Source organism: Phocaeicola coprocola, from assembly GCF_041333015.1.
Taxonomy (GTDB): Bacteria; Bacteroidota; Bacteroidia; order Bacteroidales; family Bacteroidaceae; genus Phocaeicola; species Phocaeicola coprocola.
Genome location: NZ_JBGKGM010000001.1, coordinates 2,018,498 through 2,076,168, shown reverse-complemented (window position 1 = coordinate 2,076,168; position 57,671 = coordinate 2,018,498). Strand labels below are relative to the sequence as shown.

Annotated in this window: 33 protein-coding genes and 1 pseudogene (2 of these 34 running past the window's edge); 13 read left to right on the top strand and 21 right to left on the bottom strand. The window is 40.7% G+C overall.

Annotated elements, in window-relative coordinates; all coding sequences use genetic code 11:
• Positions 1-1,223, top strand: partial view of a PepSY-associated TM helix domain-containing protein gene (locus ACDG22_RS08510; protein ID WP_178269809.1) — the 3' portion only. It extends 268 nt beyond the left edge of the window; the window shows 1,223 of its 1,491 coding nt (coding positions 269-1,491); its start codon lies beyond the left edge, outside the window; its stop codon occupies positions 1,221-1,223.
• Positions 1,224-1,329: 106 nt separating this feature from the next.
• Here ACDG22_RS08510 and ACDG22_RS08505 read toward each other — a convergent pair whose 3' ends face one another.
• Together ACDG22_RS08505 and nagB are read right to left on the bottom strand one after the other, a co-directional pair.
• Positions 1,330-3,315 carry a glucosamine-6-phosphate deaminase gene (locus tag ACDG22_RS08505; protein WP_007564826.1) on the bottom strand — a complete coding sequence of 662 codons (1,986 nt, stop codon included), beginning with the start codon at positions 3,313-3,315 and terminating at the stop codon, positions 1,330-1,332.
• A gap of 31 nt (positions 3,316-3,346) precedes the next feature.
• On the bottom strand, positions 3,347-4,138 hold the full coding sequence (nagB, locus tag ACDG22_RS08500) for a glucosamine-6-phosphate deaminase (RefSeq protein ID WP_178269810.1): 792 nt from the start codon (positions 4,136-4,138) through the stop codon (positions 3,347-3,349).
• A gap of 169 nt (positions 4,139-4,307) precedes the next feature.
• Here nagB and ACDG22_RS08495 point away from each other — a divergent pair, with 169 nt between their 5' ends.
• Positions 4,308-5,510: an ROK family transcriptional regulator gene (locus ACDG22_RS08495; RefSeq protein ID WP_022125843.1), complete on the top strand. Its 1,203-nt coding sequence runs from the start codon at positions 4,308-4,310 to the stop codon at positions 5,508-5,510.
• Positions 5,511-5,599: 89 nt separating this feature from the next.
• Here the strand turns inward: ACDG22_RS08495 and ACDG22_RS08490 are convergent, their stop codons facing one another.
• The 5 genes from ACDG22_RS08490 to ACDG22_RS08470 form a co-directional block, all read right to left on the bottom strand.
• The gene (locus ACDG22_RS08490) at positions 5,600-6,943 is read right to left on the bottom strand and encodes a PepSY-like domain-containing protein (protein WP_178269811.1); all 1,344 of its coding nucleotides are present in this window, start codon (positions 6,941-6,943) and stop codon (positions 5,600-5,602) included.
• A 135-nt stretch (positions 6,944-7,078) separates the two neighbouring features.
• Positions 7,079-7,246, bottom strand: a complete 168-nt coding sequence (locus tag ACDG22_RS08485) for a DUF362 domain-containing protein (RefSeq protein WP_013618916.1) — start codon at positions 7,244-7,246, stop codon at positions 7,079-7,081.
• A 119-nt stretch (positions 7,247-7,365) separates the two neighbouring features.
• Positions 7,366-10,338, bottom strand: coding sequence for a glycoside hydrolase family 3 N-terminal domain-containing protein (locus tag ACDG22_RS08480; RefSeq protein WP_270230367.1), 2,973 nt, complete (start codon positions 10,336-10,338; stop codon positions 7,366-7,368).
• Between the two features lie 70 nt (positions 10,339-10,408).
• Positions 10,409-11,251 carry a bifunctional metallophosphatase/5'-nucleotidase gene (locus ACDG22_RS08475; RefSeq protein WP_022125840.1) on the bottom strand — a complete coding sequence of 281 codons (843 nt, stop codon included), beginning with the start codon at positions 11,249-11,251 and terminating at the stop codon, positions 10,409-10,411.
• A gap of 13 nt (positions 11,252-11,264) precedes the next feature.
• On the bottom strand, positions 11,265-12,020 hold the full coding sequence (locus tag ACDG22_RS08470) for a 5'-nucleotidase C-terminal domain-containing protein (RefSeq protein ID WP_022125839.1): 756 nt from the start codon (positions 12,018-12,020) through the stop codon (positions 11,265-11,267).
• 199 nt (positions 12,021-12,219) lie between these two features.
• On the opposite strand from ACDG22_RS08470, the gene rplS reads away from it, so the two are divergent.
• Together rplS and ACDG22_RS08460 are read left to right on the top strand one after the other, a co-directional pair.
• Complete coding sequence (gene rplS / locus ACDG22_RS08465; RefSeq protein ID WP_007564838.1) at positions 12,220-12,573, top strand: 50S ribosomal protein L19; 354 nt, start codon at positions 12,220-12,222, stop codon at positions 12,571-12,573.
• Positions 12,574-13,153: 580 nt separating this feature from the next.
• Positions 13,154-14,500: an IS1380-like element IS616 family transposase gene (locus tag ACDG22_RS08460; RefSeq protein ID WP_004295325.1), complete on the top strand. Its 1,347-nt coding sequence runs from the start codon at positions 13,154-13,156 to the stop codon at positions 14,498-14,500.
• A gap of 221 nt (positions 14,501-14,721) precedes the next feature.
• Here the strand turns inward: ACDG22_RS08460 and ACDG22_RS08455 are convergent, their stop codons facing one another.
• Positions 14,722-16,089, bottom strand: coding sequence for a rhamnogalacturonidase (locus tag ACDG22_RS08455; protein WP_370858842.1), 1,368 nt, complete (start codon positions 16,087-16,089; stop codon positions 14,722-14,724).
• A 237-nt stretch (positions 16,090-16,326) separates the two neighbouring features.
• On the opposite strand from ACDG22_RS08455, the gene ACDG22_RS08450 reads away from it, so the two are divergent.
• Positions 16,327-17,457 (top strand): glycoside hydrolase family 88/105 protein, encoded by a 1,131-nt coding sequence (locus ACDG22_RS08450; RefSeq protein ID WP_270230369.1) that lies wholly within the window; start codon positions 16,327-16,329, stop codon positions 17,455-17,457.
• A gap of 261 nt (positions 17,458-17,718) precedes the next feature.
• On the opposite strand, the gene ACDG22_RS08445 is transcribed toward ACDG22_RS08450, so the two are convergent.
• The gene (locus tag ACDG22_RS08445; RefSeq protein WP_270230370.1) at positions 17,719-22,002 is read right to left on the bottom strand and encodes a hybrid sensor histidine kinase/response regulator transcription factor; all 4,284 of its coding nucleotides are present in this window, start codon (positions 22,000-22,002) and stop codon (positions 17,719-17,721) included.
• Between the two features lie 304 nt (positions 22,003-22,306).
• Here ACDG22_RS08445 and ACDG22_RS08440 point away from each other — a divergent pair, with 304 nt between their 5' ends.
• From ACDG22_RS08440 to ACDG22_RS08430, 3 genes are all read left to right on the top strand, one after another.
• The gene (locus tag ACDG22_RS08440) at positions 22,307-23,260 is read left to right on the top strand and encodes an IS110 family RNA-guided transposase (protein ID WP_370858841.1); all 954 of its coding nucleotides are present in this window, start codon (positions 22,307-22,309) and stop codon (positions 23,258-23,260) included.
• A 565-nt stretch (positions 23,261-23,825) separates the two neighbouring features.
• Positions 23,826-26,597 carry an alpha-L-rhamnosidase gene (locus ACDG22_RS08435; protein ID WP_270231080.1) on the top strand — a complete coding sequence of 924 codons (2,772 nt, stop codon included), beginning with the start codon at positions 23,826-23,828 and terminating at the stop codon, positions 26,595-26,597.
• Positions 26,598-26,736: 139 nt separating this feature from the next.
• Positions 26,737-27,219 (top strand): hypothetical protein, encoded by a 483-nt coding sequence (locus ACDG22_RS08430; protein ID WP_336313049.1) that lies wholly within the window; start codon positions 26,737-26,739, stop codon positions 27,217-27,219.
• Positions 27,220-27,497: 278 nt separating this feature from the next.
• Here the strand turns inward: ACDG22_RS08430 and ACDG22_RS08425 are convergent, their stop codons facing one another.
• The 5 genes from ACDG22_RS08425 to ACDG22_RS08405 all read right to left on the bottom strand — a co-directional run bounded on the left by ACDG22_RS08425 (position 27,498) and on the right by ACDG22_RS08405 (position 39,779).
• On the bottom strand, positions 27,498-30,761 hold the full coding sequence (locus ACDG22_RS08425; protein WP_270230957.1) for a DUF4450 domain-containing protein: 3,264 nt from the start codon (positions 30,759-30,761) through the stop codon (positions 27,498-27,500).
• Between the two features lie 104 nt (positions 30,762-30,865).
• On the bottom strand, positions 30,866-32,974 hold the full coding sequence (locus tag ACDG22_RS08420; protein WP_007564857.1) for a hypothetical protein: 2,109 nt from the start codon (positions 32,972-32,974) through the stop codon (positions 30,866-30,868).
• Between the two features lie 179 nt (positions 32,975-33,153).
• Entirely contained in the window at positions 33,154-34,416 is a 1,263-nt protein-coding gene (locus tag ACDG22_RS08415) for a pectate lyase (RefSeq protein ID WP_235776931.1), read from the bottom strand.
• 137 nt (positions 34,417-34,553) lie between these two features.
• Positions 34,554-36,521 carry a RagB/SusD family nutrient uptake outer membrane protein gene (locus ACDG22_RS08410; protein WP_007564862.1) on the bottom strand — a complete coding sequence of 656 codons (1,968 nt, stop codon included), beginning with the start codon at positions 36,519-36,521 and terminating at the stop codon, positions 34,554-34,556.
• 15 nt (positions 36,522-36,536) lie between these two features.
• A complete protein-coding gene (locus tag ACDG22_RS08405) occupies positions 36,537-39,779 on the bottom strand; it encodes a SusC/RagA family TonB-linked outer membrane protein (protein ID WP_270669153.1) in 3,243 nt (1,080 codons plus the stop codon).
• Positions 39,780-40,066: 287 nt separating this feature from the next.
• Here ACDG22_RS08405 and ACDG22_RS08400 point away from each other — a divergent pair.
• Positions 40,067-40,543, top strand: a pseudogene (locus tag ACDG22_RS08400) (hypothetical protein); the annotation flags it as partial.
• A 264-nt stretch (positions 40,544-40,807) separates the two neighbouring features.
• On the opposite strand, the gene ACDG22_RS08395 reads toward ACDG22_RS08400, so the two are convergent.
• The 7 genes from ACDG22_RS08395 to ACDG22_RS08365 all read right to left on the bottom strand — a co-directional run bounded on the left by ACDG22_RS08395 (position 40,808) and on the right by ACDG22_RS08365 (position 52,069).
• Entirely contained in the window at positions 40,808-42,262 is a 1,455-nt protein-coding gene (locus ACDG22_RS08395; RefSeq protein WP_085960410.1) for a glycoside hydrolase family 28 protein, read from the bottom strand.
• Positions 42,263-42,307: 45 nt separating this feature from the next.
• Complete coding sequence (locus ACDG22_RS08390; RefSeq protein ID WP_270669209.1) at positions 42,308-44,836, bottom strand: glycoside hydrolase family 88 protein; 2,529 nt, start codon at positions 44,834-44,836, stop codon at positions 42,308-42,310.
• 166 nt (positions 44,837-45,002) lie between these two features.
• Entirely contained in the window at positions 45,003-46,871 is a 1,869-nt protein-coding gene (locus tag ACDG22_RS08385; RefSeq protein ID WP_007564870.1) for a hypothetical protein, read from the bottom strand.
• A gap of 12 nt (positions 46,872-46,883) precedes the next feature.
• Positions 46,884-48,383 carry a pectate lyase gene (locus tag ACDG22_RS08380; protein ID WP_270212623.1) on the bottom strand — a complete coding sequence of 500 codons (1,500 nt, stop codon included), beginning with the start codon at positions 48,381-48,383 and terminating at the stop codon, positions 46,884-46,886.
• 276 nt (positions 48,384-48,659) lie between these two features.
• Positions 48,660-49,907, bottom strand: coding sequence for a DcaP family trimeric outer membrane transporter (locus ACDG22_RS08375; RefSeq protein ID WP_007564873.1), 1,248 nt, complete (start codon positions 49,905-49,907; stop codon positions 48,660-48,662).
• An 18-nt stretch (positions 49,908-49,925) separates the two neighbouring features.
• On the bottom strand, positions 49,926-50,417 hold the full coding sequence (locus ACDG22_RS08370) for a hypothetical protein (RefSeq protein ID WP_007564875.1): 492 nt from the start codon (positions 50,415-50,417) through the stop codon (positions 49,926-49,928).
• 218 nt (positions 50,418-50,635) lie between these two features.
• Positions 50,636-52,069 (bottom strand): carbon starvation CstA family protein, encoded by a 1,434-nt coding sequence (locus ACDG22_RS08365; protein WP_270669121.1) that lies wholly within the window; start codon positions 52,067-52,069, stop codon positions 50,636-50,638.
• Between the two features lie 81 nt (positions 52,070-52,150).
• On the opposite strand from ACDG22_RS08365, the gene ACDG22_RS08360 reads away from it, so the two are divergent.
• The 4 genes from ACDG22_RS08360 to ACDG22_RS08345 form a co-directional block, all read left to right on the top strand.
• The gene (locus tag ACDG22_RS08360; protein WP_270669122.1) at positions 52,151-53,653 is read left to right on the top strand and encodes a glycoside hydrolase family 10 protein; all 1,503 of its coding nucleotides are present in this window, start codon (positions 52,151-52,153) and stop codon (positions 53,651-53,653) included.
• A gap of 65 nt (positions 53,654-53,718) precedes the next feature.
• Positions 53,719-54,888, top strand: coding sequence for an AIR synthase-related protein (locus tag ACDG22_RS08355; RefSeq protein WP_022125087.1), 1,170 nt, complete (start codon positions 53,719-53,721; stop codon positions 54,886-54,888).
• 184 nt (positions 54,889-55,072) lie between these two features.
• Positions 55,073-56,182, top strand: a complete 1,110-nt coding sequence (gene prfA / locus ACDG22_RS08350) for a peptide chain release factor 1 (protein ID WP_007564885.1) — start codon at positions 55,073-55,075, stop codon at positions 56,180-56,182.
• A 19-nt stretch (positions 56,183-56,201) separates the two neighbouring features.
• Positions 56,202-57,671 carry the 5' portion of a DUF4153 domain-containing protein gene (locus ACDG22_RS08345; protein WP_270669123.1) on the top strand. Its footprint extends 252 nt past the window's final position, so 1,470 of the gene's 1,722 nt are visible here — the first part of the coding sequence; its start codon is at positions 56,202-56,204; its stop codon lies off the right edge, out of view.

Sequence of the window (57,671 nt, the reverse complement as noted above, 5' to 3'; positions counted from 1 at the left end):
ACCATGATACTACTACGTTTGATGATTTCAACCGTGGTTTTCCTCACGGAGTCGACTGGCGTAACATACGGGGAATAGCGATTACTCCTCAAGGAGATTTATTCGCCGCCGCTCAGTTCGGACTTTACCGCTACAGCAAAAAGGCAGGATGGCAAGCAGTCAGGCTTCCTCTGCAAAAAGGGGAAAAATTATCGGACATCACCACGCTCGGTGACACCTTGATAGTCGTCGGGCGTTCCTGTTTGTATTACGCGACATCGCCTTACCGTCATTTCAGCCCAATCATTCTGCAAGCTCCCGAAGAATACAATGGGAAAGTTTCATTATTCCGCACCATCTGGCTGTTGCACAGTGGTGAACTGTTTGGAACTGCTGGCAAACTGGTCATGGATACGCTGGCAGTAATACTGATCATCCTTTCGGTAAGCGGAATCTTCTACTGGTTTCTACCCAAGTATATTCGCCGGATAAAACAAACCGGACGTTCAGCAACAACAAGTATTGCCTTACTGAAAACATCTCTATCGTGGCACGACAAGATAGGCAGAACGACTATCGTGCTGACACTCTTTATAGCCTTGACCGGATGGTGTCTGCGCCCTCCGGTACTGCTGGCACTGGTTTACGGAAGAATACCTGCCATACCTTTCACACAGCTTGGCTCGCCGAATGCATGGAACGATAAATTACGGATGCTCCGCTACGATGAGCAGCAAAACGACTGGCTACTTGCTACTTCGGAAGGATTTTATTCTCTTAAATCATTTCAGAGTACTCCTGTAAAAATATCCAAGACACCTCCCGTAAGCGTCATGGGAATCAATGTCCTAAAACAAGACAAACAGGGAAACTGGCTTACAGGTTCTTTCAGTGGAATGTATGTGTGGAACAGACATTTGGGAAACATTACCGATTTCTTTACCGGAAAAACAGCTCCAGAAGCAGCAGGACCACCGTTCGGCAATCATGCCATCACCGGATACAGCAGTGATTTTGACGGTAAACTCTGTATTGCCGAATACGAAAAAGGCAGCGATTTTGCATCGATGCCTGCCAACATGGAAACGCTTCCCATGTCGCTATGGAACTTTGCCCAGGAAATCCATACCGGACGCATTTATACAGTTTTAGGTAAAGGAACACTGGTCTTTATCTTTTTTGCCGGACTGGGAGTGTTATGGAGCCTGATTACGGGATATATCATCAGACGGAGAAAATCATAGAAAAGAAAAGCGGCATTTTCTTTTTCCCTTTCATCGGGAAAAGAAAATACCGCCTTTGTCATACTATCTGCACTTCCGTGGAATATTTTCCCGGAATAAGTTTACATTACAGAGGTTTATACTCTACAAAAGCTTCCATAGCTTCGTAGCATGCCAGACCAAGGCTGTCGTACAACGATGCAGTACCACGATTACGGTCTTCACTACGTTGCCAGAACAAACGTTCGTCGTTGCCCAGGAAAGGCGCACTTTCCATCTGTGACTGATGCTTCAAGATAGAGTTACGTTTAGCACGCAATTCCTCCGGACTCAATGGTACAGCCATCTCGATGTTTTCAATTTCCCATTCAGCCCATGCGCCACGATACATCCATATGCGGCAGTCTTTCAGCCATTCAGCTCCAGCTTTCTTCTCTTCGTCGATAGCAGCCAGTACAGCATCAGTACAAACTCGGTGTGTTCCGTGTGGGTCTGCCAAGTCACCAGCTACATAAATCTGATGAGGTTTTACTTCACGAAGCAAATTCATCACAATGTTTACGTCAGCTTCGCTGATAGGATTCTTCTCGATACGTCCTGTTTCGTAGAACGGAAGGTCGAGGAAGTGAACACGTTCCAACGGAATCTGATTGTATGTAGAAGCAGTGCGAGCCTCACCACGGCGAATCAAACCTTTGATAGTAAGAATATCGCGGGTATCCATGTCGCCTTCTTTCTTACTCAACAGGAACTTCTTGATTTCCGCATATTTGTTCTTAATGGTTTCATTCTTGTTCTCATCGAACAACTGGTTGAAACCGTTTATGAAATGCATGAAACGTACAACTTCTTCATCGCCTACAGCAATGTTTCCTGAAGTTTCGTAAGCCACATGAACCTCATGTCCCTGCTGTACCAGACGACGCAATGTTCCTCCCATAGAGATCACATCATCATCCGGATGCGGAGAGAATACAACTACACGCTTCGGGAATGGTTTAGCACGTTCCGGACGATAAGTATCGTCTGCGTTCGGTTTTCCACCCGGCCAGCCAGTAATTGTGTGTTGCAGGTCATTGAATATCTTAATGTTTACATTATATGCAGAACCATACAACGCCAACAATTCGCTCAAACCGTTTTCGTTATAATCCTTGTTAGTCAACTTCAAGATAGGCTTCTTGGTAAGCAGACACAACCAAACGATAGCACTACGAATCAGCTTGTCATTCCATTCGCAGCTTGTTACCAGCCAAGGACGCTGAATACGAGTAAGGTGTGCAGCAGTAGGCAGGTCAACACAAACGGTTGCATTCTGATGCATCTGCAAATAAGAAGCAGGAAGTGAATCAGAGATTTTGTCTTCTACTGCTTTCTTGATGATGTCAGCTTTTTCTTCTCCCCATGCCAACAAGAATACCTTACGGGCTTCCATGATAGAACCGATACCCATTGTGATAGAACATGGAGGCAGATTGTCTACTCCCAGATTATGAGCAGCTTCAGAACGTGAAGTAGCGTCTATCAAAATCAGTCTTGTCTGAGAAGTAGCAGCCGATCCTGGTTCATTCATTCCGATATTACCTTCACGACCTATTCCCATTACAGCAATATCGATACCACCATAAGTCTTGATGCGCTGCTCGTATAAGTGACAATGATCTATTACACCTTCTTGAGGAATAGTGCCGTTCAATGTAAATACATTCTGCGGATCAATATCAACTTGTTTCAGGAACAGTTCGTTCAACTGGTTGAAGCTGCTGTTATTAGGCTCTGTCAATGGATAGTATTCATACAAGTTGAATACTACAACATTGCGGAAGCTCACACCTTCTTCCTTATGTCTGCGAACCAGTTCCGCAAACAGCGGGCGAAGTGACGCACCAGTACCTGCGGCAATAGTGCAAAACTTACCGTCACGCTGACGTTCCTGTACCTTGCGGATGATTTCATCGGCAATGCATGACACTCCTTCATCTACTGTTTCATAGATATTGGTAGGAATCTTCTCGAAACGTGTCAGTACAGAACGTTCAATCGTATTTTCTGGTTTATAATATCTGGTAGATACTCTGTTCAGAGATATCTGTGAACTAAGGTTAGTTCTCATAGGCAATTCTCCTTAATAATATAGATGTTAATTACAGATTATTGCGCTCGATGTCCTTGAAGTATTTGTAAGTACCTACTTTCAATTCATCGGTAGCAGCCTCATCACAAACGATGATTCCATGAGGATGCAACTGCAAAGCGCTGATAGTCCACATTTGTGTAATGCCACCTTCTACAGCATGCTGCAAAGCACGTGCCTTGTTATGGCCGTTGCACAGAATAAGTACTTCCTTTGCTGCCATTACAGTACCTACTCCTACAGTTAACGCTGTTTTAGGAACTTTGTTCACGTCGTTTTCAAAGAAACGAGAGTTTGCAATAATAGTATCAGTTGTCAAAGTCTTGACACGAGTGCGTGAAGTCAATGATGATCCCGGTTCATTGAAAGCAATATGTCCGTCAGGACCAATACCTCCCAAGAAGAGATCGATTCCACCAAATGACTCGATCTGTTTCTCATAATTAGCACATTCTGCTTCCAAATCCTCAGCATTTCCGTTCAGAATGTGAATATTTTCCTTACGGATATCAATGTGGTTGAAAAAATTATTATGCATGAACGAATGATAGCTTTCAGGATGTGATTCCGGCAATCCTACGTATTCATCCATATTGAATGTCACTACATGCTCGAATGATACTACACCTTTTTTGTTCAGTTCAATCAGCGCTTTATACATACCCAGAGGGGAAGAACCGGTAGGCAAGCCCAAAATAAACGGTTTTTCGGCTGTAGGTTTTGCCTGATTGATTCTCTTAGCTACATAGTTTGCTGCCCATTGTGAAAGAGCTTGGTAGTTAGATTCGATAATTACTCTCATAGTTTTTCCAGATTTAATTAATATATTTGTAACAAGAATTGATATTCTTATTGTTTTCGCTACAAAGATATCTGTATTTATAGATAAAAGCAACTATAACAATAAGTAATTACATCCGATTTTTAAAGTTTTTAATTAAGTAATTGTATATTTTTAAAACCACATCCGCATGAAAGAACGATTATTAGAGGAAATACAAAAGGGGTCAAAAGGGGCGGTAATGAAGAAACATATCATTACATATTTGATATATAATGAGAATTCAACCATTACCGATTTAGCAAAAGATATGGATTTAAGTATTCCTACCGTAACAAAAATCATCGACGAAATGCATGAACAGGGGTATATAGATGAGTATGGAAAGCTGGAAACCAACGGTGGGCGTCATCCTATTTTATATGGACTGAATACAGATTCAGGATATTTTGTTGGAGTAGATGTAACGTGGAACAGTATCAATATAGGAGTTATCAATTTTAAAGGTGAGGTTTTGAAACTACAAATGGGAATTCCTTTTGAACGAAGAGACACATTAGAATGCATCGATGAACTATGTAACCACATCGAACATTTCATTGCGGGATTAACAATAGACGAAAAAAAGATATTACATATCAATGTAACTCTTTGCGGAAGAGTCAATCCGGAACTGGGCTATATCCACAGTTTCTTCAATTTCGGCGAACGCCCACTTGCAGAAATCCTGACCGAACGCCTGAAGATAGAAACATCTATTGACAATGACAGCCGGACCATGCTTTATGGTGAAAACATAAAGGGTGTTGTCAAGGGAGTCAAAAACGTTCTTTTCATCAATATCGGATGGGGACTGGGAATGGGAATTATGATAGACGGGAAACTTTACAAAGGAAAATCAGGATTCTCAGGAGAAATCGGTCACACATACGGCTACGACAACCAGATTATCTGTCATTGCGGAAAAAAAGGATGCGTAGAAACGGAAGTTTCATGTTCTGCGCTCTACCGTAAGTTTATCGAACATCTACAAGCAGGAGAAACTTCAATCATTCTTTCAGAAAAGGATATAGAAGAAATAACACTCGATGATATCTTCAGTGCAATAAACCGTGAAGACTTACTCGCCATAGAACTGGTAGAACAAATAGGCCAGCAGTTAGGTTTCCATATCGGAAGTCTGATCAACACATTCAATCCGGATATGGTCATTATCGGTGGAGAGATGTCACGTGCGGGAGATTTTCTTTTACAACCGGTTATCTCTGCAATCAGAAAATATACCCTCAGCCTGATGAGCCGTGATTCTGAAATTGTACTATCGAAACTGAAAGATCAGGCATGCGTCATAGGTTCATGTCTGTTGTCAAGAAGTAAACTGTTTGAAGCATAGAAGTATTTATGAGATATAATAAAAAACAATTAAGCAGAAAACTTGGATGTTGTGACTCACCCAAGCTTTCTGCTTATAGTATATTGATTCTAATCTTCTACGACTTTAATTATCTTACCAGATTCATCTATAAAGACTTTGTATTCTTTTCCCTGACGACGAACTTCTACCTCATACCATGAAGCATCGGGAGTTTGAACTACTTCCACTTCGTCATCATCTCTTTGATATCCTTCAGCCCCTAAAGCAGAAGTTACAACCGAAGGCAGTTCATTATATCTGATCTCCCAAGAAGTGCGTATCCATTCATTCTTTCCATTGAATAATAGTTCTTTTTCCTTTCCATCGTGACGGATATCCACTTCTATATAACCATCATCATATCCACGTTCAATAATAACTGCACCCGAATAATTTTCCTGAATGAATTTTTCTATATCAGTAGCAACGGCAACACCTCCGGAGCTTTCTCCTCCAAAACCAGGACGCCCCTGTAAAACAGTTCCATCACTACCTATATATACTTTCACATCATCGTCGAAACGATTCTCCAGTTCAAAGCAATAAAAGGTTCCTGCTTTCTCTGTTTCATACTTTTCGGCATCTTCTACCCATCCAGCTTCCAGATATTCGGGAGTTGCTTTTAAGGCAGCGAGAACTTGAGAAGGAATATCGGTTACCTCATCTATATTTCTGAATCGATACTCAGTCTTGGTATACACCCAGTTTTGAGAACGATCGAAGAAAGCCTCATGCTTCATATTACCGGAAATAAACTCTACTTCTGTTCCTCCATCTTCATTATCCACATCTATAATCCTGGCATCCGGATATTTTTCTTTCAACCAGCTTTCCACTGTTCCTGAAGGTGTCTGCGGCAAATAATCCTGATAATCCTTTTCATCTTCCGCATCAATGACTTCTTTTACCAGAACACCTTCTGCCGTGTAATACAAATCAACATCCGTTTCTTTTCCTCCTTCATTTTTTTCGACATCAATAACATATAAGATTTCAGAGTCACCGTTTCTTTTCAGCACATCAACTTCATCATCCGCACGCCACGGAGCCTGTCCATACTCACTTGCTCCAAAAGCATTTTTCACAGCCTCCGGTAAATCTGCAAATCTGATCTCTTTCTCTGTCATACCCCATACTCCATTTGCCAATGCAAACCAAGCAGTATGGTTACGAACGACATTATCTGCACGAGAGCCATCCCAATAGAAACTGGCTACAGCATATTCTCCCTTTGTACTCCAAACAACATTGGTAGCACCAGGAAATAAGCTATTAAACTCATCCAAGACTAGAGCAGGAACCTCTCCCGAAGTACCATCGGGCAAAGGAGTATTTTCATCGTTACTACATGATGCAAAAAGTAATGTACCTGCAACCATACATACTCCAAATAATAATCGGGGCTTTATCATAAAAAATCATTTTATTGTTACAATACAAAATAAAGGAACAAAACTGAAAAGAATCTGAAAACAAGGAAAAATATAAAAAAATAGGCCATCTTTTTAAAGATGACCTATTATGAATTTTGTCATAAGACGATTCGATTATCCCTGGTGGATTGCTTCAGAAGGACATACATCTGCGCATGTTCCACATTCTGTACACATATCCGGGTTGATAGAATACTTATCACCTTCAGAGATTGCGCCAACTGGGCATTCATCGATACAAGTACCGCAAGCGATACAATCGTCACTAATTACGTAAGCCATTGTAGTAAAAGTTAAATTATTATTAGTACTAATTTGATGATGCAAAGGTAATCTTTTTGGTGAGATTTGTAATATCTACATTGCAATATTTCCCTAATTTGTATTATGTCTAAATAGTATTAATACATTATAGATTGATACATTGCTTGTTGAATACGAGAACGAATATCCAGCTTCATCAAGTTATCATGACCAAATGCAACAGGATAAGTACGATTACTCAAAAAGACAAACACCAATTCATTATCCGGATCAACCCAGACACAAGTTCCGGTAAACCCAGTATGCCCAAAAACAGAGGCAGGAGCTTCAGGAGCACAAGGACTATTATCATCACTCTCAACATCAGGTTTATCAAAACCCAATCCCCGACGACTGTTTTTGGCTTTCATACCCATAAACAAATCGCAAGTAGCACGGCTCAGATAACGACGGTCACCACATATACCCCGATCAAGCAACATCTGGAAAATCACAGCAAGATCATGTGTTGTAGAAAAAAGTCCTGCATTACCCGATACACCTCCCACAAATGCAGCAGCCTCATCATGAACATAGCCCTGCAACGGACCGCCACGCAGGAAATCAATCTTCGCACTAGGGGCAATTTCCTCTTTAGGGAAACGTTTCAACGGATTGTATGCAGTATGCTTCAGTCCCATAGGTTTAAAGAAAACACTGTCCAGATATACATCCATAGGTACTTTCGAAATTCTCTCAACAACCTCTTTCAGCAGCATAAAGTTCAAGCAACTATACCGATATGAATGTCCCTTCAGCGGTGCATTAATGATTTGTTGCATAACGACGCGTTGATATTCCTTATTCAGATACATGCTGTCAGCAAGTTGCAATGAATAGATTTCAGAAGGAGTAGAAGACATCCATTCTTTTTTAAAAGAGAAATCGGTACATGCATATAAATTCGAAGCAATCTGCAATTTATGTCCCGCATCAGGTTTCTTACGGAACAATCCTCCTTTGCACGTTTTCAGGTCAATAGCCTCCTCATAAAATGGAAGATACGAAGGAAGTCCCGACTCATGAAACAGCAAATCCCGTATGGTTATATTTTGCTTATTCGTTTTTCTCAACTCCGGCAAATAAGTGCTGACTTTATCCGTTAAGCCGAATTTACCTTCATCGTATAATTTCATTATTGCCAGCAAAGTTCCCGCAGCCTTAGAGAGTGAAGCCAGATCGTATATTGTATGCTCTTTCACTTCTTCTTTTCCATCATAAGTCAATGTACCGAAACATTTATTATAGACAGGATAACCACCTTTGGTTATCAGTACATGACATCCCGGATATGCTTGCCGGCGAATACCTTCTTCTGCAATGCTATCGATAGCCAGAAGAATCTTAGAATCCATGCCCAGCTCTTCAGGACTGTAAGAACGAGGTTTATCCGGATCGATAGTAAGACCTGTGCCGCTTTTCCATAAACCGTTCATATCAACAGAAAGACGGCCATCAACAAGATCCTGCCCGGTCATAACATCTGCTACATAACGTTGAATTTCGGCTTTATCTGTATGTGCCAAGATCACAGCCGAAGCCTTCTTCAATACAGAAGACATCTCCTGCAAAACTTTTTGCGACGCAAAACAAACAACGACAAGAGGTTTATCGGCCGCCACCTTTTCTAAAAAAGGAAGAAAAGCAGACAAATCTTTTGTTTGGTGAACAGCTACAATAACCTGATGAGCTGGAGCTACACGTTCCTGAATTTGTTGCAGAGAATCAGCATTGCCATGCAACCAACTCAGCGAAACCGATTCTTTCAACTCTTTATAAAAAGGATATGCTTCCGACAATGAAGAGGATAAACTCAACAAAATATTTTCAGATAAAGACAGATCGAGAGGCAACACATCTACAGAATCTTTTAGAACTGTAACAGCAGCCTTCTCCAAAGCAATCATCAGACTGTCGCTTTTAGCAGAGCAAATACGGTTTTCAATTCCTTCGGCCGCTACCTGTTGCTTATGACTCAAGCCTAAGGCATATTTATAAGTAAGCACTTTCCGGCATTTTTCCGTAATGACATCTTCTGTAAGCTTGCCGCTTTTTACGGCACGCATTACACTTTCAAGACTCTTTTTCAAGTTCCTTGGAACCAGTAACATATCGTTTCCTGCCATCAAGGCCTGTGCACAAAGATCATCGGCATTTTTTGAAATACCTTTCATCTCCAGTGCATCTGTAAACACCAGTCCCGAAAAGTGCAGTTCTTTACGCAATAACGAAGTAATGACCTCCGAAGATATCGAGGCTGGTTTCTCATCAAGTTCCGAGACATGCAAATGACCAATCATTACGCCTCCGACTCCTGCTTCGACTGCCTTTTTGAAAGGATATAACTCTACGCTATCCAAACGGGTACGGTCAAAATCAAGCACCGGCAACACATGATGAGAATCCGTATCCGTATCACCATGTCCCGGAAAATGTTTACATACCGCCATTACTCCCCCGTCTTCCAGCCCGCGAGAATAAGCTACAACCTTATCGGCTACAACTTTCGGATCACTTCCGAAAGAGCGGACATTGATAACCGGATTATTGGGATTATTATCAACATCGGCTACAGGAGCAAAATTTACATGCACACCTATTTCACGCAACTGCCTTGCAACCTCACGTCCGTACTGGTATATTAATGTATCATTCTGCACACATCCCAATACTCTATTTCGGGGAAACTCCGGAGTATCTTCCAGACGCATGCCCAATCCCCACTCACCATCGAATGTAATCATCAAAGGTATATCTGCCCACTGCTGAGCCTGATTGGTAAGCTGCACCTGCTTCTTCAGTTCTCCTTTGGAGAAAAGCAAGCCTCCGACTCCATATTCTCTAACAGCTCTTTCTATGTTATCTTTATTCTTCTGTATGGTTATCGGTGCAACCGTATGAATAAACAACTGACCGATTTTCTGTTTCAATGTCATTCGGGCAAGCTGCCCGTCAACCCAACGGCGACACGCCACAGAATCATCTGCCTGCTCCAATATTCTTACAGACGAAGCATATGCACCTATCCATAACGATATACAAACCAATAATCCCGTAACACGTCTATTCATAATCTTTTCTTTATTTTTATAAACCTTTGCCGTAAATTTTACCTTTATACAAGCAAGTGTTTTCTAACAATCAATTCTTCTGAAGTTTTAAAATCATCTGTCCAACAAAGGCTCCGTTCTTTCCCATCTGCTGTACAGGAACCTCTATTCCGTCTAAATTCTTATAATACTTCGGCGCATCAAAATACGAATGAGAATGTCCACCCAATACGACATCAATATCACGCGTATTTTCTATCAGTTCAATATCGGAATAAGGTTCTCCCTCCCATCCCAGATGAGAAAGACAAATCACCAAATCGCAATGTTCCTGATTTTTCAACAAGTCCGTGACACGCTGAGCCTCCGAAACCGGATCTTCAAACTTTACATTCCCATAACATTCAGAAGCAACCAATCCTTCCAGTTGCGCTCCCAAACCAAAAACTCCGATCTTTATGCCGTTACGCTGAATGATAGTGTATTCTTTAACCAGTCCTTCGAGCACAGTGCCCGTCACATCATAATTTGCACATACTATCGGATAATTCGCCATTTTAAACAACCTTGCCATATTATCCAGCCCGAAATCGAACTCATGATTGCCAATGGTTCCTGCATCATAGCCCATTTCGTTCATCAGCTTTATTTCCACTTCCCCTTTAAACATATTATAATAAGGAGTACCCTGCGAAAAATCTCCTGAATCGAACAACAGCAAATCCTCATGTATTTTGCGTTGCTGCTTGATAAAAGTTGCACGGCGTAAAAGTCCAGCCTTATCAGCCAGCATCGTATCCTGAAAATCCTCCGGGAAAGGTTCTACACGGCTGTGCATATCATTTGTATGGAACAAATACAATTCCTTGGTAGACTGGGCAAACAATACTCCTGCAAAGAGGCAGGCCCATAAAACGAAGTATATTCTTTTCATATCAGTTTCTTTATCATTGTTCTACAATACGTCCCTCTATCTCAGCGTTTACAAAAACACCTTTGGCCTCACACTGCTTTACATAATCGATAAACAAATCACGCAACACAGCATCCTGTGGTTCTGTTCTCGATGTTGCTTTCTTAAAAGCCTCCATACGATCATTTCCTTCAGCCAGATAGTCAATCGTAGCTACCCGATATTCTTTTGCCGGATCAACAGGCTTTCCACCTACCTCCGCACGTAGCAGACGTCCGTCTTTCGAGATAACCAGTCGGGCCCCGCTCAAGCCTTCACCATGTACGGCCGCAATCTGTTGAAAGAGTTCCAACAAATCTTCTCCTTTTAATACAACAACAGAAAGAGCATTCTGGAAAGGACTGATTTCATAAATAGAACCAAATGTAATATCTCCTTCATTAAGAATATTACGGATACCACCTATATTCATAACCCCAACGTCAACACTTATTCCCAATTTACTTTTTGCTCCCTCGCAAAGAATATCTGCCATCAGGTTCGACAAAGGCGACTCCGGACGATACGCTTCGAGCTTACGGGCAGAATGTCCGATTACTGGAGTCATCAAACTATCTATTTTAGCCCGATAAGGTTGCAAAATTCTCCATGCAGCCTGATCCTGCTGTTCGTCATAAACACTGGTAATGGGTACTCTTCCTCCTTCTACCGATACTAAAGAATAACTGGAGTTGCAGGCCGTAAATATAAAAGAACCTGCCAAGAGAGTATAAAATACATGCTTTTTCATACAAAATTATTCATATTTAGTGTTCAAATATAGGGAAAAAAGCCAAGCAACACAAGATTTCGTATTAAAATACACGAAAAAGATTTGCCTATATCACAGAAAATTACTTACTTTGCACCGCTTTCGCGTAATCGCTGTCAAGAAGAGTTACTTGATATGTTACGTTGTAACGATAAACAATTTAATTTAAAAAGAAAAAATGGATTTAATTAAAATTGCAGAAGAAGCATTTGCTACTGGCAAACAGCATCCTTCATTCAAAGCTGGTGATACAATTACAGTAGCATACCGTATCGTTGAAGGTAGCAAGGAACGCGTTCAGTTGTATCGCGGTGTTGTTATCAAAATCTCAGGTCACGGTGAAAAGAAACGTTTCACTGTACGTAAGATGTCAGGAACTGTAGGTGTAGAACGTATCTTCCCTCTGGAATCTCCGGCTATCGACAGCATTACTGTCAACAAAGTTGGTAAAGTACGTCGTGCTAAATTGTACTACTTGCGTGCTCTTACTGGTAAGAAAGCTAGAATTCAGGAAAAACGCGTTAACTTGTAATACTGAATCTATTATTCCTTACATACAGAAAACCGATTCTCATTATGAGAGTCGGTTTTTTGTTTTTCTCCCTTTTATTCATCGAAGACTGCAAATTTCTCACTCAATCTGATTGAAATTCAACATCACAGCTGGTCGTATTTCCCAAAAAACATCTTGAAAAGTCAGGAAAAACATCACCTTCTTTTCGAAAAATTTGTACGAATGTCTGTTCCTTTTGTACAAAAAATACATAAAACAACAGCATATTTTTTGAATGAATCAAGTTTTTAAGAATGATTCGTCCTTATATTTCCAAAGAAATCCTTTACTATAACCATGAACACACTGATAATTCGTACAAATTTCACAAAACACACAGCCATATATATCAGCAAAAAGCTTTGTCGGGAAACAAAAAAATCGGACAGACTGCCTGAAATCTGCCCGAAGAAAGTAAAAAATTAAACCTTAAAATACTAATACCTATTTAACCTGAATAATTCATAGTCTCCACAAAAAAGAGAACGCCCTTCTTGTATATTTGCAAGAAAAGCATTAACTTTAAGGTGTTAAAAATAAACTTAATACCGGCGTTCTCATGTGCAAAGATACAACAAATAACGGAGTCAGTCAAGAGAAAAATCTTTTTTCTTTTCAAGACGTGCTTCCTGACAGGAAAATTCAGGTCGATTTCAATGCCCCGGACATCTCGTCCAATGGAGGACTGGTGCTTGTCGGTCTAATGAAAGACAGCATAGCGCGAAAGATAGCGCGCCTAATTCCGGATTATCGAAATCAACTTTTCGTACAGCATTCCTACGAAGAGATGGTCTGCCAGCGTGTCGGACAGATAATGTGCGGCTACGAGGATGCCAACGACTGCGACCGCCTGCGCCACGACAGTGCCCTTAAGATGAGCGTGGGCCGCAAGGCATCGGATCCCGGCCTGTGCTCACAACCGACGATGACACGGCTTGAGAATCATATTGACAAAAGGACCTTATGGAAAATAGCAGAACTGTTTGTCAAGGACTACATCTCATCCTTCGACAAAGCTCCGCGTAAGATTATTCTTGACGTTGACGATACAAATGCCAACACATACGGGGCGCAGCAGCTGTCGCTGTTCAATGATTACTATGACGAATACTGCTACATGCCGATGGTTATTTTCGACGGTATGAACGGCAAGCTGATACTTCCTCTACTGAGACCGGGACGACGCAACAAGTCGCTGAACATCTTCGGTATACTGCGCAGAGTCATTGAATACATCCATAAGGAATGGCCTCACACAATAATAGAACTCCGCGGGGACAGTCATTTCTGCAGCCATGAGTTTATGGACTGGGTCAAGACACATCTTTATGTGAGATTTATCACAGGGCTGTCGGGCAATCCTGCGCTTATGAAGAAAATCGACAAGCAATTGCGCCGTGCCAAGGGGGATTTCGAACTTCACCATGAGGATGTACGCCGTTACTACAGCTTTGAGTACAAAGCCAAATCATGGAAATACAGACAGAGGGTGATTGCAAAAATCGAAGTCTCCGACAAGGGTGTAAACGTCCGCTTCATAGTCACAAGCAACCGTAACAACAAGCCCGAGACAGTATATCGACGTTACTGTAAGCGCGGCACAATGGAGCTATGGATAAAAGACCTGAAGTATTTTCGAGCCGACAGGATGTCGTGCAGTTCTTTCAGAGCCAATATGTTCCGGCTGTTTCTATATGGCGCGGCATATGTGACCGCATACCGTCTCAGGTCGAAGGCTTTCTCCAATACAGAGGTCGGCGCCTTCACGATGGACAGCTTCATGAAGCGGATTATGCTGAGTGCCGTCTTCATAGTCGAAAAAAAGACTTTTATAAGGTTCAGCTTTTCCCCACACCATCGACACCTTGAAGCTTTGTCGCAAGCCTTGACGAGACTCTCTGCCTGACAAGTGGAATAATCTGAAATCAACCTGAGTCCGATTCTGTAATCGGACTTATAAGTCATATCCGCTCCATAAAAATGGACGTGATAATCAGACCTGAGCATGCCGAAATCAAGGCTTCGGACAGGATTATAACTCTACATCAAGCGGTCATTCGATGATAGACATTAGTTGGAGGCTTCAGATTGTCCCCATATCTGTTTTGATAACCTGAAATGAATCCACTATGAATAATGTAGGTTAAAATCTAAAACCTGTTTCCTGATTATATTGTCATTAACTTTAACATTTTCCAATACAAAATTATCAACACAGTCAACTTCTATTTTCGCATTCTTTTTCACCTTCAGATCCAAATTCTTAAAAGTAAAATCAGACAATTTATATTGATCGTCCGCCTTGGTCACATCAAACAAGACATCACATTCCATTGTGATATTCTGCATTGTCACATGACTGGAATAGGAGTATGGTGTATCCTTACGCCCTTTCAGGTCGAAAAACTGCTTCCATGGCTTTGCAAACAAGAAACTGGAAACAGTTCCCGTAATCTCTTCTACGGTAATATATTCATAATTCTGCGGTGTATCGGGACGCATTTTCAGCCACAACAACCGTTTCGCATTATCCAGCCGACAACGGCGAAGGATTATATTATGATTATGTATTGACTCACTGCCACAAGTCAGCGCACTATGGCAAAGACCATATACACAATCTTCAATAATAATATTGCGGTTAGCCCCATTATTTTCTTTATCTTGATCTGCCCAAGGACCTTTTCCACCCTTCAGTGCAACCGCATCATCATTGACAGACATATAGCAATTTTTCACCAAGACATTGGTACATACATCAATGTCGATAGCATCAGAACTGGGAGCTTTTACAGGGAAATGAGGTGCAAAAATATGGAGATTCAACAATTTTACATTTTCACAACGATACAAATGAGTAGTCCAAAATGGAGAATTCTCCAGACGAACACCAGACAACTGAACATCTTTCGAATCGGCAATATGAACTAAACGAGGACGCAGTTCTTCCAGATTCGTACACTTAGGATTCACCTGACGACGCAACCAGAAAGACTTCCAGTAACGCAGACCATTACCGTTTATACGTCCCTCTCCTGAAATCGTAAATCCGTCCACACCAATAGCATTGACCAGCGCTGCAAAATACTTCAGATTCTGTCCTTCCATACGTGTATCAATGACTGCAAAATCGCTGATATCATCACTACCTTTCAGTGTTCCTTCTTTCTCTATATAAAGATGGGTATTAGGTTTAAAAAATAATGATCCACTCAAAAAAGTTCCCTGAGGAATATAAATCACCCCTCCCCCTTCCTGAGAAGCTTTATCAATCACGGCCTGTATCTGCTGAGTCTGTATGATTGTGCTGTCATTCAATACTCCATAATCTGTAATACGATAGCTTTTTCCTAAATCTTCCAACTTAACGATTTCTGTCTGACGAAACCAGTCGGGTATAGGAGTTCCGTCCGGGAAAACTTCTTTTGCTGAAGCCTGCAAAACGAACAAAGCTAAAGCAATAGAAACAACACATCTTGTCCACACTTTATTCATAGTATATTTTTTATAAAACAAATTATCTTTACTTTTCACATTGGCAAAAATAGAGAAAAGCCTATAACCTCAAAATAGAAAATCATACATTATCCTGATAAATTCGTACATTTTTACCCTAAAACGAGCTAAATGAATAAAATCAAAGACTATTGTATGATTTTCCATTCTATATATAAAGACAGACAACTATTTTTGTCAATAAACTTATATTACAATAACTAACAAGCAAAGGCCATGAAAAAATTATTTATTGCAGCTTTAGTTTTCGCTTTGGGAGGGACAAATATTCTGCATGCACAAAATTTGCCCGACCAGAAAGAAACTCTGAACACTTTAATCAAAGTGAACAAACATTATATGAAGAATAATCCGGACTGCACACTACCCAGTTTTGTCAAAGGAAAGATGCGGGCCAGCAATATCTGGACACGCACTGTGTACTACGAGGGACTGCTGGCTCTTTACTCCATTTATCCGGATACTGAATATTACGCATATGCTTATCAATGGGGGGATTTTCATAAGTGGGGGATGTGGAGAGGAACAACAACCCGACATGCCGACAATTATGCCTGCGGACAAGTATATATCGACATGTACAACCTCTGCCCTAAACCGGAAATCCTGCTAAATGTAAAATCCAACCTCAACATGTTGGTCAACACTCCACAAATCAATGAGTGGTGGTGGATAGATGCCATACAAATGGGTATGCCTGGTTTCGCCAAAATGGGTAAACTGACCGGAGAGCAGAAGTATTTCGACAAGATGTGGCAGATGTACGAATACACACGCAACCAGCATGGAGAACATGGCATGTTCAATCAAAAGGACGGATTATGGTGGAGAGATCAGGACTTCGACCCTCCTTACAAAGAACCTAATGGAGAAGACTGTTATTGGAGCCGTGGAAACGGTTGGGTATACGCTGCCCTAGTCCGCGTACTCGATGAAATTCCTGCCAATGAAGTTCACCGCCAAGATTATATAAACGACTTTCTGACTATGAGCAAGGCTATCAAAGCTTGCCAGCGTGAAGACGGATTCTGGAATGTAAGCTTACACGATCCTAATCACTTCGGCGGAAAAGAGCTGACAGGAACTTCTTTATTTGTATATGGAATGGCATGGGGAATACGCAACGGATTGCTTGATCGCGACGAATATCTGCCAATAGTACTCAAAGCCTGGAATGCAATGGTGAAAGACGCTGTTCATCCTGATGGGTTCTTAGGTTATGTACAAGGAACAGGAAAGGAGCCTAAAGACGGACAGCCCGTAACTTACGACAGCAAGCCTGATTTTGATGATTTTGGAACAGGTTGTTTCCTTCTGGCTGGAAGCGAAATTTATAAATTGAAATAAGTTGATAATCGTCATTCTATAAAAGAGGCTCAAAATGAAGTACAAAAGTAAAAATCTTATAGATTAAAACTTCGCAATAAAAAACTCCTGCTTTAACCCTTATTTATTACAATTATAGGACTAAAGGCAGGAGATTTTTTATGTTGCGGCTTATAGATTGTAAGTAAACTTATCTCTGTTTTTTATTTTGAGCCTCATCTCCAAAGAGTCTTTTCCAGTTTTAATAATTTAGCTTAATACTAGAAAAAGTGATAGAATAAACTATTCCTCTTTCTCCCCTCTCAAATAAGATGACGGAGGTACTCCAAACTGAGCTTTAAAGCACTTACTGAAATAGAACGGATCATTCATTCCTATCTGATAAGTCACTTCTGCAACTGTATATTTACCTTCAGCCAAGAGTTCAACCGCTTTTTTCATACGCATAACTCGTATGTATTCATTCGGCGAATATCCTGTCACACCTTTTACCTTACGATAAAAGACAGTTCGGCCAAGTCCCATAATTGAAGTAAATTCATCGATTGTAAAATCCGGATCCGACAAATGCTCTCCTAAAGTTTCAGCCAATTTATCGGCAAACTCCTTATCACGGTCTGTTGTACAAATAGCCGGACGTACAGCATGAGGATCTTTTGAGAACTTTTCCCGCAAGCGGTCGCGCTGTTCTATCAGTTTAAATACCCGGGCGCGCAACAGACTGCTACTGAAAGGTTTCGTTATATATGCATCGGCTCCAGCCTCAACACCTTCCAGATGTTTTTCCTGAGAATTAAGAGCTGTCAATAAAATAATAGGTATATGACTGGTATTAAAATCATTTTTCAATTTACGCGTCAGTTCAAACCCTGAACATCCGGGCATTAAAACGTCACTTATTATCAAATCCGCATCATAAACTTTCGCACGTTCCAGTCCGGAAGTTCCGTCAGATTCTGCTACCACTTCAAAATAAGGACTTAGCTCCTCTTTCAAAAACTCACGTACATCATTATCATCTTCTACAATCAAAATCTTACGCTTATTAAGTGGCTCCGTTGAGGTGTTCTTTTCGTTTTTCTCATCTTCCGATACCTCCCAACTATCCTCTGCCTGGTGTGCTTTTTCAGCTTCTATCTCTTCTTTCAGCAAAGCATTGTCAGGTATAAGAAAATCCTTACCCTCATATACGGAAGCATCTGTTGGAAGCACAACTGTAAACACAGAACCGCCACCTGGATTTTCTGCATATGATATCGTACCTTTGTGTACTTGTACCAGTTCATGGGTAAGGTGTAAACCTACCCCCATACTGCTGCTTGAAAAACTGCTCTGCATAAAACGTTTGAACAGCTCTCCACGCTTTTCTACGGGAATACCTACTCCCGTATCGATTACTTTCATTATCAGTTTATGATTCACTTCGTCAACAGATACACTAAATTCAATTCTCTTATTAGAAGGAGTGTATTTAAATGCATTCGACAATAAATTATAGGCTACTTTATCAATATTACTTTTATCGATAAACATTTTATACGTTGACACAGAAGGAGAAAACACATACTCCATATTTTTCGACTCAGCAGCATCCTTGAAAATCAGATAAATTTCACGCAGAAATGCTATCACATCTGTTTCTTCAAGCGATAAACTTAACTTGTTATTCTGCATTTTGCGGAACTCAAGCAACTGATTAATAAGCCGCAGCATGCGTTGTGTACTTTTATCCATTACACGGACAGCTCCTACCATATCAGCAGGAATTTTCTTGGCACGATGAATACGTTCCAAAGCCCCCTGTATCAGAGTCAGAGGTGTACGGAACTCATGCGATATATTTGTAAAAAACATCAGTTTATATTCCGTCAGCTGTTCTTCTACCTTAATTTTATTACGTAGAGTATTCATCTTCGATATTATTCGATAAGCCGCATATAAAACAGCTATACTCAATAGGACATAAATTAGCATTGCCCATGTCGTTTCCCAGAATGGAGGAACAACTACGATTTTCAATACAGACTCATCCGACCATGTACCAGCTGTATTCCTTGCCTTTACATGAAGATGATAGGATCCTGGAGGCAGATTCTTGTAAGCTGCAAAATTCAAAGAAGAAGGAGCACTCCAAGTATCGTCATATCCTTCCAGTTTGTAAGCAAACTTCGACAATCCAGCATCTGAATAGTTGAATGTAGAAAATTCAATCACAAACGAATTTTGTTCATAATTCAACCGGACAGACTCTGCATAAGCCAATGAAGCTTCCAATGGAAAATCCTTATCTCCCGGAATGACTGATATACCATTCAGTTTCAAATCCGTAAAAGTAACTTGCATAGGAGTATCTTTCACCGAAACATGCTTTGGGTCTACAATAACAATACCTTGTCCTGTACCCAATGCCAGACGTCCATCTTGCAGCTTCAGAACACTGTTTTCACTATATACATTACCCAATATATAATCAGAAAAAAGATAATTTTCGAACGTAACAGTTTCCGGATTAAAACAAGACAAGCCATATTCAGTAGAAACCCATATCATCCCCTTATCATCTTCAATTAGGGCCTGTACCATACTGCTTACCAATCCATCTTGTGAAGTATAATGAGTAAACTCCAGCTTATCGTAATTATGACCGACAACAGACATACCAAATCCAGCTCCCGACTCAGCCAGCCACATATGTCCTTTCCGGTCACGTATTATCGCACGGATATCATTACTTTGCAAATCACCACTTTCCAACGAATAATGTTTATAGGCTTCCGGATCTGCAATCAGTTTATCCGGATCAAAGACAAATATACCTTCACTCGATCCGACCCATATCCATCCGTTACTGTCCTCACACAACGTACGGGTTTCCCGCTGTCCGTTAGTACGAGTAAAGAAATGGCGGAACTCATACTTTCCATCCTGCGTAGGAACAGCCAGATTCAAACCTCCACCGAACGTACCTATCCACATACGACCTTTACGGTCTTTCAACATACAAAAGACATTATCCGATGAAAGCGACTTATCATTCAATTTATCATACCGATATTTTACATCTCCAATCCATACGCCTTCACCACGGGTAGCAATCCACAGATTCCCTTCATTGTCTTCACAAACAGCATAAGTATTTATATCATGATGAAATTTCTTTTTCTGAATCTCCAGCTTTGCATCATAAATATATAAACCGCCACTACGTGTACCTACCCAGATATCTCCATCAGAAGTAGAAGCAATCATACGCACCGTATTCGAGCGGTCGGCCATAGAATCTTTTTCGGGATACACACGTGATGCGCCTTCATTCAATACACTCAACTTAGATATACCCGCAAATTCAGAACTTACCCAGACACTTCCCGACCGGTCTTCCATCAGACATTGCAGATAATTGGAAGCCAATAGAGAAGAGATACCCGAATCGGATGTAAAATGCTGTATGCTTTCCGTAGCCGGATCATAAGCAAACAGTCCGTTGCCATATGTAGAAATCCAGATAATCCCTCGGCTGTCGTGCACAATGTAATATCGTTCCTTATCAATGAATCCAAGCTTGTCATAAGGCATTACCGAGAACACTTTCTTTTCTCCTGTATCCGATTTTATATAATACAGATTACCAGTACGGTTATATACCCAATAATCTCCTTTATCATCTTTTTTAACCTGTCCTTCAGGAATATTATAGTATGCCGGAGCAGACTCAACCTTAAAAGTCTTCATATCCAGACACAGCGTACCTTCTGAGGTCAAGATATACTGTTTCTGACCAATCCGAAAAAGTCCGGTCATCGCCCATTTTTTTGTTTTACGAGGAAGGCTTCCCAAAGATTTCAGTTTTCCGTCTGTCTGAAAGTAAAACAAATCACCTTCTGATGTCACAAAAACAAGATTATCCTCGTAAAACATAGCCTTCCAATACGAATGAGATTCATCTACCGCCACCAGCTTGTTATCTTTCCAATAATAAACACCTTGCTGTGTTCCTATCCATACTCTATCTCCGTGCTGACGGATAAAATGAACATTGTTGCTCTTCAAAGAGCCATTTTGTACGGTAAATGATGTAGAAGTGAAACGACCATCCTGATAGGTCACACGGCGACATCCGTGAGAAGCTCCCCATAGCCACACAGCTTCTTCTGTTATAAAAAAGCCACGATAATGATCCTGATATTCTCCGCAACCGGTAAAATCGACAAAACAGTCATGCCTTAAATCATAACAGCTGATTAAATCGGCTGTCGTTGTAATCCACAAAAAACCATTCTGATCCTCTTCCAGCACCTTCACCCGATGGTCTGCCAGAGAAATCTTTTTCGATTTCTGAGGACGAAAGGTGATAAGAGAATTACCGTCATAACGATTCAAGCCATTCAGTGTGGCCATCCAGATAAACCCTTTACTATCTTGATAAATATAACGCACAGAATTGTTTGCAAGTCCATCAGCAGTAGTCAGTCGTTCGCTGCGAAGTTCGATTGCAGCCTTCGCCGAAAATGACGACAACAACAAACAGCCCAACCAGCATAGTATCCAAATCTTTTGGTTTTTCATACAGTATAAAAACAAATGTTTCTTGATGCAATTAACTAAGCACAAAATTACAAGAAAGATAAAACATAGCAAACAGAATCACACATCTTAGGTACGGTTTATACAATATTCTAGGAATATGTACTTTTGTACATTGAATTATATCAACAAAGCCCTTAATTTTGTTTCATCAAGACAAACCAATCATAAAATACCAATGAAAATACCAATGAAATACCCATGAGATAAAAAATCACGCCCAAGAGAATGTAAATAGTCAAGCTGAAGTTACCTTTGTATAGTGTAACCCTAAAATGTATCAGTTATGGCAGAAGTGACATTCCCTCAGTTGATACAGCGCGCTTGCGGTATCGACGTCCACCTGAAGGTTGTGGTGGCGACAATTGACGGAGCAGGCATCCAACGCGAGACCCGCTCATTCAAAACCTTCACGAGTTCTTTGAATGAATTGAAAGAATGGCTATTGTCCAATGGTGTAACGCATGTGGGAATGGAGAGTACCGGTGTTTACTGGAAGCCGGTTTATAAGGTTCTTGAAGATTCCATTCCCAATGTCTGGATAGTCAATGCCCGTCACATTAAGAATGTTCCGGGTCACAAGACAGACAAGATGGACAGCGAATGGATCTGCAAGCTTCTTCTGGCAGGTCTTCTCAAACCGAGCTATATTCCTCCCAAGGAGCAGCGTCAGCTTCGTGACCTGACGCGTTACCGGAACAAGCTTATTCAGCAGATAGCTTCAGAGAAGAACCGTATGATGCGTATTCTTGAAGACTGCAACATCAAGCTTTCAAGTGTAGTAAGTAATACAAGCGGTACGACAGCTACTTCTCTTATTGATATGCTTTGTGAAGGCAAAGTCCTTACTCTTGATGATATAAATTCAGTTTATCACGGTAAACTGTCAGCCAGTCCTGAAGAATTGCTTGAGGCGTGTACCGGTTTTGTTGAAGAGCATCACATTTATCTTCTTCAGATGATCCGAAAGGATATAGACCAGACTCAGACTTTGGTTGATGATTTGTCCGAACGTATAAAGAGACTGTTGTCCAAGTACGAGAATGTCCTTGAACTTCTCAGGGAGATTCCCGGTTTTAGCACCAAGGTTGTAGAGGATCTGGTTTCTGAGATAGGTCTTGACATGTCCCACTTCCCTTCTGAAAAGCATCTTTCGTCCTGGGCCGGTCTTTCTCCGGGCAACAACGAGAGTGCGGGTAAAAAAAAAGCGCACGAATCACTCACGGGAACAAACAGGTAAAGGCGGTAATCACAGAAGCCGCATGGGCTGCGACCCGTACAAAGAATACGTTTTTTAGTGAGAGATACCATCGTATAGCTGCCCGCAGAGGAAAGAAACGTGCCTTGATTGCAGTGGGACATTCTCAGTTGATATCCGTTTATCTGATACTGAGTACAGGGTCCCGTTACCATGAACTTGGAGCACAATATATGCAATCCAAGATAGAGCAGAAACGCAAGGTATATTTGTCTTCTGAACTTAAAAAGCTTGGATACAATGTCTCACTTACTAAAGTTCCACAAGCTGTAACACTGAACTAATAATATAGACCAAAGGCTGACTTTTACTGGAATTACCATAGCCCGACAATGAAATTGGTTTCAACAGCTAAGCGCCAAAGATTGTGACTTATGTACACGTGTATGAAACTTTTAAATTCTTAGCTGTTGCTATTTATTATTGTACAATAGCCGCACTTGTGTTCTCATAAGTGCTAATCTTTCTTTTATCCAAAACCTCGGATTTATATCAATTTTAGTATAAACCTGTCCTACTTTGTGTGTAGGACGCTTAATATTTACGTATGAAAAAGAAAGACATACTGACAGCTCTATTGCTATTAGGAAGTACTGTACAAGCACAAAACTGGCCCGAAATAAAGCCTGAAGCACGACCGGGAAGCCGATGGTGGTGGATGGGAAGTGCAGTCGATCAAAAGGGACTTGCATACAATCTTCACAAATACGGTACAGCCGGAATAGGCAGTCTGGAAATAACGCCTATCTATGGTGTAAAGGGAAACGAACAGCGAGATATCCCGTTTTTGTCATCCCGATGGATGGAAATGTACCAATACACCCAAGACGAAGCACAGAAGAACGGCATCGACATCGATATGAATACCGGAACGGGATGGCCATTCGGAGGACCGGAAATCACATTGGAACACGCGGCTACCCGAGCTATATTCGAGCAATATACTGTAACGGGGGGTAAGAAGATAGAACAACAAATAGAGATTACATCTCCCAAGGAACAAAAGCAACGTGAATTTGCCCAATTAAGTAGACTGATGGCTTATGCTGAAGACGGAACATGTCTGAACCTGACATCGAAAGTAAAAAACGGCAAGCTCGAATGGAATGCTCCGAAAGGTGAATGGAAACTGATTGCTTTGTTCGTAGGCAAAACACTGCAAAAAGTAAAACGTGCTGCTCCTGGCGGAGAAGGTTATGTAATGGACCACATGAATCCGGAGGCTGTAAAAGAATATTTCACCAAATTCGACCGCGCTTTCAAACAGAACAAAGCAACCTATCCGCGTACATTCTTTAATGATTCATACGAAGTGTATAAGGCAGACTGGACTCCTCACCTGCTGGAAGAATTCGAACGCCGCAGGGGCTATAAACTCGAAGAGCACTTTCCTGAGTTTCTGGATGCTTCACGTCCGGAAGCAACTCGCCGTATCGTGTCCGATTATCGTGAAACTGTCAGCGAAATGCTGATAGACAACTTTACGAGCCAATGGACAAAATGGGCTCACAAACACGGTAGCACAACTCGCAATCAGGCACATGGTTCTCCGGCCAATCTGATAGATACGTATGCTTCGGTCGACATTCCTGAATGTGAAGGATTCGGTCTGACAGACTTTCATATCAAGGGGCTGCGCAAAGACTCCCTCACCCGACCGAATTTTTCGGATATTTCGATGCTGAAATATGCGTCCTCGGCTGCACACATAGCCGGCAAGCCTTATACTTCTTCGGAAACATTTACCTGGCTGACGGAACATTTCCGTACTTCTCTCTCACAGTGTAAACCGGATATGGACCTGATGTTCGTATCGGGAGTCAATCACATGTTCTTTCACGGGACACCATATTCGCCACAAGATGTGGCATGGCCTGGATGGTTGTTCTACGCAAGCATCAATATGTCGCCTACCAATAGTATCTGGCGTGACGCACCTGCATTTTTTGAATACATAACCCGCTGCCAGTCTTTTCTGCAAATGGGACAACCCGATAATGATTTTCTGGTTTATCTGCCCATATACGATTTATGGGACGAACTTCCGGGACGACTTGTTTCGTTCGACATCCATAAAATGGACCGGTACGCCCCGAAGTTTATCAAGACCATCCAGACAATTATTGCCGGAGGATATGATGTAGACTATATCTCTGATGCTTTCATCAAGACGACACGTTGTGCAGACAATCAGCTCGTCACCAGCGGAGGCACGCACTATAAAGCACTCATTGTTCCTGCCGCCCGACTAATGCCTGCCGCCACACTCAAGAAACTGGTAGAACTGGCTCGTCAGGGTGCAACCGTGATTTTTGTAGAACAATATCCCGAAGATACTCCGGGATACAATCGTCTGAAACAAAACCGCGCCGCTTTCATAAACATCACCGGACAACTTCCTGACGTCGATTCCTTTACACATACACAGACATTCATACTCGGAAAAGGACGCATCATTGTCGGTTCCGACTATCAGCAGGTACTGGCACAGACGGGAACAGCCTCAGAAGAGTTGAAAACACGATGTGGACTTCAGTTTATCCGCCGCTCGAATCCCGAAGGGCATCATTATTTTGTTTCGTGTCTGCAAAACAAAGATATAGACGAATGGGTTACACTGAATGTTCCCGAAACGACTGCCATGTTCTTCAATCCGATGAACGGAGAAAGAGGCAAGGCACAAAGCCGGATAGAAAACGGGAAATTGCAGGTCCGTCTGCAACTGAAATCGGGGGAAAGCCTCATCATTCAGACATTCGACAAGTCACTGGACGAAGAACCAGCGTGGAATTATCCCGAAGAACAGACATACAGCCTGAGTCTGGACCACGGATGGAAACTGGAATTCGTAGAAAGCGCACCAGCTATAAACGGTCAGTTTGACATAGACTCTCCCACATCATGGACAGAACTGGAACAACCGGAAGCTAAAATCAATATGGGAACCGGCCGCTACTCCATCGAAATAAACATGCCTTCCATGGAAGCTGACGACTGGATACTGGATTTAGGTGACGTACGCGAGAGTGCGCGTGTACGTATTAATGGAAACGATGCTGGCATAGTCTGGGCAGTTCCATTCCGGTTAAAGGTCGGAAAATGGCTAAAACCAGGAAAGAACCGGATAGAAGTCGAAGTAACCAATCTGCCAGCCAACCGTATCGCTGATATGGATCGCAAGCATATAGAATGGCGCATCTTTAAGGATATCAATATGGCAAAGCTGAACTATGTAAAAGGCGACTACAAAAACTGGGATACAATGTCTTCCGGTCTTAACGGGAATATACGCTTAATACCAGTAAGTTACAAGGAGTAAAAGCCGTTTTACCGGATAGTAAAACTCAACGTTCAGCAAGGAACAAAAAGGCTTCAGCAAGTTTCTTTTAAAATATGCTCAAATTTCAGCCGGAATTTGTACAACACATAAAAAACATTTGTACAAACTTCCGGCATTTTTGTACAATCGAGTAGGAGGAAAACGAAGTAGTTTTCTTCCTACTTTCGTTTTCCGACCTCTCACACCACCGTACGTGCCGTTCGGCATACGGCGGTTCTTTACTATGGATGCCTTTCGTATTCTTCGAAAGACACTTCCACGACATCTTCTTCAACCATCCATTTGTAGGTCTGCGCTCCTTTATACCCTTCGGATTCCGTCCTATCTCTTTAAAGGTAGCCCAATACTTCTGTTTTGGTTTTATGCATTCGTTCCAACAAACGGTAGTTTTCAGTTATGCCGTTTAAATAAAGTTTGGTCCTTCCCTATAGGCATACATGCCTTGGGTACTACGACCTCTGCTGACTTCTCACGGCAAGCTTTACTCCATCATGGTACTTCGAATCATTCATCCTCACCATATGTCCGTGAGACCTCCTCGGATAAGGGTATTAACTTTCAATCTTATGTCTGCTCCATTTACACTAACCGTCCCGAATAGCTATAGGGCTTTAGTTTGTTTCGCAACCTTACCCACGGTCATATGCCTTATATGAAGTTTCTGTTCGTCAGACCAGATGTTTGCCGCCAGCTTCTTTCAGATTCCAACTCGCGATGGACACCCTTGCTTTTGGCTGTATGATTCCCGCTATTAGGGCTCATTGGGGACTTGCACCCGTTAGCTAATACTCATGCCGAGCATACGAAATAAAAAAAACATCAGCATGTTTATGTGAAAACATGCTGATGTTTTTATCCACTTATGGGCAGATTCTCTTTCTATCGTTGTAAAGTAACTCCCATCAGCCCGATAACTACGTCATTGGCAAGAGTTTCAAGGGTAAGCGATTCAAGCGTTTTTTCCGGATCGAGCGACATATCCAGCAGGACTCCTGCTCCGCCTTCTATCTCACGACCGTACACGCCCGTTATACCTAACTCTTTTCCCAGGTCACGACTTACTTTTCCGGTTTTCAAATGTAGGCGATACGGACGAGGTTCAGGCACTGTAAATGCTTTTCCATCTACATAAAAATCCTGTTCTATCGGACACCAGTTATCCGGATTAGTCAGAGTCAGTTCGGTATACGTACCGTCGGTATAACGCACTTTCAGCACCCCATTTGCAATGTGACACTGCATATGATTGGTACTTCCGGCAAGCAACAAATACGCATGCGACGCTTTTCCTGCAAGCGGAATACAAATACTGTCTGGATAATTGTCCCACAAAGAAGTAAATGCAATATTATTTCCTTCTTTCATCAGGCGGAACGGAACACCCAGCGAAGTATTAAACCGGTTGTCACGAACCAGATTCCGCAATCCACTGTCGTCAATCGAAGCGCTCAGCAACGGATGACACCACTCCCCTATGCCCTGCACAGGAAGCTGCAAGGTAGTATACGGAGAACGCGGAGAGAAATATTGTTCACGGAAAATAGAAGTAACCGAATCGTTCAAGTATTTATCCATATCAATCATGCGGCAAGCAGATGTATTCACCTCCGAGAAATCCTCTCTCGCTGCAACATAAGGAGACTGGATAAAGACATTTACCGGTTGCCACCAGTCCATATCTCCTTGTCGGGTACGGACAAAGAAAGTATGATGTCCTTCTACCCCCTTATTTATGTTTGTGCTGTAACTGTTTCCTTCAATCGTTGTAGATGCTGAAACACCCTGCGGATCGTAAATTTCACACAGTTGGATTCCCTGAGGCGCGCGAAGTGAAATCTGTCCACCGGCATCAACGTTCAGTTCTCCGGCAACAAGTGTCTGCAAAGGCTTTCCTTTCCAACGAATAGTTATTTCAGCATTTTCCGTTTCGGAAGCTACCACGAGTAATTCCGGACTGCCACTTGCTGCATCAACCAAACTCCAGTCCGCTTTCTTTCCGTTCACTTCAATCGAAGCCACTTTCTCGTGAACAGCCTTTATCCGAAGTCCGATTTCTAATGGTTTACCGAAACGCTGGGTAATTTGATAAGTATCTGTATCTTTTTCTCTTGAAAAATGATAGGTCACATCCGGCGTTGCAAGCGATGCTTTCTTCCAGTCGGACGGGAATCCCGGACGGATACCCAGCCTGTCGTTCATCAAATCGGGCAAAATACCATACACTCCCTGAATCATAACACGTGAAGCAACTCCTACAGGATCGCCAAAATCACGGTAACATTCCCCACGGGCAGCATCGTAAAAACTAATCTGCCCGAAGTTTCCGGGACTGTCGCCCAGATACATGCCATCGAGAACAGAGCTTTTCAATAGTTTATATCCCTCATCAGAACGACCTGCCTGAAAATAAGCAAGAGCCGTATGCATCACTTCGGCAAAGGCTACATTGTTGATACTCCACGAATAAGGCAGCCAGTTGGTGGTAGAGATTGTAGCATAACCTTCATCCTTCAGTCCCTTTCCTTCAACCGGAATATGAGGAATCTGCGTATCGACATACCGTGTTGCCTGATAAGCCTGAAACGGATTAGCCGTTTCGCTGTCCAACGCATGATAAATAGTCCAGACTCCCGCACTCTCATGCAAACGCTTGTGCCCCATGAAATCCTGATACTCCGCCCAATGACCTTTATCAGACAACCATAAACGCTTATTCATTGCAGCCAGAATACGGTCAGCCTCTTTCTGATACGGTTCCGGATTCTCCCCTATCTTACGGGCTATTTCCGCAGCCATCTTATTGGCACGATAGTTATAGGCAGACGAGTGCGTCACTGCCCCGCTGTTATAATACAAGGCATCGCTCGCCCAGATACAGGCATACGCATCATACAAGCCGTCATTGTCGGGGTCATAATTCAGTTTCTCCCAGGCAAGATGACGAGTTATGACCGGCCACATCTGGCGGGCATAATCCAAATCACCTGTCCAGTTGAAATGCCACAACAGTTCATCGATATAACATAAGTTCATGTCATAGTGATGCATCTGATTGTTTCGACGTGGATTACGACAAATATATCCGTTACTATACTGAGGAGTTCCCCATTTTTTGACAGAACGTGCCAGATGCAAAGCAGAATCCTGTGTCGGATGCGGAATCGTATTGGGTACATCGGTCACCTGACTGGCAGCATAAGCATCGAAATGCTTACGGGCACGGTCGTGCCATCCCAAAGCATCTCCCGTATAAGCAGCACGCCATCCGCTTAGCGGCATGCGCCATCCTACCGCTCCATGAAGCCAGACCTGCCCGTCCCAAATACCATCGGCAGCAACAGCCAGTGCTCCGCCCAGCGTATTGAAATAAGGATCGGGAGTAGTAAAACGGATACGCGAAGCCAGTGCCTTTCGAGCATCCTCAGCTTTCTGATACAAACGTCTTCCCTCATCAAGCGGAACAAGCTTCAAATCCAGATTTTCCAAAACCAGATAAGCCTCATCTGTCAACGGTAAATCGTACTCTCTCTGCTTTTGAGGCTTTTCGGGGGCTTCGAAACATCCAGGAGGATCGGCTCCCATATCACCGTTACGACTCAGTTTCTTCGCCCGGATTTCAGAGATAAAACAACGCAAAACCATATCCTCCGCCAAATCTTTCGCTGAGAATTTCCAGACAGCTCCGTCAGCATCCGGAAAAGCCAATACGGACACAGAGAGCGTTCCTTTTCCTAAAGCCGCATCTTTCAGTAGATACGTACGTCGGCCGGCAGTATATCTGGCTTCACAAAATTCAATTGAATCGAGAGCGACTGACAGTCCCCTGCCTTGCAGAAGGAAACGAATATGCTTGCTGTTACGCTTATCGTATGCAGCAAAAACCGGACGGTCGCTTGTTTCAAGACGAAAAGGCGACCAGCTTCCGTACAACGCTCTGGTAAACCGGTTCTTCCCGTTTATACACACAAAATCGTCCCCCTCGGGATAATACTGAAGCGTACGCTCAGCCCCTCGTTTATGCTCATTGTAAGAAGTCGACTCGATAAAGTCGCCGATCTTTTTAGCCTGTTTGGTTTGTGCCGGTAAGGAAACAGTTCCCAGTGCCAACAGCCACACAAACGAAAACAAGTTTCTTTTATTCATTTTTCAAATAGCTTTATTCATTCTAAAAAAATACAGATTAACCAGAAGTCATATACTCTTGAATACTTCCAGTTAATCCGTATTCTCTAAACATATTCAATTTATCATGGAAGTGGCTTCAGACCTTCCCAACGCACATTCCATTTACCATCTTTCGGAAATCCCGGATTTACACCTTCAGAACCATCCCAACCGGCACACATCATCGCTACCGCAGTAAGCAATCCACCATTGCCTGGCAAATATACACGCAGACGTCCGTCCTGATAGTTATGTCCGTTTACCAAATAAGTATTGGTACGCTTATCCATGAGCAAAGCCCCTACAGCCTTCTCAGGTTCACCCAGACGAGCAGCATCCATGGCAGTCATCGGATAGTCCCATCCCCATGTCTTGTTCCAGTTCCAGTTATCCCATACCCAGTTCAGCGTATTCTTCATATATTCAGGATTGACCAGCTTATTCATCGGCAAAATACCTACTGCTCCAAGCACAGCCATATGATCGGATGTAAAACGGATATCCTTATATGTATCGACAGCTGTTTCGGCGGCCAGATACAACTTATCTTCATTGTAAGCAAGAGGAGAAAGCTTTTCTATCAGTGTATCCCATTCAGGCACACGCTCCATACCGGCACGTTCGCGCCAGGTCTGTGCAGTCTGCATACCGAACAACCAGTATGACAATTCAAACGGAGGATTTACCGTATCGGCAGCACGCAATGTTTCTTGTGCAGGAATAGCTCCTTTCAGAATATAGCGGTCGTGTTCCTTATCGTAAACAGCAAACGAATACATGAACTCGGCTGTCTTCTGAATCAGATCATTGTATTTCTTAATCAGTTCATCCGATGGATTGGCACGATACAGAAGCTCTGCCAGATAAATCAAATGTGGCTGCTGCCAGATAAGGAAGCTTCCGACATTGGAAGGTGCTTCCATTCCGCTAGGATCTGTCATCTTCATCCAACGTATTCCTTCGAATCCTTGACGTTGTGCTATTTCACGGGCAACCGGCTCAGCCTGATGATACCATGCCAATGTACGGTCGAGCAGTTCAGGATGTCCCCATAAAGCGAATTGTGCCTGATGCCACCAAATCATTTCCATATGGAACTTGCCAAACCAAGAATTATAAGTAAGCCCTGTTTCTTGTGGAGGAGTAGAACCTGCACACTGAATTGCAAGCAGGTATTGACTCAAAACAACACGACGCTCCAGTTCTTTTGCTCTAGGATCGGTACAGAGAGAGAAATCAGCTACCCCACCTTTATTCCAGAAGTTATTCCAATATTCGGACGAAGCCTTCTCCGCTTCAGCAAATGTAACAGCAGGAGTCTTGGATTCCTCCGGAGTAAACTGACAAGTAAAGGCCAGAACAGTATCAGCAGGTGTCAATACAAAATAGTTTTTACTCTTCTCTGCCAATGTAGCTTTTCCTTCCCAACGGATAGTTACATAGTAAGTTGTAGCATCAAGTTCACGCTTCAGTACTGCCGACTGCTCGTCTTGACTGACAAGAGTAGTAGTATGTTTATCGTTTGCATTCCAGTTACACGCATCATCACAATGTCCACCTGTAGGATAAGGGAAATGGAATTTTATTCCAGGGTGTAACTGAGATGAAACACGGGCAGCAATCATATCATATTCCGGATGACAAACAGTCTGCACATAGTACGGAACGTCCGAAATACTGAAACTACTGCTCACCTCTCCATTCCACATATCCAGTTTATGCTGGATATTCTGCAACTGAGAAGCCGTAACACCCTCTTCCAGTTCCAATCCCACAATTCCCAAATGCAAACGATGAGGATTAACACGAAGCCAATTGGATGCCTCACGTTGACGTCCTTCTTCTTTAAATTGACAAGAATATATCTCCTTATGTCCACGGCCAAAATCGTATTCTCTCCAGGCATCCTCCGGCTTATATCCATCAGGGTTAGCAAAACTATGCCAGCCCCACTGACTCTGTGTTCCTAAAGGTACACCATTTTTATATACGTCGGGAAATGTTTGTAGTCCGGTAATATCCGTTGTAAAAGCAAACTCTCCATTACCAACAGACAAAGATGCCAGTGAATCTACTGCCGTCACAGAGGGATTATTGCGAGTAACCAGCGCAGGACGGTCGATAGGTTCTTGTTTTTCAGCGCTGCACGCCGCTAAAGTCAGGGCAGCAAGTGAATAAATCAGTTTTTTCATGTATTCTTAATTTTATTTCTTTAAATTAATGTAGAACCTTGAATAATAGCATATTTATGTACATTGCGAATATAAAACATCTAAACAAAATCCTACATAGAATAATGTACATTCTACTAGAAAAATATACAAATGCACGAATATCATACTCATTTAAATAAAAAATCCATTCAGATTAGTTAGTATTTCACCAAGCCATTAATATACAGTTCAATATTAGTGTAATATTTGCAAATCGTAAAAGATGAAGCATCACCAGCATCCTGCGGATTTAATTTATGCTCTTTTTCCCACTTATCAGGCATACCGTCGCCATCACTATCCTGTAGAGGAGTACCTTTTCTCAATTCAGGCCAGCCTCCTGCTTGAGCGGGTGTGTCAATAAAGCCATTCTTTCCATATAATGAAATACCTCGTTTTATCTGACTCACTATTTCGCTGTCATAATTGTCACGTACCAGGCTGCAACCAGCTTGTTCCAATACTCTACGATATGCTTCCTGAGGTGTATCCTCCTGAATAGTCTCGTATGCAAAAGGAAGACTAACCAGACAAGCAAGCGAATCTTTGCCAAAAACACCTTTTCTGTTGTCTTGAGAAACTGCTACATTCTCTTCTAATATATTACCACTTATATAATATTTTCCTGTACCGTCTTCAGCTACATCCAACAGTTTATAAGGACATTGAGTACCAGGCCCTGGTTTATAATAGTTGGCTACCATATTAATTTCACCATAACGTCCGCCTCCATAAGCCGCCTTAAATCCCCAGTTAAAGACAACATTATTACGGAAATCTACCATTTTCGTGCTATCAACCGATGAAAATCTCGGATTACGACTAGAATGATTTGCCAATAAATTGTGATGAAATGTCGCTTTATAGCCACCCCATATACCTCCAAAGCCATGACATCCTTTGGTATGAACAGAACATGTAAGACTCTGGTTAATCATGCACCACTGTACCGTCAGGTTCTTAGTCTTATAAATCGACAAACATTCATCAATCGACCAACTAGAGGTCAGATGATCCAGAATAACATGATGCTGTCCGTAACGTCCTCCACCTATACCGTCAGCGTCAGTTTTATATTTATCACCTACCCTGACACGAATATAGCGTATGATTACTTCGCTTGCATTCACAATTAAAGGATTATCTTTTAGACAAATCCCATCTCCCGGTGCGGTCTGACCGGCAATCGTAATACTATCATGATTGATACGTAGAGGAGTTTTCAATTCAATCGTACCATCTACATCGAAAACAACAATTCTAGCCCCGCTCTGCTCTACGGCTTCCCGAAAACCTCCCTTACCGGAATCGTTCAGATTAGTGACTTTTATCACTTTTCCACCTCTTCCTCCTACCGTATATTTTCCATAACCTTCTGCTTCGGGGAAAGCCAGGTGCTGTGCTTGAACATAGCTAAACATCCCCAACAGAATGTATAGAAACCCAATTCTTTTAAAAAACATATCTATAAACATATAGCTAATCAGAAACAATATTAAAAAAGGCAAGATTAGGGATATATCTCCAATCCTGCCTTTTCATTTCTTATTTTACAAGATTAATAACATGGATGCTGCTGACCTGCCAATCCAGGATTCACATCAATAATACTTGTTGTACTGAAGGGTAATATTTCAACCATATTTTTCTGTAATCCATAGAACATTCTGGTTATAAATGTATTATCTTCATACTCACTAGAATCAACATACAAACCACCTTTGCTCTTAATAGTATGGCAGCCAAACATATTCAAGATAGTATAAGTAACTGGAGTCAACTTAGTTCCAGCTGGAGCTGAATTTTCAGAGAAATAAACATTACCTGCTTCATCTTCGTAAAATTCTTTTTCCAAGAAACCTCCATTTACATTATCATTCAAAATATTCAGTTTAGCTATTTCATCAGCAGTTAGTCCCATAGTTACAAAATCACTTTCTTTAATTGAAATATATGGCAATGCAATAGTCGGGTCCTGATAAACTGCCGTACCACCTTTGTAAGCACGATATACATCTACATTAGCATATTTACCTTCTCTATTTGCCAACTGATACAATTTTTCTTTTTCGGCAGTAAGATGTTCATATAAGATACCCCAACGTGTCAAATCTGTTTTACGAAGAGACTCATGAGAAAGTTCCAATTTGCGTTCCTGAATTATTGCATTTTTAAATCCTTCATAATCAGATGGTATTGTTCCTATCTTACTTTCATCATATTTAAAAGCACGCATACGTACCTGCTTAAACGCATCAATAGCATCCGATGTAGGACCATTATTTAACTCGTTTAAAGCTTCCGCATACATCAACAACACATCAGAATAACGCAACAGCGGGAAGTTTATATCACGACGACTGTCGGAAGTACCTCTGCTCTTACACCAGTTAATGCGGTATTTACCAACTCCTGATCCTATATATGTATTCATCTGATATGTACCGTCTGTGTACAAACCATAATTACAGATTGAAACATCGCGACGCTGGTCACCTTCATCAAATTCAAAATAGAATGTAGGCATTGTTATCATTTGTGCACCGCCTTTACCAAACGTACCTCCAGAACCATTCGTCGGAATACCATTTACATAACCAGTACGAACATCCGAAGAATTTGCTCCATACCATCCATATTCCAACATGGTTTCTTCATTGTACTGTTTCGTACACAAATCACGAAAGACCTCATCATAATTATCCAAAAGTCCATTTTCTTTTTGAGTAATAACAGCTTTACATGCATCTGCTGCTATTTGATACAATTCATGGATACGAGCTTTATCTTCACGTTGTGCAATGCGAACTGTAGAAGCATTATACGGAACAGTACTCAAATCCCAGCGCAAAGAATATCCAGCAGCATACAAAGCAACACGAGCTAAAATACCATAAGCAGAATTCTTTGTAAAACGTTCAGGAGTTGAAACCATTCCTTCACTTTGCCAAGGTAGTAAATCGATAGCTTGTTGCAAATCTCTGACACAATGATCGTAAATTGTATCACGGCTTACACGAGAAGAAGAGAAAGTAGTCAAATCGGATGTTGGAATATCAGTATACGGAACATCACCATAAAAACGTACAATATTCCAATATGCATATGCACGAATAGCCAAAGCTTCTCCCAATAAAGAATTTAATTTTTTCTGCTCACTCTCAGCAACTTTCATCGAAGGAATATTCTTTATGCAGACATTCACATATTCAATAGCCTTATACATGTTTGTATAGGTAGAACTCAACATAGAAGAAGTCGAAGTATAGTCATAATTAGAAACATTGTATTTGGAGTTTGTTTCCGAAGAACTAGCCTCATCTGTACCTTCCAACAACTGATATCCCAGTTCCTGAGTATGAATATTAGGATATGCACCAACAACGGCCATTTCTGCACGACCAACTGTTTCGAAAACAGAAGAACTATCAGCCTTTGATTCTGAAGGCATATCCAACCAGTCTTGACACGAAGCGCATGTAAATAATAGTGCCGATACGCCTACAATATTTATTATCTTTTTCATATTTATAAAATGCTATTAGAATGTTAAATTTACGCCAACAACCCAGCTCTTAGAACGTGGATAAGAAGAATTATCAATACCCGGAGTCAATGCACCACCTTCAGCAGAAACTTCAGGATCATAACCGCTATATCCTGTAATTGTAGCAATATTATTCAGTGTGCAATAAACTCTTGCATTATTTAATTTCAAATTCTGAATCCAAGCTTTAGGGAATGTATAACCTAAAGTAATCGTACTAAAACGTAAGTAAGAACCATCCTCAATATAATAACTGCTATGATCACTGATAGCTGTTTTATTATTCTGAGAAATATTCCACATAATGTCATCACCGTATTGTCCAGGATTCAATTCAGCCAAACGCACCAAATCAGTAGCTTCTTTACCGGTAGCCGGATCAATCAATGTGAAACGATTATTCATTATCGCCAAAGAGTTCTGATTTGACAGATAAGGACCGATAAAGCGCTGAGTACTCATATTGAAGACATCATTACCAAATGAGAAATTCATAAATACAGATAAATCAAAACCTTTGTATCTGAATGTATTATTCATACCACCAGTAAACTTAGGTGCAGCGCTACCTATCACAGTACGGTCGTTTGTAGACCATACAGGATTTCCATTTTCATCTACTTCACCTGTTTGTGGAACATACTTAGCATCACCAGGTTTTACTTGTGAACGATCAAATCCTTTCAATGATGGAACGCCGTCTTTTAACATATAGGTTCCATCTGGCTGTTGAACAAAATCATCTGTTGTATAAATTCCATCATATACTAATCCATAGAACTGTCCCAATGGTTTACCAACTTCTATCTTGTATCCCATGCGACTTTCATAATCTTGGATAAAGTAATTAGTTTCTTTATTACCGTAAAGTTCAAGTACTTTAGAACGGTTGAAAGCGATATTAAAATCAGTATTCCAAGTAAAATCTTTCGTACGAATATTAGTTGTATTCAATACCAATTCTACACCACGGTTACGGATAGCACCAATATTCTGATACTGGTCACTATATCCTGTTGAAGTTGGAATCTTATTCTTAATCAAAAGATTTGAAGACTCATTATTATAGAAATCAACTGACAGATTTACGCGGCTTCCCAATACCGATATATCCAAACCAACATTTGTAGTTGTTGTTTTTTCCCATTTCAAGTTAGAATTACCAAGTGTAGATCCCGGTACATAAGTAATGTAATCACTTCCATTAATACCATAATGTCCAGATCCATAGCTTGTAGCATACATGTTATTATCGACATTATTATTACCAGCTGTACCATAACCAACACGAAGCTTCAAGTTATCCAGAAAATCAACATCTTCTAAGAAAGCTTCTTCAGAAATACGCCATGCAGCAGATGCAGAAGGGAAAATTCCCCACTGATTTCCTTTTGCGAATTTGGAAGAGCCATCAGCACGTAATGTTCCAGTAAACAAATAACGTTCCTTAAAGTTATAAGAAAGACGACCAAATACAGATACCAAACCTTCACGACTCTTACCAGACTTCCATGTATAAGGTTCACCCATGCTCACATCATTCAGTCCAAAATTACCATCTGTAAATTTACGGTACTCATTATCCAAATTCATTGATTCTGTATACCAAGTTTCCTGACCTAACAATATATTAAAATCATGAGCATGGTCATCTAAGTCGAAGGCATAGTTTAATGTATTAGTTACCTGCCATGAATATTTTTCATCATTATTACGATAGCCGTAACCATAAGGACTCTGATTAGCATCAGCCTGACGAGTAGAACCATTATCCCAATAATCTTCCCGCACCTGCTGCCACATATAGCTGGCTGCAGTACGCCAAGTCAAATTCTTTATGATATCAATTTCGATACCAGCATTTACAGTAGCAAAACGAGTGTATTTTTCCTGATCAATTGCTTCATTATCCAGCAAAGGGTTATTAATATCATAATTATCTGCTCCTGGCATATCAGAATATGCTTCTGACAAATCTTGGCTAAGCATCTGTTCGTTAGTAAACTGTACACCACCTGTAACCGGCTGCAAAATAGTTTGCTTCAGTTTACCACCCAAACTACCTCCACCTTCAACTTTAGTCATCTGAAGGCTAGAAGAAAAATCAAAACGAACTCCCTTCCATAATTCATGATTCACTTTAGCACGAATACTATTTTTCTGATAACCATGCTTTGCCATAATACCATTTTCATCTGTATAATTATAGCTAATCATGTATTTTGTTTTTTCAGTACCACCAGTGATATTAACATTATGATTTTGTGTAATACCAGTAGAGCCAAAAACTTCATCCTGCCAGTCAATGCCTTCACGACTTCCATAATTATCATGAATACGACTATATGCTCCAGTATAAAAATCAGCATCATTAATATTGCCGCCAAACAAATTAGCAAAGCTGCTCTGATTGCTTCTCAATAACTGGAATTCATACTGATATTTCACATAATCCTCAACTCCCAGCAGATCTAATTTTTTGCCAAGATGATCAAAGCTTACGAAACCATTGTAAGAAACCTCAGTCTTGCCAGATTTACCAGATTTAGTAGTAATCAAAATAACACCGTTAGAACCGCGTGCTCCATAAATAGCCGTTGCAGAAGCATCTTTCATAACATCAATGCTTTCGATATCATTAATATCGACATTCTGCAAACCATTTTCCATCTGGAAACCATCAACAATATATAAAGGTTGTGTTCCTTGAGTTATAGATGTTCCACCACGAACTGTAATATTAATTTCAGAACCTGGAGCTCCACTCTGCTGAACAATATTCACACCCGCAGCTTTACCAGCTAAAGCTTGCGCAGCCGTACTAACAGGTGACATCTTCAAATCATTCGCACCAACTGAAACAGAAGAGCCGGTCAAATCTTTACGTTTAACTTTAGCATAACCAATTGCAACAACTTCTTCCAACATTTGACTGCTTTCTTTCAATGTCACATTAATCTGTGTACGTCCCTTTATTGCTACAGTTTGTGTCTCGTAACCAATATAAGAGAAAGTCAGTTCTTTCGCCGATGCCGGAACAGACAGTGTGTAATTTCCATCCATATCCGTAATAGTACCAACAGAAGATTGTCCTTTTATTGTTACAGAAGCTCCGATGACTACATCATTCACATCCCTTACTGTACCAGTAATTGTTTTGTTCTGAGCAAGAACATTCAAAGGAAAACTTATTAACAAAATAATTAATAAGTAGAGATTTTTTTGTACGCTTCTCATAGTTGATTAGTAATACATAAATTAATTATTAATTGATTTTTTTTACATTACAAAGCTATGAAATCCACATAATTTATGCATATAAAATTGTACGTTTACCTATAAAACTGTACATGTAACTAATATTCAATATAATATCTACATAACAACATGAAACCAAGTATAAAAACGAATTTATCCTATTTCACATAATACATTTGGACTTAAGAAATAGGTCCTTAATCTATTCACATGTAAAAATTAGTAAACAAACAAGATAAAAATCAACAAACTATAGATCTTTCAAAAATCGAGTAGGAGGAAAACGAAGTAGTTTTCTTCCTACTTTCGTTTTCCGACCTCTCACACCACCGTACGTGCCGTTCGGCATACGGCGGTTCTTTACTATGGATGCCTTTCGTATTCTTCGAAAGACACTTCCACGACATCTTCTTCAACCATCCATTTGTAGGTCTGCGCTCCTTTATACCCTTCGGATTCCGTCCTATCTCTTTAAAGGTAGCCCAATACTTCTGTTTTGGTTTTATGCATTCGTTCCAACAAACGGTAGTTTTCAGTTATGCCGTTTAAATAAAGTTTGGTCCTTCCCTATAGGCATACATGCCTTGGGTACTACGACCTCTGCTGACTTCTCACGGCAAGCTTTACTCCATCATGGTACTTCGAATCATTCATCCTCACCATATGTCCGTGAGACATCCTCGGATAAGGGTATTAACTTTCAATCTTATGTCTGCTCCATTTACACTAACCGTCCCGAATAGCTATAGGGCTTTAGTTTGTTTCGCAACCTTACCCACGGTCATATGCCTTATATGAAGTTTCTGTTCGTCAGACCAGATGTTTGCCGCCAGCTTCTTTCAGATTCCAACTCGCGATGGACACCCTTGCTTTTGGCTGTATGATTCCCGCTATTAGGGCTCATTGGGGACTTGCACCCGTTAGCTAATACTCATGCCGAGCATACGAAAAAGCCTGAAAATGCCTCACGGCATCTTCAGGCTCGAAAACAAGATTTAATATTATCTCTATTTTACCAACAATTCTATCTTTACATCTTCTTTATGAATATTCTTGCAATAATAAAATTCAGCATCGTTCTTTGCACTGATACGTATATGTTTCAATGTAATACCATCTATAGGCATCTCGGGTATTCCATTAAAATACATAGCCCGGCGTGCATTTGAACAGGTCAGATGTTCAATATGGATATTCCGGAAACAGGGAGTTGTTTCATCTACCGGCATTGGAGCAACTTTTACAGGAACTACTTCACCGCTTTCCAGAACTTCAACAGCCGATTTGCCTCCATAATAAAGATTAAAGGTTACTGGTTCGGTCGGAATATCAATCATCGAAATATTACGGATCCATATATTCTCTACAACTCCACCGCGACCTCGCTTGCTCTTGAAACGAAGTCCAACGTCTGTGCCTAAAAACTGACAGTTGTTGACAGAGATGTTACGTACACCTCCACTCATCTCGCTTCCTACTACAAAACCTCCATGTCCTTTGTATACCGTACATCCGTCCACTATTACATTCTCACAAGCACGAGCACGACGACGTCCGTCTTCATCTTTTCCGCTCTTCAGACAAATACCGTCATCACCCACATCAAACGAAGAATTTACGATTAAAGCATTTTTACATGATTCCAAATCAAGTCCATCGCCATTCTGAGCGTAGCTCGGATTACGTACTTCTACATTCTCAATCAAAACATTCTCGCACATAAGCGGATGAAGATTCCATGCCGGGGAATTCTGAAAAACTACTCCCTCCAGCCATACATTTTTACATTCTATGAAGCTAACCATCACTGGACGAAGGAAATGGCGTACACTTTGCCACTCTTCTTCTGTCTTCAGATTCTGAGGTACATTCATGTTACTGATAGTATCTCCTTTCAATGTTTCAGGATAAGGGAACCAGTAATCGGGACGCTTATATACTCCTCCCCGGGAAGTAGCCGCTTTCCATTGCCCCTCTGTTACTTTCTGTTTCTTTAAAGGACGCCAGTAATGACCGTTCCCATCAATCGCTCCTTGACCTGTTATGGCTACATTCACCAGATTACGACCCGATATCGGCGACTGGCAGCGTCGGGTATCCAAACCTTCGAATACCGTTTCTACCAACGGATATAAATCGACATCTGGAGAAAACAAAACAATAGCTCCTTTTTCTATATGCAAATTGATGTTGCTTTTCAAAACAATCGGACCAGTAAACCATACACCAGCCGGAACTGTTAATTTTCCACCTCCTTTTTTATCCAAAGCATCAATAGCCTTGGCAAATGCTTCAGTACAAAGATGCATACCGTCGCCAACAGCCCCAAAATCTTTCAGGTTAACCTCATTATCCGGAAAAACCGGAGCCTTAACACGAGGCATCTCAAACGGTAAATCTTTATAAAGATACTCATATTTATATGGCTCCTCTGCCAACAACACATTCACAGCCAGCCACATACAAGATAAAAATACAAATACTTTTTTCATTTTTCACTCATTCTTTTAATATCCTAATTGCAAACATCCCATGATATAAGGACCGGTTGCCTTTGCGTCGTTATCACGCATTTTTTCTCCTATATAATATTCAAAACTTCCGTCACGGTAAGGATTACCTCCCAAACCTCCTACCTGACAGCAGCGAGTCAAGGTTAAAGTACCATCCGCATTTTCACGCATCAATTTGTCATTCAATCCTTTAAAAGCCTTTTCTGCAACCGCCCGATACTTCTTGTCAATGTATCCCTTATTTACCGCCTTGGCATATGCATACATACACTGGCTCGTTACAGAAGCTTCTGGAAAATTGCCTTCCCGTTTGGGCTGATCAATAACCTGATACCACAAGCCATTCTTGTCCTGATACTTTGGAAGCGTTTCAGCAAGTCCCTGAATCCAACCGATCATATCTGCCCGCCCCGGATGATTCTCAGGAATATAATCGAGAGCATCCACAAGAGCCATAAACCACCAGCCAATGCTGCGTCCCCAGAAATTAGGCGAATGTCCCGTTTCCGGATTAGCCCAACGTTGAGATTTACTTTCATCCCAGGCATGATAATACAATCCGGTCCGAGCGTCATACGTATACTCATGACAAAGTCTGAACTGTTTCACCGCCTCATCTATTAAATCCGGACGATTGAACTCCGCACCGTATTGAGCCAGAAAAGGAGAGGCCATATACAAACCATCCAGCCACATCTGATGCTGATAGACAAGTTTATGCCAAAATCCACCTTTTAAAGTACGAGGGTGATGTTCGAGTTGCTTAACCAACACGTCCATCGCTTTCTTATACTTAACATCATGTGTTTCACGATAAAGATCGAATAATACTTTTCCCGGATTGATAAAATCGAGATTATAAGTAGCCATATCATACTTATATATTTCTCCTTTATCGTTGATTATCGTATCCCCCCACTCTTCTACATAATCGAAGTAGCGTTTATCACCAGTAGCTTTCCACATGTCAAGCATCGCACAGCATCCTACCCCCTGAGCATACCCGAAGAAAAGACGTTTACCATGATCCAGCTGCCATGCCTGAGGGAAACGGCGCATCTCTGAATCGGCAAACTTCCGCGAAGCCTTTTCAGGAGCAAAGCAATCTGTACGGAAAGGAACTGCAGGTATACCTGCTCCGTTACAAAGATTTACCCGGAAGAAAGTTCCCCAACCATATCTCACTGCAACGGGACGCATTACTTTGTCTGAAGTAAGCTCCAGCTTATTTCCTTTTATAACAGCCTGTGCCGGATAAAAACGCTCATCTTCTCCGGATATGAAAAAGCCTTTTACATCACCTCCATCAAGGGTTTTCAAGCCACCTTCCGTATAATCAAAGCTCAATATCACTCTGCTCCCATCAATCTTCATCTTTTTATACACAGGTCCCGAATAGGCCACTTTTTTCCCATACTGCTTTGCCAATGCCCATGCAGCCAGCCGCTCGCCTGCCACACGTTTGTTACGCGGATGAATATCCGTAGAATCGGCAGCATCTACCACAACCGCCATTCCAACATTTTTCAGTCCGCTCTCACGCCAGGTCTTCAACTGTGCTTCGCGAATCTCGGCCGGCTGTCTGTAATGAGGAGCTATCTGCATAAAATAGAAAGGCATGTCTGATTGCCCCCACCGTTCACGCCAGGAATTTATCATATTGGTGAAAACCTGCTGATACTTTTCAGCGCGAATAGAATTAGATTCTCCCTGATACCAGATGTTTCCTCTTACCGTATATCCGGCAATAGGAGCTATCATTCCGTTCCAAAGCGTAGAAGGTACTTTACAATAGTCTTTATTACGTTTCACATTTTTCAAAGCAAACTGCTGAAGGACATCACTATATAAAGTATCATCTTTCATTACTTCCATAGAAGTCCACGATTCAGCATGTGTACCTCCCCATGTAGACTGAATCAACCCGACAGGAACTCCCAGTTCGTTATGCAGTTTCTTTCCAAATACAAACCCTACAGCCGAAAAGTCACGTATATTTTCGGGAGAACAGACAACCCATTTACCAGTACAGTCATCCTGTTCTTTTTCGTGGGCCAGCTGATGCTCTACATGAAACAAACGTATTTCGGGATAATCTGCATCTTTCATTACTTCCGCTTCACCCAGCATACCGGTTTTCCACTTCACCTTCGGGTCATGGGCTACGGGAAACTCCATGTTAGACTGTCCTGTACAAAGCCAGACTTCACCGATCAATACATTACGTATAGTAATGACATTTTCTCCTTTAACTGTCAGGGAGTGATTGTCTGACGCTTTGGGTGTAGATATATATACCCTCCAGCGTCCGTCTTTTCCAGCCGTAGTGCTAATGCTTTTTTCATTCCAGGAAGGTGCAACCGAAATGTTTTCACCTGGAGTAGCCTTACCCCATATACAGACTTTGGTCTGTGCCTGCAGAACCATATTGTCGGAAATAATGGAAGGAAGTGTCACTTTAGCCTCAACCGAAGATATACCCAGTAACATCCCCATACATAGACAATAGAATTTTTTCTTCATCGTGTTTTTAATAGTTGTTCATTATTCAAATAGTACAGACGCAAATATACAGGCTGAATGTATATCTTTCCATATAAAATAGTACGTTTACATGGAAACAGGTTCACAGACATAAAAAAACATCCTGACTTCTATATAAAATTATTATAGAAGTCAGGATGTTTTTTTATTTTATAATTCTCACACAACGTACAGGATAAGCATTTGCCCTTCTATCCGCACTTTTTTCAACTCCACTTTTCATTATTTTTATAAAAGGAGCCTTTGCATTTTTATTTCCATCTGGAGAACTAAACAGGCAACAACCATATTCATTACAAGCAGTTAATCCTCCTCCTCTAGCACTACGTACTCCTGTTACAGGATACCACATTGTTTGCCCATTATAAATTAATAAATAGCCCAGATTTGCAACATCCCAACTTCCATTATCATCAAATATAAGTTTCTCACTGTCAGCAGTCATCCAAGTGTCACGGGGAGCAACCATATACCCTTCTGGACAAGGATCATAAATAGATTTCTTTAAAAGAGAAGCATCAGGAAATTCATACCCATAAGGATTTCCCCAGAGAGCATCATCTGCATATTGCATCCAATCGTATGCATACTGATAGGGCAACTGAGAAGTATTACTTTTTGAATTTCCATCAACAATGTAAGTCATCGGATTTTTTATAGCATATTCTATTGTTCCTTTACTATTATCCGACTTTTGAGAACTCTCTTTTACAACCCCATCCTGATTATATAACACTGATTTCGTATTCATTCCAAATTCAGAAGTACTTACAAATGGATCTTTACGCCCCCATTGATACAATAGTCCAATAGATCTAGTATCTCCTGGTATAGTACATACAGCACCCAAATTACGATCTAAAACTATATAATTATTTCCTTTTATATTAGTACCTAAATTATGTTCATTTATTTCTGTTACCCATATATGGAAAGACCAAAGAACATTCGCTTCTTCTGCATCTGGATTTATATTATCATAAATAGCAACTACAGCATTTCCACATTCTCCATTTAAATCAACAAGAAATGATTTTCTATCATCGGCTAATGTTACCTTTGTAACAAAATTTGTTGAAACATCATTCCATAATAATTTAGCAGACAAAGGCAACTTATCATTATCAGCCAGAATATTTTCATAAGAATAATTTATATCTGTTGTATAATATGGTGTACAATCTACTGTAACAGTTCTCGTACCTGGAGCTACAATAATGGAATTAGATTTTCCATAATAATTAGAGGTGGCTAACCAGTTTATTGCTCCAACAGATATAGAAAGTATCTTTCCCTTTTCTATCGATTTACCTTTTACATTTACAATCGCAGTTCCTTCTCCTTTAACTGAATGAAAAACAATTTCAAGATCTTCACTAAAAGTTATAGATGGAAGTACAAAATATAAATCTTTACCTTCAGTCAAATCTATATTACCTTTTAAAGTTACTGAATGGAAACCTTCCCCTTTCTGTACAATTTCATTAGTTGAAGGATTCACAACTAAATCATTAACCAACACATCTTCTTTACTTTTTATTGTAACAGAGGTTACCGAAGTAAAGCCTTCATCAGCTGCCGGTACGGTCACTTTTAAACTACCACAAACAGGATTCATTACTAAATTGTCAAAACCTTCATTATTAGTAATAGCATAAAGAGGAAATGAAGCAGGATTAACCCCTTTCTCTTCAAACTCTTGCTGTTCAGGTATATTAAATTCAATATTTTTTTCTGAGAATTTAGCATCATACGGATGGTAAACAATATAATCAGCAGTTGCAGGTATTTCATATAAACTAATTTGCCCATTCGCTAACATAGTACAAGTTTGTTCATTTACTCCTATTAAATCCCCAGCCTTAAAATCAATCTGTAATTCTTTTTCAACAGCTTGATTAAAAGAAAAAGCAACCGGTTGCTTATGAATTATTTCCTCAACTATAGTCTTATCTTCTGTGCAACTGCAAAAAGCAGCCATTATAAACGCACAATATTTTATATATGTTTTCATTTCTGTATAAATTTATTTTATCTGAGCATCTAGTGTAAAAATATAATTTTCAATATTGGTATAGCCATTATTTGCAATCATAGAAGCATCTGTAGGGTCATTTTTATCCAATCCATATTGTTCCTCAAAAGAATCAGGCATGCCATCACCATCAGTATCTGGAGCTTTTTCACCTTCCATAATTTTTCCTGGTCCTCCCAATGGGTATTGCTTTTTATCTCTCTCATCTTGAATTATTGTGCCTTTTATACCCAATGAAGTTAATTCATCAATCAAATAGGCATCAACTTCATCACGCACAGGAAGACAAGCTCCTACATACTTTACAATCCATTTATAGGCTTCTTCCGCAGAAGTCTGTCCTAATATGGAATTATGTTTTATGGATGGAGTAGATAAAAAAGTCGGCATTCCAGAATATTTACCTGTTTCCTCATCAAAAGTTTCTTTTTCACAAAACTCCGGATAATTATTTTCAGTCAATTCTATACCATTTAAAACACCATCCTTATTATAATCATAATAATTACCTTTAAAATATGCCCTATAATCTCTATTTGCCCCTATAAAAGGAGGGGTCGGAGTCACAGGAATATTTTTTAATTCTATTTCTTGAGTCTCTTCATTTCTTACATTCATCCAATTATTGCACAATCCTACAATAAAATAATTATCTTCTATGGTTGTTTCAGACTCTCCTTCTGAATCTCCTCCCATATTATAGGCAGCTCCATTCCCCCAATTATATACAACATTATTTACAAATTGATTTAATCCTTTTACTTTAGGATTACGGGTCTTATTATCAATATAAAGATTACGATAAAGTGTTATGCCATGATCTACATCTGTTTGAATAAGCCCTCCACAAGAATGATTTTGTAACCCCTGTCCTATAATTGAATTTTGAATGGTAATATTATCTGCCTTACCACCAGCATTTATCGAAAAATTTTCATCTCGTCCCCATGTAACAGACAAATGATCAAAAATCATATCAGTTCCATCAGCCAATCCTGCAGCATCCTTTCCCTTCGGTCCATTCATTCCCATACGTATACGAAGATATCTACAAATAAGGTTTTTTGCACCTGAAAAAGATACACGATCCCCATAAAGAACAATACCATCTCCTGGAGCTGTTTGAGCTGCAATCGTCAAATTATGCTGATTAATAACCAAAGCTGATTCTAATCTTACAATACCCGAAACATCAAAAATAATAATACGATTAGGCTTACTTACAGCATCCCTCAGTGAGCCTTCTCCAGAATCATTTAAATTAGTAACATGATACACTTCACCTCCACGTCCTCCTGTTGTCTTACGTCCATACCCTTCAGCACCAGGAAATGCTAAGACTTCACCATAATCAGGAAAAACTCCCTCTGTGTCTTTCACATAAACATCTTCTTTTATTACCACTTCATCACTACATCCCATATTACATGTAGCAAAACCCAATAAAAAAACTATTGTTTTTGTTGGCAATCCAAATAAATCAATTTTCATAGTACTTAATAATTTGATAAATTCAACGAAAACCAAATTAAGCTAAACAAGTTTTTTTTCTAATGGAATACAATACACTTAATATGCAATATCATTCAAATGGATAATATTTAATAAATGGCGTACAAAAGGTCCACAATTCACCATAACAGACACATAGATTATAGCTTATCACAAAAACCAACGAATAAAAAAACATCCTGATGTTTCTAAAAAAATTGAGCAATTTTTTTCAAAAACATCAGGACGTTTTATATAAAAATTCACGTTCTTTTTTTAAAACTGAAACAGAGCTACCAGCACTATACGATGATTGAGTATAGAATGAGAGTTTATTGCTTTTGCTTTCGCATCAAATTCATCGCCATACCAGGCATTACAGAGTGAATACTCCGCCCCGAATTTCCAGTGGGGAATATTATAAGTAAGTTCAGCTGTACCGGTAAACAACTGGTCGAGCGTTGTTCCTGTTCCTAATGCACCATAAGGAACTTCTTTGGTTGCACCCAGATTTTTCAGATAACCAAAGAACAAAGCCGGACGCCATTTCTTTCCATAAGCCACATTCACCCATGTAGAAGACGTACGCAACGGGGAGTACTGCTGTTTTCCCGTCACCTCATCGATACTGGTTATTCCATATCCTCCCACAGTACTTGTCTGAGTCAGATTAGTTCCCAGTACAGTTTTGGCGGATACCAGCCAGTTCTCCTTTGTATACTTCACATGAGCCTCTCCGGAGATACCTGTTACACGTTCATTTACGAAATAAACCGCGTCTTCAGTTTCCGATTGGGTACGAGGAGTAATAGAACTTACATGCAATCCAGCTCCGGCTATCAGTCCCGGACGTTTATAATCTACCCCCAAATAAAATTCAGGAACACAGCTCTTTTTCATGAATTCCTGGCTTTTCTGGGTAGAGGTTTCTCCCGGTTTATTGGTTTTAGGACCAACTGACAAGTACTGCGACTGCCAGATAGCAGCAGCAGTAAGCATAAAATTATTAGAAGTAAAACGATAGCGAATCTGAGGAGCACGGCTAAACGGTTGGTAAGGTGCACCCATATTCAAATTCAATATTTCAGGAGCAACATCACCATACAACGGATGCCAGGTCTGTCCTACCAGCAGCGCTGATTTGCCCCAATCCAGATTAAAGTAGACATGACGAATACGGAACAACGAATAAGTAGTACCCGAACCACGGAAATCAACTTCTACCTTAGCCGAGGTCTTGGCTTTACCTAACATCGGGCCTGTAACATCTACCCCCAGACGAGTATATAACGTATAAAAATTACCATTACCAACTCCATTCAGATCGTGTCCGTTCGGATCCAGATTTTCATCCAGCGGGTACATATAAAACAATCCGTCTACAGTTTCCGAATTAGACCGGGTGTTATAGAACAAATCTGTACGTACCTGACCATAAAACTTATAATCAAACCCTTTTTTCTGTGCAAATACACTCCCCGAAACTCCAACGAGCAAGGCGAGTGACATGAATACTTTTTTCATCACTATTTAGATATATAATCAGAAATAAAAACCAAATCCTATCTTAAAACCAAGCTTACTGTATTCCGAACAGTTCGAAAAACTCAAGTCATAATATACAGCCGGCTCTACGGTAATCGTTCCATTCAGGAAAAATGCATACCCCAGCTCTGGAGTCAGACAGACAAGATCTTTACGATTTACACTATTCGACAAATGTTTATAAGCCAGGCCTAATCCACCATACAGGCCACAGTTAGACAAGTAATATCTTGCTCCGGCTCCCACACTTGTTTCATCCATACCGTGTTCTACATACTCTCCCTTGAAATTAACCAGCACCATCAGGTTGTCGACAACAAAAGCTCCGCTACCAACCTGAAAACCAAAGTTAGTTCCTTCGTATTTGCTATGCGAGAGATCCAGTCCGGTAAGAGAAGTATTCAGATACCATTTTCCTTCTTCGAACTGAGCATGTGCATTGATACAACTTATCAGTAAAATAAATACAAATAATAATTTCTTCACCATAAATATATTTTAAGAATTGATTGTCGCAAAAGTAACAAAAAAACGCCATGAAAAAATATTTTGCCACGGCTTTTTAGCAATTCACCAGCTCTGTCAGAAAAGCCTTGCCGATATAAAGAAAAAAGTCTTGCCGCAACTGACTATATGAGATGACATATCATCCTTAATCAGTAGCAGCAAGACTCTGCTATCCTTTGACCAAAGGATATAGTAAAAAATTAAATACGTTTTTTCTCCTTTTTATACCAGACAGCAAACCAGATTATTGCAATCAGCACACAAACAGCACCGAGAGGATAAGATATACTTTCAGATAAGGCAAGTCCTTCTGGAGCTATTAATATATAGGTAGAACATACTGCCGTCATGAAAAGAGCAGGAATAAGCGTTACCCAATAGTTTTTCTTTTCATGTACCAGCCATACAGTAATTGCCCACAGTGTGAAAACAGACAAAGCCTGATTGCACCAGGCAAAATATCGCCATATAATCTTAAAACCCTCTGTATCGCCAAAGCTGTACAACAGCAATGCAATAGTCACAAGGAATATAGGTATACAGATAAGCAAACGACGACGAATACTGCGTTGCTCTACATGAAAGAAATCAGCAACAATCAGACGTGCAGAACGTAATGCTGTATCTCCACTGGTAATCGGTGCAGCTACAATACCAAGTATAGCCAAAATACCCCCGAAGGTTCCCAGCCAGTCCTTCGAAATATCAGTAGCTACCTTCGCTCCCGAATAGGCAACTCCAGTTGCTTCATCTACAATACCGTTTTCATGGAAAAAATAAGTGGCCGCAGCAGCCCAAATCAAAGCAACAATACCTTCGGTCACCATTGCTCCATAAAAAATCGGACGACAATGCTTTTCATTGGTGATGCATCGTGCCATCAATGGAGATTGCGTAGCATGAAAACCACTAATGGCTCCACAGGCAATGGAAATAAACATCATCGGGAAAATAGGATTCCGTTCATATTTTGTTCCAAATCCATTCCACATTTCAGGCAAATCCGGACTTTTTACATACAGCATAACCAAAATTCCTACAGCCATGAAAAGCAAGGCAAAGGCAAACAATGGATAAATCTTACCGATAATCTTATCAATCGGCATCATCGTTGCCAATATATAATAAAGGAATATCACGATAACCCAAAAATAAACATCAAGAGAAGCGGGAGTCATACCAGCCAATAATTCCGCCGGTCCTGAAACAAACACAGCTCCAACCAATATCATCAACAGAACTGTAAAGACACAGGCTACCTTTCGGGTTCCGCTTCCCAAATATCGTCCTATAATCTGTGGCAGACTTTCGCCTGAATTTCGAAGTGACAGAGTTCCGGCCAGGAAATCATGTACCGCGCCTGCAAATATAGTTCCGAAAACAATCCAAAGATAAGAGGCTGTACCAAACTGTGCCCCCATAATAGCACCGAAAATTGGTCCGAGACCTGCAATATTCAAAAACTGGATCATAAATATTTTCCATGTAGGAAGAGGTATAAAATCTACCCCGTCGGTCATAGTCAGTGCCGGAGTCTTACGGTTGGGATCGGGAGCAAACAGTTTATTGACATAACCTCCGTAAATCCAATAACCGACTACTAACAGAATTAAAGCTATACTAAAAGTTATCATAATAAAAAGTATTTAAGTGAGCGCAAAAGTAATAATTTAAAAGAACATATTGCTATCTTTGCAAAACTAAAAAACGAAATTATGTACAACAGACTTATAACTATTTACATTGTTATTTTGGGGTTCATTATTCCCCTGTCCGGATATGCTCAACCCAAATATGAAATACGGGCAACCTGGCTCACCACATTGGGCGGACTGGACTGGCCTTCGCATAAAGCAACATCAGCCAAAACTATCGAACTTCAGAAACAAGAATTATGTAAGACACTCGATGCACTGAAACGTGCAAACTTCAACACCGTATTGTTTCAGACCCGTTTGCGTGGAGATGTCATTTATCCATCTGCCATAGAACAGTTTACAGAATCCTTAACCGGACACGAAGGAGGAAACCCCAACTACGATCCACTGAAATTTGCCATAGAAGAATGTCACCGCAGAGGTATGGAACTGCATGCATGGATTGTAACCATCCCTATAGGAAATACCCGACAGGTTAAGCTTTTAGGTAAAAAATCTGTAACACGAAAACAGCCCTCCATCTGCAAGCTATATAAAGGGACATGGTATCTGGACCCGGGAAACCCTCAAACAGATAATTATCTTGCAAGTATTGTGCGCGAAATTGTTTCCCGCTACGATATAGACGGCATTCATCTCGACTATATCCGATACCCGGAACGGGCATCAGACTTTCCCGACCAGAGTACGTATCGCAAATATGGCAAAAAAGAATCTTTACAGCAATGGCGCAGAAATAATATCACCCGCATTGTGCGGCGTATTTATACAGAAACAAAATCGCTAAAGCCCTGGGTAAAGGTAAGCAGTTCTCCTGTTGGAAAATACAACGATACCAAACGCTATCCCTCAAGGGGATGGAATGCCTATGAAGTCGTTTACCAAGATGCACTCCAATGGCTGAAAGAAGGAATACACGATGCTTTATTCCCGATGATGTATTTTCAGGGAAATCATTTTTATCCGTTTGCCCTCGACTGGCAGGAAAATAAAAACGGACGATGGATTGTTCCTGGGTTAGGTATTTATTTTCTCCACCCCAAAGAACAAAACTGGCAGCTTGATGAAGTGGTACGGCAAATCTCTTTTTTGCGTAATATAAAACTTGACGGACAGGCTTACTTCCGCAATCGTTTTTTGGTTGACAATACAAAAGGAGTGTTCGATGAACTGAAAGAGCATTTCTACACACAACCTGCTGCCATTCCTGCTATGACATGGATAGACAGCATAGCTCCTTCCGTTCCGGCAAATCCCGTTTTTATCCCGTTGGATAAAGGAGTAAAGTTAAGCTGGAATGCATCTACCGATAATTCCTCGGTTCCGGTATATTATCGTATATATGCTTCGAATACTTATCCGATAGATATCACACAGGCATCAAACCTGATTGAAATAAGAACTGACTCTACGCAGTATATCTTCTGTCCCGAAGTTCCATGGCAAGAACGGATATATTGGGCAGTTACAGCTGTAGACAGGTATGGAAATGAAAGCCTGCCTCTGGAAATGAATCAGCCATTCACGACAAGCTACGTAACAAAACAAGAAAAACGATAGGACATAAGCAAAATAATCCGTACTTTTGCACATTCAATTGAACAAAAACAAACAAATAATATCTCATGAGCAATCAACGATACATGCAGCGCGGTGTTTCCGCATCGAAAGAAGATGTGCATAACGCCATTAAAAACATTGACAAAGGTATTTTCCCTAAGGCTTTTTGTAAAATTATTCCTGATATTCTAGGTGGTGATCCGGAGTATTGCAATATCATGCATGCTGACGGAGCCGGTACTAAGTCGTCTTTGGCTTATTTATACTGGAAAGAAACTGGTGACTTGTCTGTTTGGAAAGGAATTGCACAGGATGCCTTGATTATGAATATCGACGACTTGTTGTGTGTCGGAGCTGTAGACAATATCTTGGTATCGTCAACTATCGGACGTAATAAACTGCTGGTTCCGGGTGAAGTGATTTCGGCTATCATCAACGGAACAGACGAATTGCTTGCCGAATTGAGAGAAATGGGAGTAGGTGTTTATGCAACAGGAGGTGAAACTGCCGATGTTGGTGACTTGGTTCGTACTATTATTGTCGACAGTACAGTGACATGCCGCATGAAACGTGCTGATGTAATTGACAATGCAAATATCCGTCCGGGAGACGTTATCGTAGGTCTGGCTTCGTACGGACAGGCTACTTATGAAAAAGAATATAACGGCGGTATGGGTAGCAATGGCCTGACAAGTGCACGTCATGATGTTTTCTCTAAATACCTTGCAGAGAAGTATCCGGAAAGCTACGACAAGGCAGTTCCAGAAGAATTGGTTTACAGCGGCAACTTGAAATTGACAGATGCAGTAGAAGGCTCTCCGCTGGATGCAGGAAAGCTGGTTCTCTCTCCTACCCGTACTTATGCGCCTGTTGTTAAAAAATTGCTGGATGCTCTTCGTCCGCAAATTCATGGTATGGTTCACTGCTCAGGTGGTGCACAAACTAAAGTATTGCATTTCGTTGGAGACAATTGTCGCGTAATCAAAGACAATCTCTTCCCTGTACCTCCATTGTTCCGCACTATCAAAGAACAAAGTGGAACCGACTGGGATGAAATGTATAAGGTATTCAATATGGGACACCGTCTGGAAGTTTATTTGTCACCGGAACATGCTGAGCAGGTTATCGAAATCAGCAAATCATTCAACATCGATGCTCAGATAATCGGACGCATTGAAGAAAGCGATCATAAAGAGCTGATTATCCGTAGTGAATTTGGAGAATTCAAATACTAACTAATAAGAAAGCTTACCATAGTCATAAATAATAAAGTTCTACAATAGCCATCTTAACAAAAATATCTATTCGATGACTATTTCATTCAGGAACAATTATTTTATGGCAGACTATGGTAAGCTTTTGTTTTGCAAAATAACAACTTATATATTAGAGAATTAATAAACTAACACTCTTTGGAATATGGCAGAAAACAATACCATATTAGAAAAATTGGACGGATTAGTAGCTCGCTTCGAAGAGGTATCAACCCTGATTACCGACCCGAACGTTATATCTGACCAGAAACGATATGTAAAGCTGACGAAAGAATATAAAGAACTGGGAGATCTTATGCAGGCACGCAAGGAGTATCTGCAGTGCCTCAACGGATTGGAAGAGGCCAAAATGATGATGGCTGAGAACGATCCTGAAATGAAAGAAATGGCTCGCGAAGAAGCAGCTGCTTGCGAAGCTCGTCTTCCACAACTGGAAGAAGAGATTAAGCTTCTGCTGGTTCCTGCTGATCCGCAAGATGATCGCAATGCTATTCTGGAAATACGAGGTGGTACAGGAGGAGATGAAGCCGCTATTTTCGCAGGGGACTTATTCCGTATGTACTCAAAATATTGTGAATCGAAAGGCTGGAAACTGGAAGTATCTAGTGCAAACGAAGGAGCTGCCGGAGGTTTTAAGGAAATTATTTGTTCGGTAACAGGAGATAAAGTTTACGGAACTCTTAAATATGAATCAGGAGTACATCGTGTACAGCGTGTACCGGCTACTGAAACTCAGGGACGCGTTCATACATCAGCCGCTTCTGTAGCTGTACTACCCGAAGCAGAGCCGTTCGATGTAGAAATCAATGAAGGCGAAATAAAATGGGATACATTCCGAAGTGGCGGTGCTGGTGGTCAGAATGTAAACAAGGTAGAATCAGGAGTTCGCTTGCGCTATAATTGGAAAAATCCTAATACCGGTGTAGTGGAGGAAATTCTTATCGAGTGTACAGAAACCCGCGACCAGCCTAAGAATAAGGAACGTGCCTTATCACGTTTGCGCACTTTCATCTATGATAAAGAGCATCAAAAGTATATCGACGACATTGCATCTAAACGTAAAACAATGGTCAGCACAGGAGACCGTTCTGCTAAAATCCGCACATATAATTATCCACAAGGACGTATAACCGATCACCGTATCAATTATACGATATACAATCTGGCAGCTTTCATGGATGGAGATATCCAAGATTGTATCGACCATCTGATTGTTGCAGAGAATGCAGAACGATTGAAAGAAAGTGAGTTGTAATAGCTGATTTTTCACTAAAATGCTAAGGCACTGGTTACAAAAAACAATTCAGACCTTCAATGGGGCGCTCCAGATTAATCTGAAGCGTTTTCCCATTACTTTATTCTTTATTTTATCTTTAACCTGTTATCTCTGTTATTTAGTAGCAGCTGATCAGCCGGAGAACAAGAAACTTTACTGGATACTAGGATACTACCTATCGGTAGGAACTTTACTTTCTCTTTCCCTGCATTTATGGTGTGAGGAAATCAAAAGTTTGATAAAAAAGAGTATTATTCAAACAGGAGCACATGCACTCCTGATAGCCGATGCATTTTATTTATACTCCTATTCTTATGAGAAGTCTTTCACTGAAATAGGAATTGCTCATGGAGCAGGACTTTTGGCCATAGGGCTTTCTATCTTTTTTCTCTCTTTTCTAAAAGAGAAAAATGATATACCGAGCTGGAATTTCGCAGTATCAAGTATTACATCATGCATTACAGCCAATTTGATAGGATGTGTGATGAGCTGCGGAATCAGTCTTTTGGTATTGTCATTGCATAAACTATTCAACATAGACATTGATACCCGATATTATTTATATATCGTTATCATATGTAATGTATGTTTGCCTCTGTTATTATTCCTGGGACTATTACCTTCCAGACAAGAGAAACATAACACATTCCCTTTATTACATTCATTCTTAAATAATGTAATTCACTATTTATTCCTTCCACTTACGGGAGGATATCTGATTGTACTTTACATTTATGCACTACGTATTCTAGCCAGTTGGGAACTTCCGATCGGATGGGTTTCATGGCTGGTCATTGCATTAATGACTGGATGTATTGCCATTGAATTCGGATTATATCCAACTCGAATGGCACATGGCAAGCGCATGGATGAATTAATAGCCCGCTGGCTTCCTGCATTTGTATTGCCTCTGCTTTGCTTAATGACTATAGGCATTATCCGGCGATTTAATGATTATGGAGTGACAATCAACCGCCTGTATTTAATCACACTCAACGTCTGGTGCTACTTTGTATGCATAACTCTGATTTTGATTAAGGCCAAAAGAATCAATTGGATTCCTGTTTCTTTTTCTATAATTTTTCTGTTGACTTCAATTCTACCGGTCAATTACTCAAGTATTACACAAAAAACCATTCAAAACGAAATTAATAAGGAGATTCAGAATACTCAACAGAAAAAACTTCCTTTTTCTCATGAAGAGTATACACAATGGCTAAAGAATTTTTCTTCTGCAAAAGCACAATCTATTAACGAAAAAATTATTTATCTTTACGAATGGTTTGGTAAAGAAAGCATAGCACAATGGATTGATGAAAACGTTTCATTATATATGCTCCGTACAGAGTTCAAAAATGAAGGCGAGACTCAAGGTACAACTTCCTATTCTGGAAAGTCAGCCTCAGAAGCTTTTATAAACATCCCTGACGGATATGATAAATTACAATACGTGAACCAATACTACGTT

What these genes read in the sequence shown, in the direction of transcription:
- ACDG22_RS08505 (WP_007564826.1), bottom strand. Translation starts at nt 3,315, where the DNA reads ATGAGAACTAACCTTAGTTCACAGATATCTCTGAACAGAGTATCTACC.
- nagB (WP_178269810.1), bottom strand. Translation starts at nt 4,138, where the DNA reads ATGAGAGTAATTATCGAATCTAACTACCAAGCTCTTTCACAATGGGCA.
- ACDG22_RS08495 (WP_022125843.1), top strand. Translation starts at nt 4,308, where the DNA reads ATGAAAGAACGATTATTAGAGGAAATACAAAAGGGGTCAAAAGGGGCG.
- ACDG22_RS08490 (WP_178269811.1), bottom strand. Translation starts at nt 6,943, where the DNA reads ATGATAAAGCCCCGATTATTATTTGGAGTATGTATGGTTGCAGGTACA.
- ACDG22_RS08485 (WP_013618916.1), bottom strand. Translation starts at nt 7,246, where the DNA reads ATGGCTTACGTAATTAGTGACGATTGTATCGCTTGCGGTACTTGTATC.
- ACDG22_RS08480 (WP_270230367.1), bottom strand. Translation starts at nt 10,338, where the DNA reads ATGAATAGACGTGTTACGGGATTATTGGTTTGTATATCGTTATGGATA.
- ACDG22_RS08475 (WP_022125840.1), bottom strand. Translation starts at nt 11,251, where the DNA reads ATGAAAAGAATATACTTCGTTTTATGGGCCTGCCTCTTTGCAGGAGTA.
- ACDG22_RS08470 (WP_022125839.1), bottom strand. Translation starts at nt 12,020, where the DNA reads ATGAAAAAGCATGTATTTTATACTCTCTTGGCAGGTTCTTTTATATTT.
- rplS (WP_007564838.1), top strand. Translation starts at nt 12,220, where the DNA reads ATGGATTTAATTAAAATTGCAGAAGAAGCATTTGCTACTGGCAAACAG.
- ACDG22_RS08460 (WP_004295325.1), top strand. Translation starts at nt 13,154, where the DNA reads ATGTGCAAAGATACAACAAATAACGGAGTCAGTCAAGAGAAAAATCTT.
- ACDG22_RS08455 (WP_370858842.1), bottom strand. Translation starts at nt 16,089, where the DNA reads ATGAATAAAGTGTGGACAAGATGTGTTGTTTCTATTGCTTTAGCTTTG.
- ACDG22_RS08450 (WP_270230369.1), top strand. Translation starts at nt 16,327, where the DNA reads ATGAAAAAATTATTTATTGCAGCTTTAGTTTTCGCTTTGGGAGGGACA.
- ACDG22_RS08445 (WP_270230370.1), bottom strand. Translation starts at nt 22,002, where the DNA reads ATGAAAAACCAAAAGATTTGGATACTATGCTGGTTGGGCTGTTTGTTG.
- ACDG22_RS08440 (WP_370858841.1), top strand. Translation starts at nt 22,307, where the DNA reads ATGGCAGAAGTGACATTCCCTCAGTTGATACAGCGCGCTTGCGGTATC.
- ACDG22_RS08435 (WP_270231080.1), top strand. Translation starts at nt 23,826, where the DNA reads ATGAAAAAGAAAGACATACTGACAGCTCTATTGCTATTAGGAAGTACT.
- ACDG22_RS08425 (WP_270230957.1), bottom strand. Translation starts at nt 30,761, where the DNA reads ATGAATAAAAGAAACTTGTTTTCGTTTGTGTGGCTGTTGGCACTGGGA.
- ACDG22_RS08420 (WP_007564857.1), bottom strand. Translation starts at nt 32,974, where the DNA reads ATGAAAAAACTGATTTATTCACTTGCTGCCCTGACTTTAGCGGCGTGC.
- ACDG22_RS08415 (WP_235776931.1), bottom strand. Translation starts at nt 34,416, where the DNA reads ATGTTTAGCTATGTTCAAGCACAGCACCTGGCTTTCCCCGAAGCAGAA.
- ACDG22_RS08410 (WP_007564862.1), bottom strand. Translation starts at nt 36,521, where the DNA reads ATGAAAAAGATAATAAATATTGTAGGCGTATCGGCACTATTATTTACA.
- ACDG22_RS08405 (WP_270669153.1), bottom strand. Translation starts at nt 39,779, where the DNA reads ATGAGAAGCGTACAAAAAAATCTCTACTTATTAATTATTTTGTTAATA.
- ACDG22_RS08395 (WP_085960410.1), bottom strand. Translation starts at nt 42,262, where the DNA reads ATGTGGCTGGCTGTGAATGTGTTGTTGGCAGAGGAGCCATATAAATAT.
- ACDG22_RS08390 (WP_270669209.1), bottom strand. Translation starts at nt 44,836, where the DNA reads ATGAAGAAAAAATTCTATTGTCTATGTATGGGGATGTTACTGGGTATA.
- ACDG22_RS08385 (WP_007564870.1), bottom strand. Translation starts at nt 46,871, where the DNA reads ATGAAAACATATATAAAATATTGTGCGTTTATAATGGCTGCTTTTTGC.
- ACDG22_RS08380 (WP_270212623.1), bottom strand. Translation starts at nt 48,383, where the DNA reads ATGAAAATTGATTTATTTGGATTGCCAACAAAAACAATAGTTTTTTTA.
- ACDG22_RS08375 (WP_007564873.1), bottom strand. Translation starts at nt 49,907, where the DNA reads ATGAAAAAAGTATTCATGTCACTCGCCTTGCTCGTTGGAGTTTCGGGG.
- ACDG22_RS08370 (WP_007564875.1), bottom strand. Translation starts at nt 50,417, where the DNA reads ATGGTGAAGAAATTATTATTTGTATTTATTTTACTGATAAGTTGTATC.
- ACDG22_RS08365 (WP_270669121.1), bottom strand. Translation starts at nt 52,069, where the DNA reads ATGATAACTTTTAGTATAGCTTTAATTCTGTTAGTAGTCGGTTATTGG.
- ACDG22_RS08360 (WP_270669122.1), top strand. Translation starts at nt 52,151, where the DNA reads ATGTACAACAGACTTATAACTATTTACATTGTTATTTTGGGGTTCATT.
- ACDG22_RS08355 (WP_022125087.1), top strand. Translation starts at nt 53,719, where the DNA reads ATGAGCAATCAACGATACATGCAGCGCGGTGTTTCCGCATCGAAAGAA.
- prfA (WP_007564885.1), top strand. Translation starts at nt 55,073, where the DNA reads ATGGCAGAAAACAATACCATATTAGAAAAATTGGACGGATTAGTAGCT.